Annotated in this window: 56 protein-coding genes (1 of these 56 only partly in view); 43 read left to right on the top strand and 13 right to left on the bottom strand. The window is 44.9% G+C overall.

The features are described 5' to 3' along the window. The 4 genes from B3014_RS01375 to B3014_RS01360 all read left to right on the top strand — a co-directional run. Positions 1-795 (top strand): aminotransferase class I/II-fold pyridoxal phosphate-dependent enzyme (locus tag B3014_RS01375; RefSeq protein ID WP_289286883.1); only part of this gene is annotated, 795 nt, incomplete at its 5' end. Between the two features lie 8 nt (positions 796-803). Continuing rightward, positions 804-2117: a homoserine dehydrogenase gene (locus B3014_RS01370; RefSeq protein ID WP_289243120.1), complete on the top strand. Its 1314-nt coding sequence runs from the start codon at positions 804-806 to the stop codon at positions 2115-2117. A gap of 34 nt (positions 2118-2151) precedes the next feature. Further along, entirely contained in the window at positions 2152-3294 is a 1143-nt protein-coding gene (gene thrC, locus B3014_RS01365) for a threonine synthase (RefSeq protein ID WP_286303849.1), read from the top strand. Between the two features lie 4 nt (positions 3295-3298). Continuing rightward, on the top strand, positions 3299-3820 hold the full coding sequence (locus B3014_RS01360; RefSeq protein WP_286303850.1) for a hypothetical protein: 522 nt from the start codon (positions 3299-3301) through the stop codon (positions 3818-3820). A gap of 28 nt (positions 3821-3848) precedes the next feature. Here the strand turns inward: B3014_RS01360 and B3014_RS01355 are convergent, their stop codons facing one another. The 5 genes from B3014_RS01355 to rph all read right to left on the bottom strand — a co-directional run bounded on the left by B3014_RS01355 (position 3849) and on the right by rph (position 7347). Next, positions 3849-4139 (bottom strand): hypothetical protein, encoded by a 291-nt coding sequence (locus B3014_RS01355; RefSeq protein ID WP_289243121.1) that lies wholly within the window; start codon positions 4137-4139, stop codon positions 3849-3851. A gap of 35 nt (positions 4140-4174) precedes the next feature. Beyond that, positions 4175-5335, bottom strand: a complete 1161-nt coding sequence (gene hemW / locus B3014_RS01350; RefSeq protein WP_286303852.1) for a radical SAM family heme chaperone HemW — start codon at positions 5333-5335, stop codon at positions 4175-4177. Then, complete coding sequence (locus B3014_RS01345; RefSeq protein ID WP_286303853.1) at positions 5335-5961, bottom strand: hypothetical protein; 627 nt, start codon at positions 5959-5961, stop codon at positions 5335-5337. Before B3014_RS01345 ends, hemW begins: the two co-directional genes overlap by 1 nt. A gap of 64 nt (positions 5962-6025) precedes the next feature. Continuing rightward, positions 6026-6631: an XTP/dITP diphosphatase gene (locus B3014_RS01340; RefSeq protein WP_289243123.1), complete on the bottom strand. Its 606-nt coding sequence runs from the start codon at positions 6629-6631 to the stop codon at positions 6026-6028. After that, positions 6628-7347: a ribonuclease PH gene (gene rph, locus B3014_RS01335; protein WP_286303855.1), complete on the bottom strand. Its 720-nt coding sequence runs from the start codon at positions 7345-7347 to the stop codon at positions 6628-6630. Before rph ends, B3014_RS01340 begins: the two co-directional genes overlap by 4 nt. A 118-nt stretch (positions 7348-7465) precedes the next feature. Between rph and B3014_RS01330 the strand changes: the two genes are divergently transcribed. Beyond that, positions 7466-8332 (top strand): YicC/YloC family endoribonuclease, encoded by an 867-nt coding sequence (locus tag B3014_RS01330; RefSeq protein ID WP_349675861.1) that lies wholly within the window; start codon positions 7466-7468, stop codon positions 8330-8332. 73 nt (positions 8333-8405) lie between these two features. On the opposite strand, the gene B3014_RS01325 is transcribed toward B3014_RS01330, so the two are convergent. Next, entirely contained in the window at positions 8406-9056 is a 651-nt protein-coding gene (locus B3014_RS01325) for a VPLPA-CTERM sorting domain-containing protein (RefSeq protein WP_286303856.1), read from the bottom strand. 344 nt (positions 9057-9400) lie between these two features. Here B3014_RS01325 and gmk point away from each other — a divergent pair, with 344 nt between their 5' ends. The 9 genes from gmk to B3014_RS01280 all read left to right on the top strand — a co-directional run bounded on the left by gmk (position 9401) and on the right by B3014_RS01280 (position 17800). Beyond that, positions 9401-10018: a guanylate kinase gene (gene gmk / locus B3014_RS01320; RefSeq protein WP_289243124.1), complete on the top strand. Its 618-nt coding sequence runs from the start codon at positions 9401-9403 to the stop codon at positions 10016-10018. A 45-nt stretch (positions 10019-10063) separates the two neighbouring features. Continuing rightward, a complete protein-coding gene (gene rpoZ, locus B3014_RS01315; RefSeq protein ID WP_286303858.1) occupies positions 10064-10324 on the top strand; it encodes a DNA-directed RNA polymerase subunit omega in 261 nt (86 codons plus the stop codon). A 66-nt stretch (positions 10325-10390) separates the two neighbouring features. Continuing rightward, the gene (locus B3014_RS01310) at positions 10391-12487 is read left to right on the top strand and encodes a bifunctional (p)ppGpp synthetase/guanosine-3',5'-bis(diphosphate) 3'-pyrophosphohydrolase (protein ID WP_339608413.1); all 2097 of its coding nucleotides are present in this window, start codon (positions 10391-10393) and stop codon (positions 12485-12487) included. A 24-nt stretch (positions 12488-12511) separates the two neighbouring features. Then, on the top strand, positions 12512-12898 hold the full coding sequence (locus B3014_RS01305) for a RidA family protein (protein WP_289243126.1): 387 nt from the start codon (positions 12512-12514) through the stop codon (positions 12896-12898). A gap of 26 nt (positions 12899-12924) precedes the next feature. Then, positions 12925-15012 carry an ATP-dependent DNA helicase RecG gene (gene recG / locus B3014_RS01300; RefSeq protein ID WP_289243127.1) on the top strand — a complete coding sequence of 696 codons (2088 nt, stop codon included), beginning with the start codon at positions 12925-12927 and terminating at the stop codon, positions 15010-15012. A 15-nt stretch (positions 15013-15027) separates the two neighbouring features. Further along, positions 15028-15570 carry a chorismate--pyruvate lyase family protein gene (locus B3014_RS01295; protein ID WP_286303863.1) on the top strand — a complete coding sequence of 181 codons (543 nt, stop codon included), beginning with the start codon at positions 15028-15030 and terminating at the stop codon, positions 15568-15570. Beyond that, a complete protein-coding gene (gene ubiA, locus B3014_RS01290; protein WP_289243128.1) occupies positions 15567-16445 on the top strand; it encodes a 4-hydroxybenzoate octaprenyltransferase in 879 nt (292 codons plus the stop codon). The genes B3014_RS01295 and ubiA overlap by 4 nt, the downstream gene beginning before the upstream one ends. Next, on the top strand, positions 16442-16939 hold the full coding sequence (locus B3014_RS01285) for a hypothetical protein (RefSeq protein WP_286303865.1): 498 nt from the start codon (positions 16442-16444) through the stop codon (positions 16937-16939). Before ubiA ends, B3014_RS01285 begins: the two co-directional genes overlap by 4 nt. A 36-nt stretch (positions 16940-16975) precedes the next feature. Next, positions 16976-17800, top strand: a complete 825-nt coding sequence (locus tag B3014_RS01280; RefSeq protein ID WP_289243129.1) for a thermonuclease family protein — start codon at positions 16976-16978, stop codon at positions 17798-17800. A 3-nt stretch (positions 17801-17803) separates the two neighbouring features. On the opposite strand, the gene B3014_RS01275 is transcribed toward B3014_RS01280, so the two are convergent. From B3014_RS01275 to B3014_RS01265, 3 genes are read right to left on the bottom strand one after another with little or no spacing between them, the layout of a single operon-like run. Then, a complete protein-coding gene (locus B3014_RS01275; RefSeq protein WP_286303867.1) occupies positions 17804-18232 on the bottom strand; it encodes a potassium channel family protein in 429 nt (142 codons plus the stop codon). Beyond that, the gene (locus B3014_RS01270; RefSeq protein WP_289243130.1) at positions 18233-19297 is read right to left on the bottom strand and encodes a GGDEF domain-containing protein; all 1065 of its coding nucleotides are present in this window, start codon (positions 19295-19297) and stop codon (positions 18233-18235) included. It lies immediately after the preceding gene. A gap of 38 nt (positions 19298-19335) precedes the next feature. Beyond that, positions 19336-20046 carry a ComF family protein gene (locus B3014_RS01265; RefSeq protein WP_289243131.1) on the bottom strand — a complete coding sequence of 237 codons (711 nt, stop codon included), beginning with the start codon at positions 20044-20046 and terminating at the stop codon, positions 19336-19338. Positions 20047-20088: 42 nt separating this feature from the next. Here B3014_RS01265 and bioB point away from each other — a divergent pair, with 42 nt between their 5' ends. The 9 genes from bioB to B3014_RS01220 all read left to right on the top strand — a co-directional run bounded on the left by bioB (position 20089) and on the right by B3014_RS01220 (position 28288). Further along, positions 20089-21102, top strand: coding sequence for a biotin synthase BioB (bioB, locus tag B3014_RS01260; RefSeq protein WP_289243132.1), 1014 nt, complete (start codon positions 20089-20091; stop codon positions 21100-21102). A 15-nt stretch (positions 21103-21117) separates the two neighbouring features. Beyond that, entirely contained in the window at positions 21118-22293 is a 1176-nt protein-coding gene (gene bioF / locus B3014_RS01255; RefSeq protein WP_289243133.1) for an 8-amino-7-oxononanoate synthase, read from the top strand. Beyond that, a complete protein-coding gene (gene bioH / locus B3014_RS01250; protein ID WP_289243134.1) occupies positions 22283-23044 on the top strand; it encodes a pimeloyl-ACP methyl ester esterase BioH in 762 nt (253 codons plus the stop codon). The genes bioF and bioH overlap by 11 nt, the downstream gene beginning before the upstream one ends. Next, entirely contained in the window at positions 23037-23930 is an 894-nt protein-coding gene (gene bioC, locus B3014_RS01245; RefSeq protein ID WP_289243135.1) for a malonyl-ACP O-methyltransferase BioC, read from the top strand. The genes bioH and bioC overlap by 8 nt, the downstream gene beginning before the upstream one ends. Continuing rightward, positions 23927-24592 (top strand): dethiobiotin synthase, encoded by a 666-nt coding sequence (bioD, locus tag B3014_RS01240; protein WP_289243136.1) that lies wholly within the window; start codon positions 23927-23929, stop codon positions 24590-24592. The genes bioC and bioD overlap by 4 nt, the downstream gene beginning before the upstream one ends. A gap of 230 nt (positions 24593-24822) precedes the next feature. Beyond that, positions 24823-25536 (top strand): hypothetical protein, encoded by a 714-nt coding sequence (locus B3014_RS01235; protein WP_289243137.1) that lies wholly within the window; start codon positions 24823-24825, stop codon positions 25534-25536. 73 nt (positions 25537-25609) lie between these two features. Next, positions 25610-26080 carry a hypothetical protein gene (locus tag B3014_RS01230; RefSeq protein WP_289243138.1) on the top strand — a complete coding sequence of 157 codons (471 nt, stop codon included), beginning with the start codon at positions 25610-25612 and terminating at the stop codon, positions 26078-26080. Positions 26081-26278: 198 nt separating this feature from the next. After that, on the top strand, positions 26279-26956 hold the full coding sequence (locus B3014_RS01225; RefSeq protein ID WP_289243139.1) for a hypothetical protein: 678 nt from the start codon (positions 26279-26281) through the stop codon (positions 26954-26956). Positions 26957-27061: 105 nt separating this feature from the next. Continuing rightward, a complete protein-coding gene (locus tag B3014_RS01220; RefSeq protein ID WP_289243140.1) occupies positions 27062-28288 on the top strand; it encodes a hypothetical protein in 1227 nt (408 codons plus the stop codon). 290 nt (positions 28289-28578) lie between these two features. Here B3014_RS01220 and B3014_RS01215 read toward each other — a convergent pair whose 3' ends face one another. Then, positions 28579-29223, bottom strand: coding sequence for a helix-turn-helix domain-containing protein (locus B3014_RS01215; protein WP_289243141.1), 645 nt, complete (start codon positions 29221-29223; stop codon positions 28579-28581). Positions 29224-29458: 235 nt separating this feature from the next. Between B3014_RS01215 and B3014_RS01210 the strand changes: the two genes are divergently transcribed. The 20 genes from B3014_RS01210 to B3014_RS01115 all read left to right on the top strand — a co-directional run bounded on the left by B3014_RS01210 (position 29459) and on the right by B3014_RS01115 (position 49098). Then, entirely contained in the window at positions 29459-30700 is a 1242-nt protein-coding gene (locus tag B3014_RS01210) for an FAD-dependent oxidoreductase (RefSeq protein ID WP_289243142.1), read from the top strand. Between the two features lie 15 nt (positions 30701-30715). Beyond that, positions 30716-30979 (top strand): sarcosine oxidase subunit delta, encoded by a 264-nt coding sequence (locus B3014_RS01205; protein ID WP_289243143.1) that lies wholly within the window; start codon positions 30716-30718, stop codon positions 30977-30979. Further along, complete coding sequence (locus tag B3014_RS01200) at positions 30976-33885, top strand: FAD-dependent oxidoreductase (RefSeq protein ID WP_289243144.1); 2910 nt, start codon at positions 30976-30978, stop codon at positions 33883-33885. The genes B3014_RS01205 and B3014_RS01200 overlap by 4 nt, the downstream gene beginning before the upstream one ends. 2 nt (positions 33886-33887) lie before the next feature. Continuing rightward, on the top strand, positions 33888-34556 hold the full coding sequence (locus B3014_RS01195) for a sarcosine oxidase subunit gamma (RefSeq protein WP_289243145.1): 669 nt from the start codon (positions 33888-33890) through the stop codon (positions 34554-34556). A gap of 38 nt (positions 34557-34594) precedes the next feature. Further along, the gene (gene glnT / locus B3014_RS01190) at positions 34595-35962 is read left to right on the top strand and encodes a type III glutamate--ammonia ligase (RefSeq protein WP_289243146.1); all 1368 of its coding nucleotides are present in this window, start codon (positions 34595-34597) and stop codon (positions 35960-35962) included. Between the two features lie 33 nt (positions 35963-35995). Further along, positions 35996-36898, top strand: coding sequence for a class II glutamine amidotransferase (locus B3014_RS01185; RefSeq protein WP_284723142.1), 903 nt, complete (start codon positions 35996-35998; stop codon positions 36896-36898). Positions 36899-36923: 25 nt separating this feature from the next. Then, positions 36924-37649 (top strand): protein glxC, encoded by a 726-nt coding sequence (locus B3014_RS01180; RefSeq protein WP_284723141.1) that lies wholly within the window; start codon positions 36924-36926, stop codon positions 37647-37649. Between the two features lie 25 nt (positions 37650-37674). Beyond that, positions 37675-39006: an FMN-binding glutamate synthase family protein gene (locus tag B3014_RS01175; protein WP_289243147.1), complete on the top strand. Its 1332-nt coding sequence runs from the start codon at positions 37675-37677 to the stop codon at positions 39004-39006. Positions 39007-39192: 186 nt separating this feature from the next. Then, entirely contained in the window at positions 39193-39483 is a 291-nt protein-coding gene (locus B3014_RS01170) for a hypothetical protein (RefSeq protein ID WP_289243148.1), read from the top strand. A 29-nt stretch (positions 39484-39512) separates the two neighbouring features. Continuing rightward, positions 39513-39923, top strand: coding sequence for a hypothetical protein (locus B3014_RS01165; RefSeq protein ID WP_289243149.1), 411 nt, complete (start codon positions 39513-39515; stop codon positions 39921-39923). After that, positions 39920-40099, top strand: a complete 180-nt coding sequence (locus tag B3014_RS01160) for a hypothetical protein (protein ID WP_289243150.1) — start codon at positions 39920-39922, stop codon at positions 40097-40099. The genes B3014_RS01165 and B3014_RS01160 overlap by 4 nt, the downstream gene beginning before the upstream one ends. After that, entirely contained in the window at positions 40096-41490 is a 1395-nt protein-coding gene (locus B3014_RS01155) for an APC family permease (RefSeq protein WP_284451005.1), read from the top strand. Before B3014_RS01160 ends, B3014_RS01155 begins: the two co-directional genes overlap by 4 nt. Before the next feature lie 11 nt (positions 41491-41501). Then, complete coding sequence (locus tag B3014_RS01150) at positions 41502-41930, top strand: universal stress protein (RefSeq protein ID WP_289243151.1); 429 nt, start codon at positions 41502-41504, stop codon at positions 41928-41930. A 65-nt stretch (positions 41931-41995) separates the two neighbouring features. Further along, entirely contained in the window at positions 41996-42679 is a 684-nt protein-coding gene (locus tag B3014_RS01145) for a hypothetical protein (protein WP_289243152.1), read from the top strand. After that, complete coding sequence (locus B3014_RS01140; protein ID WP_289243153.1) at positions 42666-42956, top strand: hypothetical protein; 291 nt, start codon at positions 42666-42668, stop codon at positions 42954-42956. The genes B3014_RS01145 and B3014_RS01140 overlap by 14 nt, the downstream gene beginning before the upstream one ends. A 194-nt stretch (positions 42957-43150) precedes the next feature. Further along, entirely contained in the window at positions 43151-44614 is a 1464-nt protein-coding gene (locus tag B3014_RS01135) for an APC family permease (protein WP_289243154.1), read from the top strand. 348 nt (positions 44615-44962) lie between these two features. Beyond that, on the top strand, positions 44963-45751 hold the full coding sequence (gene folE2 / locus B3014_RS01130) for a GTP cyclohydrolase FolE2 (RefSeq protein ID WP_289243155.1): 789 nt from the start codon (positions 44963-44965) through the stop codon (positions 45749-45751). 14 nt (positions 45752-45765) lie between these two features. Beyond that, positions 45766-46917, top strand: coding sequence for a bifunctional 3,4-dihydroxy-2-butanone-4-phosphate synthase/GTP cyclohydrolase II (gene ribBA, locus B3014_RS01125; protein WP_289243156.1), 1152 nt, complete (start codon positions 45766-45768; stop codon positions 46915-46917). 58 nt (positions 46918-46975) lie between these two features. Beyond that, entirely contained in the window at positions 46976-47290 is a 315-nt protein-coding gene (locus B3014_RS01120; RefSeq protein WP_289243157.1) for a DMT family transporter, read from the top strand. 125 nt (positions 47291-47415) lie between these two features. Continuing rightward, a complete protein-coding gene (locus B3014_RS01115) occupies positions 47416-49098 on the top strand; it encodes an APC family permease (RefSeq protein ID WP_289286882.1) in 1683 nt (560 codons plus the stop codon). A gap of 15 nt (positions 49099-49113) precedes the next feature. Here B3014_RS01115 and B3014_RS01110 read toward each other — a convergent pair whose 3' ends face one another. The 3 genes from B3014_RS01110 to B3014_RS01100 form a co-directional block, all read right to left on the bottom strand. Further along, complete coding sequence (locus B3014_RS01110; RefSeq protein ID WP_349675860.1) at positions 49114-49473, bottom strand: tRNA-binding protein; 360 nt, start codon at positions 49471-49473, stop codon at positions 49114-49116. 110 nt (positions 49474-49583) lie between these two features. Beyond that, entirely contained in the window at positions 49584-50225 is a 642-nt protein-coding gene (locus tag B3014_RS01105) for a LysE family translocator (protein WP_289243159.1), read from the bottom strand. Positions 50226-50306: 81 nt separating this feature from the next. Beyond that, positions 50307-50819, bottom strand: partial view of a hypothetical protein gene (locus tag B3014_RS01100; RefSeq protein ID WP_289243160.1) — the 3' portion only. The gene runs 366 nt beyond the window's last position; only the last 513 of its 879 coding nucleotides appear in the window; its start codon lies beyond the right edge, outside the window; it ends in the stop codon at positions 50307-50309.

The raw sequence follows: 50819 nt of genomic DNA, 5'->3' as shown, positions 1-50819 counted from the left end.
ATTCATCCTTATGGTTTTGTTATCGCTGGTGCAGATATTCGCCATGTGCCGCTTACCCCGGATGTAGACTTTTTTGCGGAGTTAGAAAAGTCGGTCAAAGATTCATGGCCTAAACCTAAAATGCTGGTGCTTAACTTTCCCGGTAATCCCACTACTCAATGCGTGGATTTGGACTTTTTCCAGAAGGTTGTGGATTTTGCTCGCGAGCATAAAATCTGGGTGGTGCATGATTTAGCGTATGGTGAAATCGTGTTCGATGGTTATAAAGCACCTTCCATCTTACAAATACCAGGCGCGAAAGAAGTGGCTGTGGAGTTTTACACACTGTCAAAAACATACAATATGCCTGGTTGGCGTGTTGGCTTTATGTCTGGTAACCCAACATTAATTGCTGCTCTGGCGCGGATGAAGTCCTACTTGGATTACGGTATGTTTACACCGATTCAGGTAGCAGCCATCACCGCCTTGGAAGGACCACAGGATTGTGTTGATGAGATTGTTGAAACATACAGAAGTCGTCGTGATGTCTTGTGTGATGGTTTAAATGCGATTGGCTGGCAGGTTGAAAAACCGAAAGCGACCATGTTTGTATGGGCAAAAATTCCAGAGAAATATCGTGAGCTTGGCTCATTAGAATTTAGTAAAAAATTATTGAAAGAAGCGAAAGTGGCTGTCTCACCTGGTATTGGTTTTGGTGAGTATGGTGATGATTACGTTCGCTTTGGATTGATCGAAAACGAACATCGTACACGTCAGGCGATCCGTGGGATCCGTGACATGATGAGAAAACCGTAGGGGGCAGAGTGCAATCAGTAAAAATCGGAATTCTGGGCTTAGGGACGGTTGGTAGTGGTACTGTCAACGTATTAACCCGGAACTCGAGAGAAATCAGTCGTCGTGCAGGTCGTGATATTGAAATATATCGCGCTGCTGATCGTGACCTTGATAAACCTAAAGGCTGTGACACTTCTGCTATCAATTTAACGGATGATGCTTTTGACATCATCAACGATCCTGACATTCAGATTGTGGTTGAATTGATTGGCGGTACCGGTGTGGCGAAAGAGTTGGTAATAAAAGCCATCGAAAACGGCAAGCATGTCGTGACAGCCAACAAAGCGCTTATTGCCATGCACGGTAACGAGCTATTTGAGCTCGCTCAGGAAAGAGGCGTCACCATCTCTTTTGAAGCGGCTGTTGCTGGTGGTATTCCTATCATCAAAGCGATGCGTGAAGGTTTGGCTGGTAATCGTATTGAATGGCTGGCAGGCATTATCAACGGTACAGGCAACTTCATCCTGACAGAAATGCGGGAAAAAGGCCGGGACTTTGCTGACGTGTTAGCGGAAGCACAGGCGCTGGGTTATGCTGAAGCAGATCCTACCTTCGATATTGAAGGTATTGATGCGGCGCATAAGCTGACCATCATGGCCTCCATTGCCTTTGGCATCCCATTACAGTTCGATAAATGTTACACCGAAGGCATCAGTCGTATTGCTCAGGAAGACGTGTTAAATGCCAATGAGTTGGGTTATAGAATCAAACATCTTGGCATCGCGAAGAAAACAACATCTGGCGTGGAATTACGAGTTCATCCGACATTGATTCCACAGCGTCGTTTATTGGCTAATGTCAATGGCGTAATGAATGCGGTGGTGGTGAAAGGGGATGCGGTTGGCCCAACGCTTTACTATGGCGCTGGCGCTGGTTCAGAAGCGACGGCTTCAGCTGTCGTGGCTGATATTGTGGATATTGTCCGCGCATTGACTACCGATCCTGAAAACCGCGTACCACACTTGGCTTTCCAACCAGATGCATTGAAAGATACGCCTATTCTGCCGATGTCAGAAGTTGTGACATCATATTACCTACGTATCCACACGCTGGATAAACCGGGTGTATTAGCGGATATCACACGAATTTTAAGCAAGGAAGGCATCAATATTGAAGCTATCTTGCAGAAGCAGCCTGAAGAACATGAGGGAATGGTGCCCATCATCATGCTGACGCAAGCTGTCATTGAAAAAAATATGGATCAGGCGATAGCGCAAATTGAAGCGCTGGACACTGTACCCGATTCCATTATGCGTATTCGCATGGAATCGCTTGGTGGTTAAGCCTGTATAAAGCATTCATTTAGAGGAAATTATTATGTCATTTCGACCACGTTACACTGGATTAATTGAGCGCTATCGCGACCGTTTACCAGTCAATGACGATACCCGCCTGATCAGTCTTGGTGAAGGCAATACCCCGCTTATTAAGCTCAACCACATTACAAAAGAGCTGGGTAAGGATGTCGATATTTATGTTAAGTACGAAGGCCTGAACCCAACTGGCTCTTTCAAAGACCGTGGTATGACCATGGCCGTAACGAAAGCAGTAGAAGAGGGTAGTAAAGCGATTATCTGTGCTTCAACAGGTAATACATCTGCTGCCGCTGCTGCCTATGCGGCACGTGCCGGCATCGCTGCATTTGTACTTATTCCTGACGGCAAAATTGCACAAGGCAAATTGGCTCAGGCGATGATGCACGGCGCAACCGTGATTCAAATCAAAGGTAACTTTGATCAGGGTATGCAGTTAGTTAAAGAAGTGGCTGATCATGCACCAGTCACTATTGTTAACTCTATCAATCCATACCGTTTACAAGGTCAAAAAACAGCCGCTTTTGAGATCGTTGAAGAGTTAGGTCGTGCACCTGATTATCACTGTTTACCTGTTGGTAATGCCGGTAATATCACCGCTCACTGGATTGGTTATTGTGAGTATTCATGTGATTCAGGTGACCATGTCACTGATGCATGTGCGTATTGTGGTGGTAAATGCAAATATGCCGGTGGTGCTATCGTCGGTAACCGTCCTAAGATGATTGGCTACCAAGCCGCTGGTAGTGCACCGTTCATGCGTGGACACATGGTAGACGATCCTGAGACGGTGGCGACTGCAATTCGTATTGGTCACCCACAAAGCTGGGATAAAGCCTGGCAGGTGAAAGAAGAGTCAGGTGGTTGGTTTGATGAATGTTCAGATGAAGAAATCCTGGCTGCACAGAAATTATTAGCTGAAAAAGAAGGTGTGTTCTGTGAGCCTGCATCAGCTACTTCTCTAGCTGGAGCATTGCGTGATGTGAAATCAGGCAAGATTCCCGAAGGCAGTACGATTGTCTGTACATTAACGGGTCATGGTTTAAAAGATCCTGATACTGCTATTAAACAAAGTACTTCTGCTGTCGTCACCGTAAATGCTGAACTTGACGCTGTTCGTGAAGCCATTTTGAATAATATGGTGTAATGATATGACTTATTACGCGGACCCTACCGAAAAGGAAATCGCTCGCGCCAAGTTGCCCCATGATATTTTTCTGAGTAACTTAATTGGTAACCATATTCTTGTGTTTACCGCGATTTCGACGTTTGGTCCGTCGTACATGAAGTATCTATTCCTGGTGCCATTAATTTCATTTATGGCACTGGGATATACTTACTGGCGATCCAGTAAGGTAAAACGTGAAGACGGCGAATTCGTCTGGGCGCATTGGCAAGTAGCACGCCGCTGGAGTCGTTTTTTTATGATGATTCTTATACTGCTTGTTAGCGTGTCGACCTTAGGTGTGCTGGGTCATATGTATCTTGGCATGATGAAAGAAGCCGTCTACGCTATGATTGGTGGTTTAGGTATTCTGCCAACGCTGGTGAGCGTATTGGTATTGATCGTGATTGAATCAGATTCTCTTCATCACGCTAGAATGGGAACGCTGCCGAAATGGGCATTAAAACGTTTCCTGAATATTGAACCTGAGCCCAGTCAGGACGATTAAGTTTTCTGTTATTGAGTTGTCTTAGTTCTTATCTCACGACAACTGAATGAATCACTTTGTCGTATTCAAATACCACTTCAAACTTTTTATATTCCCAACGTGTAATGGGGGGCTGGCCAACCGCTGGCTGCGTTGATTGCGGTTCTCCAAACTGTTGTTTAACCTGAGCCATGCTCATGCCTCTGGTCGGCCGGACAATCCCTGTAGGATCATTAGCCACTTCATAGCTGGGATCAGTAATGGAGATCACTTCTGCTTGGCACAGGTTTGTAAAAGAGAATAATGCTGTGCCAATGATAAGTAGAGAACGAGTCGTCATAGACGTTTCCTTAAAGAAGTATGCGAAAAAGCATACTATGCCTCTATAAATAGCTCAATCAGACTATTCAGGTAACGTTGGCCTTTTTCTGTGGGTCGGATTTTCTCGATCGTATGCTCTAATAACTCTAACTGCTCAGCTTGCTGCATAGCTCGTCTTATCGTCGAAATCGGCACACCGGTATGCTGCTGGAAAAGGGGCGTGGGTACGCCATCCAGTAAGCGCATCGCATTAAGCATAAACTCAAAGCCTACCTCATCCGGGCTGACCAGCGTTTTCTCAACTAAGCCCGCTTCTGTGCCTGCCGTTTCCATATACTTCTGTGGTTGTTTTTGTTTAACTCGTCGCTGAATTTGCTGTGGAGAAACACTGCTGATTTTGCCATGTGCGCCAGCGCCGATACCAATATAATCACCAAAGCGCCAGTAATTAACATTATGCCGACATTGATGACCTTTTTGTGCATAGGCCGAGGTTTCATACTGTTTGTAGCCTGCTTCAGCCAGACGCGCCTGATTGGTCAGTTGCCAATCATAGATCGGATCATCATCCGGCAGGCTCGGTGGCTGAGAGTAAAACAAGGTGTTGGGTTCTATCGTTAATTGATAGTAAGAAATATGCGGTGGGGCAAGTGCAATGGCCGTTTCAACATCATGTCGCGCTTTTTTCTCATCCTGTCCAGGCAAACCAAACATCAGATCCAGATTAAAACTATCAAAGCCAGCTTGATGAGCATATTCAACCGCTTTGATCGCTTGCTGACCGTCATGAATTCGGCCTAACGCCTGCAAAGCATTCTGGTCGAAGCTTTGAATACCAATACTTAACCGGTTGATGCCCACATCACGATATTCATGAAAACGACCGGCTTCTACCGTACCCGGATTAGCTTCCAGTGTAATTTCAGCATCATGTTGTAAAGGCAGTAAGGCCCGCAGCGATGAGAATAGCCGATCATAGGCTTCAGCTGAAAACAGACTGGGTGTGCCGCCGCCAATAAATACCGTATTAATTGACCGTCCCCAAATCAGGGGTAATTCTTGTTCCAGATCGCGTATCAGTGCATCAATATAAGCCGATTCTGGCAGAGATTGATGATTATCATGGGAGTTAAAATCACAATAGGGACATTTACGCACACACCAGGGAACGTGAATATACAGACTAAGTGGTGGTAAGGATGTAAAGTTAAACATTAGTTTGATTCCGGTTCCCAGCCTGCCTTCCAATCATCTAAATAAATAATGACAGGCATTTCGCCATTGCCATAAAACCAGGAGTCTACGGCATAACGAGTGTGCGTTTGTGTATCAATGATGGTGGCGGTGTTATGTGGCGCCTGTCCCTGAAAAATACCCCGTGAAGTACGTGAAGCAGAGGTATGCCATTTTAGAACACCGGCTTTCTCAAGCATACGCAGGTAAACACTGGTATTGGTGGCTTCATCCACGCAGTCCAATTGACCAAAGCGATTATTGGCAATCTGGTTACGCGCTAAATCTTTCTCGCTGCCAATTTGTTTTCCGATCAGCGTCTCCAGGTTGGCAATGGCTTGTTGAATGGCCTGTCGTTCTTCATGAGCATTGGTTGTTTTATTGAATAAGTTGAGTATGCCTGACCAATCTTGTTCACTCAGGCTGACTTCACTGATTCTGTAACAGCTCATGCTATGGCAGACGGAGAAAAGTGCTGGATTTGGTTGACCAATAAAAAAACGATAATGATTGTCCCAGATATCACTCAGGTTTTGCCCGCTACGAATCGGCGTGATGGGGCGATCAGAGTCATAAGTCGTGCAGGCCGATAGCGCTAACGTCATCATGAGAAGTGGAAAGGGGAAACGGCACATGGTCAGTTAACACTGTTGAAGCGTGGTATCTGAGTAATCAGAACTGATGACGGCTGTATGGAAACTCTTCTATAAACTGGCGCATAGCCTGGCCGCGATGGCTGATAGCATGTTTCTGTTCTGAGCTAAGTTCGGCTGCACTGCAGTCTGTTTCAGGGACAAAAAAGATAGGGTCATAGCCAAAGCCTCCCTCGCCGAGTGCTTCCGTCATAATCTGACCTTGCCAGCTTCCTTGAAAGATTAAGGGAGTGGGGTCCTCAGCATGACGCATGAAGACAATCACACATTGGAACCGTGCACTTCGTTCCGATGCCGGTACATCTTTCAAGGCCGAGAGCAGGGCGGCAACATTTTCTTCATCACTGGCAGAACTGCCTGCATAACGAGAAGAATAAATGCCCGGCGCACCGCGCAGGGCATCTACTTCAATACCTGAATCATCAGCTATAGCAGCCAAGCCTGTTTGGTGACAGGCATTACGCGCTTTAATGATGGCATTTTCGACAAAGCTTAAACCGGTTTCTTCAGCCTCAATGACATCGAGATCGGCTTGTGAGACGATCTCAATTTTGAGAGGAGCAAGTAATTGTGCAAACTCACGCAGTTTGCCTTGATTGCCGGTTGCTAAGACGATTTTTTTCATGATGCTGCCAGTACTTCCCGTTGTTTTTCCATTAACTGACTAATGCCGTGGCTGGCTAAATCCAACATAGATTGTAACTCTTCAGCTCGGAATGCATGACCTTCAGCAGTACCCTGTAATTCGATATAAGCACCGGCGTCATTCATCACTACATTCATATCAGTTTCAGCAGATGAGTCTTCATCATAGTCCAGATCTAAGACTGGTGTACCGTTATAAATGCCAACAGAGATGGATGCGACCTGACCATGCAGGGGGCTGGATTTTAACTTTTTAGTTTTGATTAAATGACTGATGGCATCATGCAGAGCGACATAAGCACCAGTAATAGACGCGGTACGAGTACCGCCATCAGCTTGAATCACATCACAATCAATAGTGATACTACGTTCGCCTAATGATTTCAGGTCAATTGCGGCACGTAATGAGCGACCGATAAGACGCTGAATTTCCATCGTGCGGCCGCCTTGTTTACCTCTGGCTGCTTCACGTTGCATACGGCTGCCAGTAGAGCGAGGAAGCATGCCATATTCAGCCGTGACCCAACCTTCACCTGAGCCACGTAAAAATTGTGGAATACGTTCTTCAACGGTGGCTGTACAAAGTACTTTGGTGTCACCAAATTCTACCAGTACGGAGCCTTCAGCATGTTTGGTGTAGTTACGGGTGATATTAACCAGTCTTAGTTCATTGGCTTGACGACCACTTGGACGCATATTCGCTTTTCCTCAGTCAAATTTAATCTATTATACCTGCCATAAATCACCGCCGCAGATGCTTTTTGTTACCTGTTTTCGGTAAGATGTCAGATTAACTCAGAAATAGGACATGACTGTGACACGAAGTATGACCGCCTTTGCCCGCCATGAGGAGCAAACAGAGCTTGGCAGCTTGAGCTGGGAAATTCGCTCAGTAAATCATCGTTATCTAGAAGTCTCTTTCCGTTTAGAAGAAAGTTTTCGCCCATTTGAAATGGCAATGCGCAAACTCATCAGCGACACGCTAAGCCGAGGTAAGGTTGAAGTAGCACTTCGTTACCGTGCACCTGAGCAAACGCAGAGTGCATTGCAAACGAATGTCGACTTAGCTAAAGCCGTCATGGAGAACTATCAACAGCTCGCTTCGTTTACAGACAGTGCTGCGCCAATCGATATCTTGCGTGTGATGCAATGGCCTGGTGTCATTCAAACAGAAAGCCTGGATCAGGATGCGTTACAAGCCACGGTGCTCGAGTCTTTAAAACATGCTCTGGCTGACCTGGTAGCGACAAGGGAACGTGAAGGTGCAGCTCTGGAGCAAATGATTATTCAGCGTTGTGAGCAAATAAATGATATTGCAGAACAAACGAAAACACGCTTACCAGAAATTGTTGCCAGTCACCGTCAAAAATTATCAGACCGGATTGCTGAGCTTGAAGTGAATCTGGAGCCGGAACGCCTTGAGCAGGAAATGGTGCTGTTAGCACAAAAAGCGGATGTCGCTGAAGAAATCGATCGCTTACAGAATCATGTGAATGAAGTGAAACATACTCTAAAGCGCGATGAACCTATTGGCCGTCGACTGGATTTTCTGATGCAGGAATTGAATCGTGAAGCCAATACCCTGGGCTCTAAATCGATTGATACCGATACCACACGTTATTCGGTGGATCTAAAAGTGTTAATCGAACAGATGCGTGAGCAGATTCAGAATATCGAGTGAGAAATAACTTTTCATTCAGACATAAAAAAACGCGGCTTTTGGCCGCGTTTTTTTTTGAGCTTTGACGACAAACTTACTTAATGGTTGATTGTTTTCTGCGCAAGCCAACTAAACCAAGTAATGCTGGAGCAAACAGCCATAACGCCGCAGGTACTGGTACTGCTGAAATGTTGGCTGTGTTGAATAAGGCAATATGCGATATGCCTTGTTTAATGAAGCTTTTGAAATACAGTTCAGATACCGCATCGTCAAACAGAGCAACAAATGTTGTGTTACCTGACTTGAGCATAATACCTTCAAATGTCAGACCCAGTGACGTTGTATTCACATAACCCGTCGAGAAGACATCAGATGTGAAAAAGTCTGTATTTTCTGTTGCCGCAGGGTATGAACCCGTGCTGTAAAAATCCAGTACATCGTAACCGACCAGTTCAGCATACTTGCCAGAACCGGCAGCAGCATCAAAAGCGGTATTGAGCTCAGCCTGTTTCACAGCGTTCGTTGTCGCTTTGGGATTTAGCTGATAAGCATAATCAGGGCCGGTACCAGCTGAGAAGCTTCCATCTGTACTCACGTATTGATAAGCCCCGGCGAAATGCTGGATGGTGCTTTCTTTTTTATTCTTGGTTGCATATATCACTTCATCGCTTAAATGTGCAGCCGATGCTGAACTAGCGATGAAAAGTGATAGGGCCACACTGGCAAAAATCTTTAAAGTTTTCATTGTCCTCTCCTAGAGTGAGGAAGTTATTAATCACGGAGTTCATTTATCTCGAAGAGGTATGTAGCTCCATTGCGATATCAACTCTGTTTTTTATTCTTAAATTTAATTATATGCCTAGACGCATTTATTTCGTATTGTACTTTGGTACTAATGCGCGTAACTAAGTTGCTCGCAACATTATGCTGACATTCTAACTAAATGTGAACTATTCCATTAAACAAAATTATTTAGCCAAATTAATCACAGAATTATGTCTAACTCGCATTCATCAGGATTGATCCTTCATGGTGAAACGGAGGGCTTTTTGTCATAATTACCCAACTATTCCTTACAGCGTTCGAAATATGATGGGTAATCTTTTTATAGTGGCTGCACCGTCGGGTGCAGGCAAAACGAGTTTAGTGAATGCACTTATCTCACAACATGCGGAAATTAAACTATCCGTTTCACACACGACTCGTCCGCCTAGAGAGGGCGAAGTCAATGGTAAAGATTACCATTTTGTCGATCAGCAAACGTTTTCAGCGATGCGAGATGCCGGGAAATTTCTGGAATCAGCAACGGTGTTTGATAATAGCTACGGCACCTCATCTGATACAGTTAAGTCGTTATTAGCTGACGGCTTTGATGTCATCTTGGAAATTGACTGGCAAGGAGCGCAACAGGTCAGAAATAATTTCCCGCAGGCAATAGGCATTTTTATTCTGCCACCATCAAAAGCGACGCTGGAACAACGCTTACGCAATCGAGGTCAGGATAATGAGGATGTCATTGCTAGGCGTATGCTGGATGCAGAGAACGAAATTTCGCACTATGTTGAATTTGACTACATAATCGTTAACGATGATTTTGAGCAGGCATTAACTAGTTTGTCATCAATCATCGTGGCACAGCGTCATTCCTTAGCTATTCAGAAAAATAGTCAAGCAGACTTAATCACTGAATTACTGGCTCAACGCTGAGATATTTCGTAAAATTGATTCTTTAAATTTTAACTGGGAAAAACCATGGCTCGTACTACTGTTGAAGATTGTTTAGAAAATGTTGATAACCGTTTCCAATTAGTCCTGGTTGCCTCAAAACGCGCACGCGAAATTGCCATGGGTGATGACGCTATGGTTAGCCTGGATAATGATAAACCTACCGTTTTAGCGTTACGTGAGATTGCTGCAGGTTTGGTTGGACGTGAAATCTTAGAAAAAACCAGTGCTCGTGAACATGCATCAGAAAGCATCGTTAGCGACGAAGAATTACAAACGGAAGAATAAACTACCGTGAGTGCCAAGCCATCCGTTGCCTCTGAACTGGACTATATCCAAGAGTCAGAACCCAAACTGACAATCGATGACTTGTGCTATGCGACGGCTAACTATCTCGAATCCGGTCAAGTTGATTCGATTCGACGAGCTTATCATTTTGCGGACCACGCACATGAGGGCCAGACTCGTCGAAGTGGTGAACGTTATATCACCCACCCACTAGCCGTCGCCCATGTTCTGGCCATGATGCATATGGATTATGAATGTATCATGGCCGGATTGCTTCATGATGTGATTGAAGACACCGCGCTAACAAAAGCTGACCTGGCCGCCGAGTTTGGTGAAGAAGTGGGTGAGTTGGTTGAAGGTGTCACCAAATTAGCCAAAGCGGCTTTTGAAACCCAAAAGCATGCTCAAGCGGAAAACTTAAGAAAAATGCTACTGGCGATGTCACGTGATATTCGTGTCATCATCGTCAAACTGGCCGATCGTCTCCACAATATGCGCACCTTGGGTCATTTACGCCCTGAAAAACGCCGTCGTATCGCCAACGAAACGCTGGATATCTATGCACCGATAGCCCAACGTCTGGGTATGAATTTAATGCGTTGTGAACTCGAAGACCTAGGGTTCCACGTTCTGTATCCGATTCGTTATCGTGTACTTCAAGATGCTGTGCGTAAATCTCGTGGTAACCGCAAAGAAATTGTCACGCAGATCACCGCTTCTATTCTGAATCGGATGGAGCAGGAAGGCTTGAGTGCCGACATTCAGGGGCGTGAAAAAAACCTCTACAGCCTGTACAAAAAAATGGTCAGCAAACAACTGTCATTTTCTGAAGTGATGGATGTCTATGCTTTCCGTATTATCGTGGATGATGTTGACGCCTGTTACCGGATGCTGGGCGTAGTGCATAACTTGTACAAACCGGTACAAGGTAAATTCAAAGATTATATTGCGATTCCTAAAGCTAATGGTTACCAGTCCTTACATACTGTGTTGTTTGGCCCATACGGTGTACCGATTGAAGTGCAGATTCGCTCTCGTGATATGGACCACATGGCAGAAGCGGGTGTCGCTGCTCACTGGTTATATAAAACCGGTGAATCCGTCGGTAATAATCTAGCGCATCGTAAGGCGCGCCAGTGGTTGCAAGGGATTCTGGAAATGCAGAAAGGATCCGGCGACTCTATGGAGTTTCTGGAAAATCTGCGTATTGATTTATTCCCGGATGAAATTTACGTGTCTACGCCTAAGGGTGAGATTCTCACCTTACCAAGAGGTGCGACAGCGGTGGACTTTGCCTATGCCGTTCACAGTGATGTTGGTAACAATTGCGTCGCTGCCCGAGTTGGTCGTCATCTGGTGCCGTTAAGCAGTCAGCTGGAAACAGGTGAATCTGTGGAAATCATTACCTCACCGGCTTCACATCCAAATCCTGCCTGGCTCAACTTTGTTGTGACGGCCAAAGCACGAACCAATATTCGTAATTATTTACGACACTTGCAGACGGAAGAAGCCGTGCTGCTTGGTCGTCGCTTGTTAAATAAACATTTGACCGCGTTTTCCACCAATCTGGATGAGATCCCGGTTGAACGCTTTAATGAGCTGATCAATGAGTTTGAACTGAAACAGTTTGATGACTTGTTAGAGGACATTGGTTTAGGTAACCATTCTGCCTTGTTAATTGCACAGAAACTGGTGCATGAATCGACTCCGGATACAGAAGCACAAGCGCTGATGATCGCGGGCACAGAAGGCATGGTGGTCAGCTTTGCTCGTTGTTGCCATCCGATCCCTGGCGATCCTATTCATGGTTATGTCAGTAGCGGTCGAGGCATTATCATTCATCAACGTGGCTGTAAAAATACCTCTAATCTCCGTGTGCAAAATGAGAAATGGCTCGACGTTGCCTGGTCGCCGGATGTATCGCGTGATTTCCCGGTCGACATCATGATTCATGTGAAAAACCAACGCGGTGTCCTTGCTACCATTGCGGCAGTGGTTTCTGAATCTGATTCGAATATTGATAATGTTGTCGTCGATGAACGCGATGGTGGTTATTCTGATTTACGTCTGACCATCGAAGTAGCTAACCGACAGCATTTAGCCCGTGTTATTCGCCGTTTACGTCGCCTCGACATGGTAGAAAGAATTACTCGTATTAATTAAAACCAGACTTTGATGGAGAAATGAATGTCTCGCGAAATTATTCATACAGCGGATGCCCCTGAAGCGATTGGCCCATACTCACAAGCTGTGAAAGTAGGTGACATCGTCTATCTTTCAGGCCAAATTCCGTTGGTGCCTGAAACCATGACGGTTATCGAAGGTGATTTCAATACACAAGTAAGACGTGTGTTTGACAACTTATCTGCGGTTGCGAAAGCATCAGGTGGTAGCTTGCAGGACGTCGTGAAGTTAAATATCTACCTGACCGATTTAAGTTATTTCGGTGCGGTAAATGACATCATGACAGAATATTTTGGACAGCCTTATCCTGCTCGTGCAGCGATTGGTGTGGCTTCTTTACCTAAAGATGTGCCTGTGGAAATGGATGCAATTTTGCATCTGAATGCGTAATTATTAAATTTTAGGAGTTTAAGGTTGTGGTGGCGGATAATGGATTATCACAACCAGTCACTTCTCTAAAAGGCGTAGGTGGCAAAGTTGCCGAACGTCTTGTCAAAATTGGGGTACAGCAGATCCAGGATCTGCTGTTCCACCTTCCTCTCAGATATCAGGACCGAACTCGGTTGATGCCTCTTGGGGCACTCAAATTACAACAAGAAGTCTTGGTGGAAGGCACTATCCAGATTTCACAAGTGAAGTTTGGTCGCCGTCGGTCTCTGTTGTGCCATATCTCAGATGGCACCGGATCTCTCATCCTGCGTTTCTTTCATTTTTCCAAAGCCCAGCAATTACAGCTAGAAAAAGGCCGAAAAATTCGCTGCTTTGGTGAAATTCGCAACGGTCCTTCCAGCTTTGAGATGGTCCATCCTGAGTATCAATTAATCGATGCCAGTAACATTGTGCCAGTGGAATCAGAACTGACGCCAGTTTATCCGACGACTGAAGGATTGCATCAGCTTTCTCTTCGAAAGCTGATTAAACAGGCATTGAGCTTTCTGGAAAATGGGTTAATGCCTGAGCTGGTCATACCTGAAGCACGTTGTCATGATGTGGCTGAGTTCTCATTGACCGAGGCCTTAAAATTTGTACATCAACCGCCACCTGATGCGCCGGTTCAGCAACTGATTGACAGACAACATCCCGCGCAAAAAAGACTGGCCTATGAAGAGTTACTAGCACAGCAACTGACGATGAAAAAGTTGCGTCAGCAGACACAGCATCATCGTGCGCCTGAACTCAAGCCAGACCGGACTCAACGCGAAGCTTTATTGCGTCAGTTGCCATTTCCGTTAACGGCGGCTCAACAACGTGTGTTGACTGAAATAGAAGCGGATATGACACAGCCTTTTCCCATGCAGCGCCTGGTTCAGGGTGATGTGGGTTCCGGTAAAACTGTCGTAGCGGCGTTGGCGGCTATTGATGCCGTGAGTGCAGGTTCACAAGCTGTGATGATGGCGCCAACAGAATTGCTGGCAGAGCAACATTTCAAAACCTTCACACAATGGCTGACACCGTTGGGAATGACAGTTGGCTGGTGTGCCGGTAAGCAGACTGCAACTGAACGGCGACAGGTGCTGGAGCAGCTCAAATCGGGCGAAATAAAAGTAGCCGTTGGCACTCATGCCTTGTTTCAGGATGAAGTCATATTTAATCATCTGGGACTGGTCGTCATTGATGAGCAGCATCGTTTTGGTGTGCATCAGCGTCTGGCCTTGCGCGATAAAGGTCGTGATGTGGATACCATGCCACACCAGTTAGTGATGACGGCAACACCGATTCCACGTACGTTGGCGATGACAGCATATGCTGATTTAAGTGTGTCTGTGATTGATGAGTTACCACCAGGCAGAACCCCCGTGACGACGGTTGTGGTCGCGGATAGTCGGCGTCAGGATGTGATTGAACGCGTTCATGCCGCTTGTCAGCAGCAGCGTCAGGTGTATTGGGTCTGTACTTTAATAGAAGAGTCTGAACATCTGCAGTGTCAGGCAGCAGAAGATACGGCAACCACTCTGCAGGATTGCTTACCGGATTTGAAAATCGGTCTGGTCCATGGCCGTATGAAATCAGCACAAAAAGAGCAGGTGATGGCGGCATTCAAATCTGCAGAACTCGATATGCTGGTGGCAACCACCGTTATTGAAGTGGGGGTGGACGTACCGAATGCCAGCTTAATGGTCATTGAAAATGCTGAACGGCTTGGACTCGCTCAGCTTCATCAGCTACGTGGTCGAGTAGGACGAGGTCAGGTCGAGAGTCATTGTGTTTTGATGTACCATGCGCCACTGTCTGAAAATGGTCGGGCCAGATTGAAGTGTTTGCGTGAGAGTAATGACGGTTTTGTGATCGCGCAGCGTGATCTGGAAATTCGAGGGCCGGGTGAAGTGTTGGGCACGCGGCAGACAGGTCTGCCACAATTCAGGGTTGCCAACTTGCTCGAGGATCAGGAGCTTTTAGCGGTGATGGAACAGGCGGCAAATACGATGTTGAAGTTAGCACCAGTGAAAGCAGAAGCGCTGGTGACCCGTTGGTTTGCTCACAAACTTGATTTCGGTCATGTTTAATTTGTTGGATTTTAAATGAAGCATTGGACACACTGGCTGCCAGCCCGAAAACAATCATTACCTTATGATTTACGTGAGTGGTTGACAGATACGGGGTCACTTACCAAGCGACTGCAACATGTCAGTGAGCACGCGGTGAATGTCGAATTATTACACTACGACTGGCAGACCGCTTTGCCTGAAGAAAGTCTGTTTTTACAGCAACCTTTGCAACGTATTCAGCTGGGTCGTGAGGTATTGTTGTGTGATGGTGATACGCCTGAAATCTATGCCAGAACAATTATTCCTCAATCCACCTATCAAGTCTTGCCGTCTCGGTTCGATAACCTAGGTGTAAAGCCATTGGGCCAAATGTTATTTGATGAACCCTCCTTAAGCCGGAGTGAGATTCAGGTGGCGCAACTCACACCGCAACATTGGTTGTATCAATTGGCTACGGAAGCTTTGGATATTTGTCCTGATGTTTTATGGGCAAGACGATCATGTTTTTATTTGAAAGGTCAGCCTGTACTGGTGTGTGAAATATTTCTGCCTTCAGAAAAATGGAGTCATGTGTGAGAGAGGTTCAACGACGTGTTATGCCTTATATTCAGTTGATGCGACTGGATAGACCCATTGGCATATTACTTTTGTTATGGCCAACATTATCCGCTTTGTGGATTGCTGCAGAAGGCCTGCCTGATATCACGGTGCTGGTGGTTTTTATCTTGGGCGTCATTCTAATGCGCTCTGCTGGCTGTGCGATCAATGATTTTGCCGATAGGGAAATTGATGGCAGCGTCTGGCGAACTCAAAACCGCCCTTTAGCAACAGGTGAGCTGACTGCCCGGCAAGCCATCTATGTTTTTATCGGCATGGCATTGGTGGCGTTTATATTAGTATCGATGCTGAATACGTTGACTGTTTGGTTATCGTTGGGTGGTGTTTTCCTTGCCGCGACATACCCTTTCATGAAGCGTTATACCTATTTCCCTCAGATTTATTTAGGCATGGCATTCGGTTGGGCCATCCCAATGGCCTATGCTGCACAGACTAATTCTGTGCCGGTGATGGCTTGGTTACTTTTCTTAGCCAATATTATCTGGACAACCATGTATGACACCTTTTACGCGATGGCAGACAGAGAGGATGATTTGCTGGCCGGGGTGAAATCCACGGCGGTATTATTTGGCGATGATGATCTGATTATCCAAGGCATGATGCAGGTGGCTTATATTTTTGTCATGGTGTTGATTGGTGTGCAGTTAGAGATGAGTTTTATCTTTTACTTAGGGCTGTGTGTTGCTGGGGGCTTATTTGCCTATCAACAATTTTTAGCAAAAGATCGACAGCCGCAGCGCTGTTTACAGGCTTTTTTAAATAATAACTGGGTTGGCTTAGCTATCTTTCTAAGTCTGGTCATTCATTATAGTATTTTGTCGGTGGGCAAATGAACGCAATAGCAGAAATCTCTTCTTCGAGTTTGCAGCAGCAAGTGGATGCTTTGGCTGAGGCAATGGATGATCTCAACCCCATGTTAAAGAAAATGCGTTTACTCGCTTCCAATGCGGTCAGCGCAGCAGCAAGGGCAGGTTCTGAAGGTGATGCTTTTCGTGTACTGACTCAAGGTATTCAGGAGTTAGGCCTGGAAATCAAACATGAAATCGATCATTGCAAAGAGCTATTGCAGACACTCGCTGACACTGAGTCTGGTGTAGAAAAGAAAAGAGTATTATTTCAGATTAAAACCACATTAGAAGAGTTACCTGCGGCCGTCGCTAAAGGTGATTATCTGGCGATTTATTGTTCTGTAGAAGCCGCACATGCCGAAACGCATGCGACCCGGTTTAACTCGGTTGCCCAAATGTTGAAATCATTAATATCTGATCTCAGAGGAGAGATTTCAAAGCAGAAAACGCTTATAGACAATATGCTAGAACAAGCATAATTATTACTTACTATCGTTATTCATGGAGGAAAAACGATGCGATGGAGCATGGTGTTTATCACCTTCATCATATCCGTGGTCTGTCATGCCACAACGGTTTATCAATCACAGAATGAGCAGGGACAGACGCTTTATTCTGACCAACCATCTGCCAATGCGACCTTACTCACGCTCAAATCCAGCCCATACCGTTATAGAGTTAAGCTCAAACGGGTGATTGATGGAGACACCATTGAGTTACAGTCTGGCCAGATTATTCGTTTACTGGGTATCAACACCCCTGAGATCCAGAGCCGTTACCACGACGCTGAAGCGGGTGGTGAACAGTCAAAACAATGGCTAATCAATACCCTAAGTCATGGCGATTTTTTCATTGAGTATGACCAGCAGCAACGCGATAAATATGATCGTGCTTTAGCCCATTGTTTTCTGCCTGATGGACAATATTTGAATGCCATGTTGATTGAAGAGGGGCTAGCGTCGCTGACACTGATTCCCCCTAATTTGCGATACAGCGATAAACTTATTGAAGCTCAAAGCAGGGCCGAACAAGCCAAAAAAGGGATATGGTCAATGTCTGACTATCAGGTAAAGCACGTGTCTGATTTAAAAACAGGCGTCAGCTATCGTGGTTGGCAACGTATCAGATTGAAACTTAAGGCCATCAAGCAAGGTAAAAACACGATATTCCTGCAGGCAAATAAACAGTTCAAACTCGCGATTAAAAAGAAAGACAGCGTTTATTTTGAGGACTGGAAACATTACCTGAATCGAACGGTTGAAGTGCGTGGCTGGGTGCATCGGCAGGGTAAACAGTTTTATATGAATGTCAGACACCCTTCAGCGATAATAACCCCATAAAATTTAACGTTTTGGCCAGTATTTTTGCATTTCCAGAAACACAAAAGAAGCCGACCAGGTAATCATGACCAAGCCAGTCAATGATTCCAGTCCGGTTAAAAAGCGTATATACCCTGTGGGTTCGATATCACCAAACCCCAGCGTGGTGTAGGTTGTGAATGAAAAGTAACTACAGTCCAGCAGGCTGGAGTCAATATTTCCCATCAAATTGCCAAAGCCATCTGCATGCAACATCAGATAATAGCCGATAGCAAACAGCCAAATTTCCACAATATGCGCCACCATGACCACCATCACCGCCAGTAAAACCCGGTAACGATGAATAATATGCAGTGCAGGAAGACGTTTCGCTAACTGGTAGAGGGTTTCGTAGTGGATCAAAATGGTGGTGACGAAAATAACTGTATTAATAGCAAAGGTGGTGAGTAACATTTAACGTGCCTGTTTGACTTGATTTCGGCCCGATAACTTAGCGGCATAAACGGCTTGGTCAGCCGCCGCAACCAGCGATTTGGTGTCATGTATATGGCTATGTTGAGCCAGCGTTGCGGTACCGATAGAAAGGGTGGCATGAATCATTTTGCCGGAAGGAATGGTGAAGTCTGTTTTTTCTACTCGATGACGAATTTGTTCGGCAATTAAGCCTGCATCTTCCGCGCTAGTGTCAGCGAGCAAAATAACAAATTCTTCTCCACCATAGCGAGCGAGCACATCGCTATTACGCAAACGATCATTTAACAGTTGTGATACTTGCTTGAGAACAGCGTCTCCCGCTTGGTGACCATAGTGATCATTGATGCGTTTAAAAAAATCCAGATCAATAAACAGGCAGGATAGTGGGCTATTGATACGCTTGGCCCGACTGACTTCTTCACTGATACGTTGATCAAAAAAACGGCGGTTGTTAATGCCGGTTAATGGGTCACGTAAACCGACTAATTTAATATGTTCATGTAAACGTGCGTTTTCCAGACAAGCTGACATCACTGCTGCCAAGTGTTCCAAAAACTGCGTGCCGATATTGCTTTCAAAGCGATTCGGATTACGGCTGCCCAAATTAAGACTACCGATTAATACGTTATGTCTGATTAACGGCAGTAAGGCGATTGAGCCAAGTTCGGCTTGGTCTGGAAATAAGAAAGCATGTTGATGTGGTGAATAACGGATAAGGCGAGTTTTACGTAGCGGGCTGAAATACTGATTTAACAAATGCGCCGATTCAGTAAATATCAGTTTATCGAGCCACGAGGATTTGACTGGCTGCGCTTCGATCAAGCGCTGAAATTCATATTCAGGATCGTGTAACAGCAATGTGACATCAGTCAGCTGAAAACGCTCTTTATGCTCTTCAAGCACAATCCCCAGTAGTTCATGAAGATTGTTACTAGCAAGCAATGCCAGTTCATATTCCTGGAAATTGGTTTGTTTTCGCTCATTGCTTTTAGCGATGCGAAGTAGTTCGTCCAAACGTGCTTGTAAGGTGGCGATATCTTGCATCCAAACGCCTTATGAGCCTAAGTGTGATTTAGTGAATATTAATAATGGCTTATTGCACGTGCAATTGTCCATACTTCTATGATTTTTACACCTGCTCGCTTTAATTCACGCGCTGCTTCATGTGTTGTCGCACCGGATGTCATGACATCGTCAATAATGGCCACGTGTTCAGGCACGATCTCTGACGAATACTGAAAAGCGTGTCGCATATTTTTATGTCGCTGTTTCGCATTGAGTTGGGTCTGGTTGGCAGTTTTTTTGATACGCTTCAGTAACTCTGGTTGGCAGGAAATATTCAATAATGCAGCCAGTTTTTCCGCAAATAATAAAGACTGGTTATACCCACGTTGACGAAGACGACTGGGGTGAAGAGGTATGGGAATCAATACTTCCGGTAGTGAATTCAGTGAATGCTGTTTTATAAATTCTCGTGCACAGAGATCAGCAATCTGAACTTGCCGATGATACTTCAGGGCAGACATCATTCTGGGAACAGCTTGATCGTAACGATACAAGCTGAGACTGATATCTTGTACCGGCGGCTTTTTCAGACATTGTCCGCAAATATGTCCAGATGCCAATGGTATGGCGCAACGAAGACAATGTTGTTTAATAAGCGGTAATTCATTGATGCAACCCTGACAAAGGGCATGTTCTTCTGTCGGCAGTCCACAGAGTAAACACGGAATTGGAAATACTTTCCTGTATAATTGTCGGAATTGTTGTGTCAGTGAGAGCAGATTTGCCATGACATGACCTAATTTAATCCTTTAAATCAGTAAAGAGTCATCATGCCTGAGAATGTAGCAGAAACCCAAGCAACAATCCGCAACGACTGGAGCCAGCAAGAGGTTGAAGCCTTATTTGCTATGCCCTTTAACGACCTGATGTTTAAAGCACAAACCGTTCATCGTGCTAACTTTGATGCCAATGCGGTGCAGATTAGTACCTTATTAAGTATCAAAACCGGTGGTTGTGCCGAAGACTGTGGTTATTGCCCACAAAGTGCACACCATGAATCAGCCGTCAAAGCAGAACCTTTGATGCCGCTTGATGAAGTCATGAAATCAGCCAATGAAGCGAAAGAGGCGGGTGCTAATCGTTTCTGTATGGGCGCAGCCTGGCGTAGCCTGAAAGACCGTGATCTGGAACGCGTTGCAGAAATGGTTGAAGGCGTGAAGAGCTTAGGTCTGGAAACTTGCGTCACACTGGGTATGCTTGAAGAGCATCAAGCCAAGCGTTTAAAAGATGCTGGTCTGGATTACTACAACCACAACCTGGATACCTCACCTGAATTTTACGGTGAAATTATTACTACCCGCACCTATGAAGACCGTCTGAATACCCTAAGCCATGTCCGTGATGCCGGTATTAATGTATGTAGCGGCGGTATTGTGGGCATGGGCGAAGGTCGCAATGACCGTGCTGGTTTATTAATCAGCCTGGCAAATCTGCCAACACAACCACAAAGTGTACCTATCAATTTATTAGTACAAGTTGAAGGTACACCATTAGATGGTGTTGATAACCTGGATCCTATCGAGTTTGTTCGTACTATTGCTGTTGCACGTATCATGATGCCTAAATCATTTGTGCGGTTATCAGCAGGTCGTGAGCATATGACCGATGAGTTACAAGCCATGTGTTTCCTGGCTGGTGCTAACTCGATTTTCTATGGTGAAAAACTGTTAACCACTGACAACCCTGATACCAATCATGATCAGCAATTGTTCAAACGTTTAGGTATCACACCTTGGGTTGGTGAAGAAAAAACAGAAGAACGCAGCTGTTCTTCAGCAGCCTAACGTCTCCAGTTTCGAGTGGCCAAACTCCCTTGGCATAATGAACTGACCGCCGCTTTAGCTGAACGCAAAGCGGCTGGGCGTTATCGACAAAATCGTCTTAGAGTCGGTGAGCAAGGTGTGCATATTCATCTTGGTGATAAAACTATTTTGTCATTTTGCAGCAATGATTATCTTGGTCTTGCTGCCCATCCTGATATTAAACAAGCGTTCAAAGAAGCAGTTGATAAGGAAGGTGTCGGTAGTGGCGCCGCCCATTTGTTGACCGGTCATAGTTATTACCATCAGGCATTAGAAGAAAAACTGGCGGATTTTACGGGTCAACAACGCGTATTACTATTTTCCACTGGTTATATGGCCAATCTTGGCGTGATTGATGGACTGCTTACTCGTGGCGATGCCGTGATTCAGGACAAATGGAATCATGCTTCTCTACTGGACGGTGGCCGTCTGACTGATGCCGACCAGTTACGTTACCCACACGCTGATATGGGGCTATTACATAAACGCTTACATAATGCCGCTACAGCAAAACATCGGCTGATAGTGAGTGATGGTGTATTCAGTATGGATGGAGATATCGCCTCCTTACCTGAAATTATGGCCTTATCTGAACAACATCATGCAGCCGTTCTGATTGATGATGCTCATGGTTTTGGTGTGATTGGTGAAGATGGTCGCGGCACGGTTTCTCACTTCCAAATCACACCTAATAAGGCGCCGATTGTGGTGGGGACCTTAGGTAAAGCCATTGGTACTGGCGGTGCTTTTGTCGCTGCTGATGAGCTGGTCATCGAAACCTTAATTCAGCAAGCACGTAGCTATGTGTATACCACGGCACAGCCGCCGGCGATTGCGGCAGCTACTTTGGTCAGTCTGGATTTGGTGGAATCAGAACAGTGGCGACGAGACAAACTTCAGCAATTAATTCAGCAATTCAGACAAGGCGCTGAACAACTCGGTCTGAAACTGATGTCTTCAGAAACACCAATACAACCCGTCATTATCGGTGAAGATAAAAAGGCGCTGGAAATAGGGGCGAAATTAGAAGAACAAGGCATTCTGGTCGGTGTTATCCGTCCACCGACAGTGCCCAAAAATACCGCCAGATTGAGAATTACCTTCTCTGCTGCCCATACAGAACAGGATGTGAATAGACTGCTTAGTGCACTGGAGCAGGCGTATGCACATTAACAGCATAGGTCAGGGGCCTGATTTAGTTTTGGTACATGGTTGGAGTATGCACAGCGGTGTCTGGCAACCACTGGTTGATTTATTGGCTGAACATTTCAGTTGTCACTTGGTTGATTTACCCGGACATGGTCAAAGTGACTGGCACGAGGGTGATTTTGAATTAAGCACCTTATTAGCCAAGCTAGCAGAGGCTTTACCAGAAAAGGCCATTTGGCTGGGCTGGTCATTAGGTGGCATGGTCGCGTTGGCTATGGCAGAGCGTTACCCAGAGAAAGTCAAAAAACTGATTATGCTGGCAAGTAATCCACGCTTTGTGCAAACAGATGATTGGCCTTGTGCGATGCCGCAAGAAGTTTTTGACACATTTTCAGCCAGCTTAGCTGATGACCAACAGCTGACCTTGCAGCGGTTTATTATGCTGCAAGCAAAAGGCGCGAATCAGCCCCGACAAGTGATTAAACAATTAAGTGAGCAACTGGCTCAACAACATGAACCAGAACCAGAGGCATTACAGGCAGGCTTAAAGTGTCTGGCTGAGTGGGATTTGCGAGATGCGCTTGCCACTGTAAATTGCCCCACTCAAATGATTCTGGCTGAGAATGATCATCTTATTCCCGTTTCATTAGCAGAATACGTACAGAAGTTGCAGCCAAAACTGCGTATTGATGTGATGCCGGGATTAGGCCATGCGCCTTTTATTTCGCAACCTCAACAATGCCAATTAGTGATAGAACAATTTATCCATGAGTGAATATCGTCCCGATAAAAAAAAGGTGGCGCAGTCATTTTCTGCCGCCGCCGAGCATTACGATGATGTGGCTGTGTTACAGAGACAAACAGCCGATGAATTATTAGAGCGCTTGTCATACATCACTGTCGAACCACAAACGATAGTGGATCTTGGGGCGGGGACCGGACGTAATTTATCGTTATTACAAAAGCGCTATCCTCATGCCCAATTAGTCGCTGTCGATATTGCACCACAAATGTTAAAGCAGGCCGAAAAGCGTTATCGGCATGATCAAGGCATTAAGCGCTGGTTACCGAAACAGAAACGTTTACAAGTCTTGGCGGGTGATGCCGAAGCCATTCCACTAGCCGATAACAGTGTCGATCTGATCTATGCCAATCTGGCATTACAGTGGTGCGATCCCAAGCGTTGTTTCAGTGAAATCTTTCGGGTGCTGAAACCACAGGGACTATTGATGTTTACCAGCTTAGGGCCGGATACCTTGACCGAGCTTCGTCAAGCTTGGGCTGAAGTAGATAGCTATCCTCATGTGAATTTATTTTACGATATGCATGACGTTGGTGATGCAATGACAGCCAGCGGCTTAGCGGATTGTGTGTTAGATATGGAGCCTTACACATTAAGTTATAACGATGCGATGAGTGTGATGCGCGATCTGAAAATCCTCGGCGCTCGTAATGTGAATGAAGGTCGCCGTCGTGGCCTGACCGGCAAGCAACTGATGCAAAAAGTGATTTCCTCGTATGAAACATTTCGCCAAGCTGACGGTTTACCTGCCAGCTATGAAGTCATTTTTGGACATGCGTGGAAATTAGCTCAATCAGGCCAATGCCGAACGGATGATGACAGTGTTTATATTCCGATCAGTGAGATCAAACGATTATGACCAGCACACATTTTTTTATAACAGGTACCGATACTGAAGTAGGGAAGACCTTCATCAGTGTGGGCTTGGTATCTCTACTGCAACAACAAGGCTATAAAACAGTTGGTATGAAGCCGATTGCCAGCGGTTGTGAGTGGTTAGATGGGCAGTGGAAAAATGAGGATGCACTCGCATTAATCAAACAAAGCCAGGCAGATTTAGCTTATTCACTAATCAACCCTTATGCCTTTGAACCGGCTATTGCCCCCCATATTGCGGCGGAGCGAGAAGGTGTAACGCTCTCTCTTGCCAAGATTAAACACAGCTATGAATTAATCGCTGAACAGGCAGACGCAGTCATTGTAGAGGGTGCGGGTGGCTGGTATGTACCACTAAACACAGAAAGCACTATGGCCGATCTTGCTGTTGAACTTCAATTGCCGGTGATTTTGGTGGTGGCAATTAAACTAGGTTGTATTAATCATGCCTTATTGACCGTGGCAGCCATTGAACAACAAGGTCTCAAACTGGCTGGCTGGGTGGCGAATCATGTGGCTGAACAATCAGAATCAACGGAAATGATAGAGACCTTAACGAGCCGAATTGATGCTCCCTGCTTGGGAGTGGTACCCCACCTTAACAGCCATCAGTCGGCGGCCAGTTTCCTGCGACTACCTGAATAAAATCATTAAATTACTTTATAAAATCGCCTTCCCTAAATAAGTAATATCAGGCACTATTTTTCATAGCTAGTTAAAAAAATGGCCTCATAATTCAAAATTACGAAATAAAAATTGATGAATAATCAATATGTTATTTTTTTGGAAATAAATTATAAGGCCCCCTGTTTAATATTTATTATGAGGCCAGTGGCCTCATAAAACACACTGTTAGGTTTACAGGAGTAAAGAGAATGGCTAGCGATAAGGCCGAAGAATTAGAACGACGGAGTACGCTATTCCTCCTGGTTCTGAATTTATTATTAACTACACTAGGTGGATATTATTTTATTGGGAAATATCAAGCTGATAGCTTACGCTCAGAGTCGGATTTGGCAGTACTTAATTCTAAACTTGCTGAAGTAGAACTTGATACGAGATCTACACAGAATTCTCTAGCTGTATTATCTGGCAGGCTAAATCTATCTTCTAATACTTTAGAGCTAGCAGATATGATAATACCAAGATTTGATCTTCAATATTTAAAAGACAGTTCATACTCGAATAAAACTGATCACGTTGTTGCGCACAAATTGGTTAATACGGGGAGTTTATCTTCGAGAGTATCGAAATATGAAGTAGTCGTGACAAGCGAACCTTCCAGTGAGTGGCCACCCGAAAAGGATATAATTTTAAGCCAGAGATTTTATGACCTAGATATTAGTGATTACTATGTCGGTCTTTTGCCGAGTGAAGTGGGGAAAAAATATACCGTTAAGTTGAAAGTAGGTCGAGGCTATACAAACAAAGAAAAGAAATTATTCGTTCATCTTCTGGTTTACTACGAAACAAACCCTGAGTTATACAATTTGATAATTAATTCTGAAATGGGTACTGAAGAAAAAAACGCCTGGGAAAAACTTACTAAGGCCCGATTAAGGTCAACTACGACTATAGAGATTCTATAGACTAACAAACAAAGGCAACGGAAGCTTCAGTCCGCTGCTTGGGGCGTTATGCATCATTAGAGGTTCGAGTCAGATGAAAGAGAAAGAACTACTCAAGGAAATTGAATTGCTTCAGACCTCTCATTACGAAGGAGACTATTTAAGAGTCGTTATATTAGCTCCACAAATCATTGTGCAGATTATAGATAGAATTTCGGCATATAACGAAGAATGGATAGAAAGAAAGATATATAACAAGTTCAGCGAGGAGGATAAAGAGGTCTATAGGATTGCGGGGCAGCTTCAACAAAAAGAGTCTGACAGATCATATATTGTCGGTGCGCTTGTCGAGCTTTATAACAGTGGTTATTGGGCAGAGGGGGATGGTAAAAAGTCTTTCGTCAAATACTTTACCAAGCTTGATGATCTTGTCTCGCTCCGTAACTTGTTTGCACATGAGTACTACGAAAAAAAAGCGACAAAACATAGAGCGAAGAATTGTTCCAAATCAGGCATAGAGATTGCCAATCTATTTGCTGGCCTGTTTGAGGTATGCAATGCATAATAATGCAAGCCAAAATCGCGCCTTCGGCGCTGGGACTCACTAACGCTCGCCATTTAGCGGGGCGTTAGCATCCAAGGGAGATTCGTCATAGAAGTCACGATACCAGAACTACCAAAGTTCTCTAGATTCTCACCAGCCTTAGTAAAGGCTCTTGATAAGATCAGATTTGAAATAGACAAAATTGATGACGAAGGTGAGTTGTTTGAGTTCTATTGGTTTGCTCGCGAATATCCTAGATTCTATAGATATCATTTAGATCACGCTGAACACAGACTGAAGGAGATACACCAAAAGTATCACTTCATTAAAAAAAGCGAAGAAAAACGAATTAAGGACTTTGATGAAAATTGTTTTGAGGTAAGTGTATCAAACCCAATCACTCATCAAATATATTGGGATTTTGAAGCATATTTAATGGCATTAAATGCCGCTCTTGATTTGTTAGCTAGAGTTGTGGGTGTGGCATATTCAAATCAAACGCCAGTTTCATTTAATAAGCTTTGTGGCAAAAAAGAATTATCTGGACCAGTCGATATTTTAAGAAAAGCCAAATTAAAATGGGTAGATAGATTCAAAGACTATAGAGATTGTTTTGTACATTATACGCCTGTAGATAACAGGGTATACGCAGATATTATACGAACGAAAGATAATTTATTATTGCGTTGCAAGCTACCTACAAACCCTAACATTAGAACTGTAGAAGGATTCAAGTATTCTAGAAAAATTGAAGTTCTTAAATACGCATCGACTCTTTACAGGCATATCTCTGCTTTAGACAAGGCTGTGGCAAAGGAAATAATGCGGCTTTATAAAGCCAAGCAATTCCCAAAAAGAACTACTAATTTATTTTTTATTGGGCAGCGCACAAGGTAAAAAAATGCTAACAAATTGCTCAAGTCGTTCGCTCTCGCTCACAGGGACGCTCCCCCACGTTAGGGTTCTGCGCCCCTTAGCAAAACGTTAAGCAAATAAACCGAGATGATCGGATATTACAAGAAACACATCTTTGCCTTATCTGAAGCAGTTGCACAGATTCAGTCGTTCCCTGAGCGCGTCGATCAATTGAAGGAGTTTCAGGCGTTTCTTATCCGAAGAATTTTGAACTCAGAAAAAAAGATAGATGAGCTCAAGGGGCGCTTGAAGGGCCTGAAGCGAGAGCTTAGATCTAACAGACCGACAAAAGACAAGGCTAAAGAGCTAAAAAAGAAGATCAAGTTCTATCAGCAGAGGATAAATGAACACAAATGGATGCTGTTCGTTTGGAGGTGCTTCGGAGATGCTGTGGTATTTCTTTACGTGGATAAATTTGCAATAAAGCCTTTCTTGTATGAGTTTGGCTCGAATGAGCCAAAACAAACTGCGGGGAGGCTTGCAGGAAAAGAGGGGTTAACAGCTGAACTATCAGTAACCTTCGATGTTATTGCTCATGGTGTCCCTGCCATACTATGCGATTTAACCAATTGCATACGCCATGGTGACATATGCCTGCTTGGTGAGAGTGATCCGGTTGTGATTGAAGTTAAGTCTAGTGAAAATACTAACTGTCGGATTGATCGCCAGGTTGAGGCCATATCGGGTCTGCAGCAATACTTAGAAACAGATCAATCAAATAAGCTATTTGGAGTGAAAAATACAAGACGAATGGAGCTCAGAGTACCTGAGTTGAACTATCAGGACTCGTTTTCCCAACAGATAGCCAAAGCCAGAGATATTGGGTTTAGTCATCAATCACCGGAAAAGGGGCTGCACGTCTTTGCGTTCAGCGGTGGAGAAATGGATGAGATTGGAGAGATTATGTCTCGATTTGATCAACCAATAGTATTTCTTCTTAATGAAACAAAGAATGCTCAAGCATGGGGAAGCTACTACCCATTCGTTTTAAGTATTGACCAACCTGAGGAGCTATATACATTTTTGAGGGGGGACGTGTACATACTGGTTGTGATTGAGCTTGGAGTTTGTGAAGCGCTTGCGAATGAAAAAGGCTGGCAGCTTAAATATCGAGAGTCGGGTGACTATGCGTTTGAGTTCACGGAGACTAGTGAAGAGAGTGAAGAGGAAGAACAGCCCTTCAGGTTCAATTTATCTCGGCACTTCGTGGGCCGCATCGGACATGAATTATTGTCATTGCAATGGGTAATGGATTTCCAAGAGCATAACAACCAAGAACTGAAGATAATGGTTGCAGAGGCCGGTAATGCCTAACAAGTTATTCCAGTCGCACTTTGGGCAGGGACTTCGGCTTCGCCTCGGTCCGTGAATACAAGCTTTATAATAAATGTTTACCAATGTGGTCAGACTCGATTGTGTGATTAATGTATGGGACAGAGTTATCTAGACTCAAACTATTCTCATTATTCAAGGATTGAACAATGGCCCGCTTACCTAGATATTTGGGGTCAAGTTAGAATTTATCAAGAATAGCCTTACTACACCGTGACTAAATGTTGGAAAGTAAGCTGTTTTTATATTGACCCTAAATACCTAAAAACAAGCTAGTTTTTGTAACTATCGTCTTCAAAGTCATCAAGACTATCGTAGTAGATGATGGCTAAGTACTGAATGGGCATTTGCAGTTTGGTTTCTGGTCGGTGAGGCTGTTCTGCGTGGAATGTCAGAGAGTCACCCGGCTCAAGAATAAAACGCTCATCACCTACGGTGTATTCCAATTTTCCTTCCAGCATGTATATGAATTCAGTACCGGCGTGTTCAAACGGATCAAACACTTCACTTTCTTCATTTAACGTGATTAAAAACGGTTCAAACAGTTTTTTCGGGCCGGTGTCATACGCTAATAGTTGATAGGTATGACCACTCTTGGTGCCGCGGCGAACCACTTCCATTCCCTCGCCATTCTTCACATATTGAGCGCCGCCCATTGGCGTATCGTAGTCATGAAATAACCGCGAAAGCTTTACACCAAGAGCATTGGCAAGGTGTTCCAGTTTTTCCAGGCTGGGTGAGGTCAGTCCATTCTCAATCTTACTCAACATACCGCGACTGACATTGGCTCTCATAGCGACATCCGCAATGGTTAGTCCATTTTCAGTACGAATATGGCGCAGCGTATTTCCCAGATGTTTATCTAACGAGTGATGTGTCGCAGTTTCAGTCGTCACGATTGTTTGCTGTTTGCTCACGGCAAGAATACTCCGTCTTCTTTTAGGCTGTTCTGCCTGATTATACCTGAGGTTTTTTTATTTATCCGGCTTAAATGTTTCCTATTGTGAAAAAAAGTTTACAAGACTATTGACATGTTTTTTTCAGCATGAGTAAATAGAACCATGTTTCATTAGATGAAATTTTGTTTACTTAATAAGGGGTAGATTGAACTACTCCTTTAGTAGTAGAGCATCACACGAGTGGAGGTTAAGAATGCCATTAGGGCTATTAAAATATGGTCTGAGTAGTGAACACCCGGCACCACGCTTTTTTAGGGACTGTACTGAACCTAAGAAATCCTATGATGCCGTGATTATCGGTGGCGGCGGACATGGTTTGGCGGCGGCGTATTACTTAGCCAAAGACTATGGCATTACCAATGTAGCCGTATTAGAAAAAGGCTATATCGGTGGCGGCAATACTGGCCGTAATACCACCATCGTTCGTTCAAATTATCTGACGCCGGAAGGGGTTAACTTCTACGATGCCAGCGTTAAATTGTACGAAGATTTATCAGAAGAATTAGACCTGAACCTGTTTTATTCCACACGTGGTCACTTCACGTTAGCTCACACTGAGTCAGCTATGCGTACTATGCGCTGGCGTGCTGAAGTGAATAAACATGTTGGGGTTGAGAGTTATGTCGTCGGTCCTGAGGAGATATCCAAAGCTTGTCCGCAATTGGATATCTCCTGCAGTGGCCAAGCACCTATCCTAGGTGCCTTATATCATGCACCAGGTTCAGTCGCTCGTCATGATGCCGTGGCATGGGGTTATGCCAAAGAGGCTGACCGCATGGGTGTTGAAATATTCCAGATGACTGAAGTCACCGGCATTGATACTAAAGGCGGCAAAGTCGTTGGTGTGAATACATCTAAAGGTTACATCAGTACCAATCGGGTGTTATCTGCAGTGGCAGGCTTTACGCCACGTATCACTGAGATGGTGGATCTGGATACACCGATTGTAATTCACCCTTTACAAGCCTGTGTATCAGAACCGATGAAACCTTGGCTCGATACGATTTTGGTATCAGGCAGCCTGCATGTGTATGTCAGCCAGTCGTCCCGCGGTGAACTGGTTATGGGGTCCTCATTAGATCCTTATGAATTCCATTCAACACGTTCATCACTGGATTTCGTGGAAGGACTCACCACACATATCACCGATATGTTCCCATTTTTATCGAATGTCAAAGTGGTCCGTCAATGGGCGGGTATGGCTGACATTACGCCTGACTTTGCACCGATTATGGGTAAAACGCCGGTTGAAGGGTTTTATCTGGACGCTGGGTGGGGCACATGGGGGTTCAAAGCCACACCTATCAGTGGCAAAACCATGGCTGAGACGATTGCAAAAGATATGGCACCTGACCTTATCAAATCATTCCGATTATCACGTTTTGAAGACTATGAGCTGACCGGTGAAAAAGGCGCAGCATCAGTTGGTCACTAAGTTAAGAGTAAGGCTATGAAACTACTTGAATGTCCCGTTAATGGTATCAGGCCGATGAGTGAATTCACCTACGGCGGAGAATATCGAAATATGCCCAATCCTGACACGTGTTCAGATTCTGAATGGGCAGCTTATGTGCACTATCGCAATGGCGCGCCAGGTGTGAAAAAAGAATGGTGGTACCACGCACCGAGCGGTACTTGGTTTATCGCTGAACGTAACACGATGACTGATAAGGTCAGCCGTACTTATCTTCTGGGTCAGGAGGAAGCTAAATGACCAGCCGTATTGCAAAGAAACGAGGCGAGTGGATCAACCGAGATAAGCCACTGACGTTTGAATATGAAGGTCAAACGGTACAAGGTTATGAAGGCGATACCATTACCAGTGCACTGTGGGCGGCTGGTATTAATGTGCTGGGTCGTAGCTTTAAATACCATCGTGCACGTGGTGTATTGAGTTTTGCCAATCATGATGTCAACGCCATGATGACTGATGGTGTCGATACGAATATCCGTGCTGACGTATGGCCTGTTGCAGATGGTATGGATATTAAAGCCGTCAATACTATTGGTGGTGTATTAAAAGATAAAAACAAATATATCGATTATTTATCACCTTTCTTGCCAGTCGGTTTTTATTACAAAACGTTTTATAAACCAAAAAGCCTGTTTCCTTTCTGGGAAGACAAAATCCGTAAGGCAGCGGGTTTAGGGGAAGTTAATTTTAACTACCCACGCATTGTTAAACCGAAAAAGTTTGCACATTGTGATGTGTTAATCATTGGTGCTGGTTTATCTGGATTATCAGCAGCGGTTAAAGCGGCTGAGCAAGGTCTGGATGTTATTGTTGTTGACGAAAACAAGCAGGCGGGTGGCAGTCTCACATATGACTATGCGGGTGACCAGACAACAACCGATACGTTGATAAGCCTGCTAGGCAAAGTGGAATCAAACCCAAATATCCGTTTAATCACTGATGCTTATGCTGGTGGTTTTTATGGCGATAAATTGGTGCCATTAGTTGGTAAAGACGGCATCACCAAAGTCTGGGCGAAAACAGTGATTGTGGCTTCTGGTGCCTTCGAGCAACCCCCCGTATTTCGTTACAACGATTTACCGGGCGTAATGATGGGATCAGCTGCACAACGTTTGATTCACCGTTATGCCGTTAAACCTTTTAATAAAGGTGTGGTTGTTACAGCTAATGATCACGGATATCGAACAGCACTGGACTTAGCGTCTGTTGGTGTCGAAGTCGTGGCTGTTATTGATATGCGTAGAAATGGCGCGCCACGTGAGCTTGCACAGAAAGTTAGAGACAAAGGTATTGCTGTTCATATCTCCAGCTGTATTTATGAAGTGATACCGACGTCTGACAAGTTGGGTGTCAAAGCCGTGTCTGTCTGCCCTTATGATGACATTAGTGCCGGCGCGGACAGTGGTCACACTGTGCGTTTGGCATGTGATGGTGTCGCGATGAGTGCTGGCTGGGCGCCAGCAGCTGCCTTGCTGTATCAGGCGGGTACCAAAATGCGTTATGACTACAGCGTCGAGCAGTTTGTACCTGATGAATTACCTGAAGGCGTCTTTGCTGCAGGTAAGGTTAACGGCGTATTTGATTTTAAAGCACGCCAACTGGATGGTCAGCGTGCTGCAGCAGAAGCAGCCGCTTTTCTGGGTAAAACGGTCGATGTGGTGACTGTGCCAAAAGTGGAGATGGCATCACCAAGCCATCCTTATCCGATTGTTGAACATCCGAAAGGCAAAAACTTTGTCGACTTTGACGAAGATATTCAGGTCAAAGATTTCATCAATGCTGCCAAAGAAGGTTTTGACAATATTGAGTTGATGAAACGCTTTACCACGGTGGGTATGGGCCCAAGCCAGGGTAAACATTCCAATATGAATGCCATTCGTATTCTGGCGAGAATACGTGAGTTACCGGTTGAGAAAATTGGTACCACGACGGCACGACCATTTTTCCACCCGACACCAATTGGTCATCTGGGCGGCCGTGGTTTTCATCCTCATCGTTATACCGCCATGCATGAATGGCATGTCGACAATGGTGGCGTGATGATGGAAGCCGGTGTGTGGATGCGTCCTGCTTATTATCAATATGCTGGTCGCTCGATGAGTGCGATGGAAGCCGTACAACAAGAAGCCTTAGCGGTTAGACAACAGGCAGGCATGATCGATGGCAGTACCTTAGGCAAGATTGAAGTCTATGGGGCCGATGCAACTGAATTTCTGGAACGCTTTTATACAGGCAAGTTCAGCAAGCAAAAAATTGGCGAAAGCCGTATTGCTCTGCTGCTGGATGAAGCGGGTGTGATGCTGGATGACGGCCTAGCCGTTCGTGTTGAAGCTGAAAAGTTCTATGTGTCTACCAACTCATCTAATGCGGCAACGGTTTACCGTGAGATGCAACGCAATGTCCAGTTGTGGGGCTTGCAAGTCACATTGGTCAATCTGACCGGTGCTATCGCTGCCATGACACTGGCAGGACCGAAGTCGCGTGAGATTTTAATGTCACTGACCCAAGCAGATCTGAGTGATTCAGCTTTACCAGATGGCAATATGACTCAAACTCAGATTGCCGGTGTGGATGCCAAAGTGATGCGTGTCAGCTTTGTTTCTGACCTTGCCTTTGAAATTCACGTGCCATACAAAGCGGGACTTCATGTATGGAAGCAAATCATGGCGGCTGGACAAAGCCATGGTATTCGACCATTTGGTACTGATGCTCAACGCTTACTGCGTCTGGAAATGGGGCACCACTTGATCAGTCACGATACCGATGGCCTGACGAATCCATTTGAAGCGCATTCTGATGCCTTAGTGAAAATGGATAAGCCGTTCTTTATCGGTCAACGCAGTCTCAAGATCATCGCGAAGAAAACACTGAACAAAAAGCTAGTGAACTTTGTGCTGGAAAAAGACTTTACGGGTGAGATGCCGAATGAATGCAACCTGGTGATTGAAGACAGCAATATCAAAGGTCGCGTTACCAGTATTGCTTATAGCAAATACCTCAACAGAGTCATTGGTTTTGCGTTTGTTGCACCAGAACAGGGCAGTCCGGGCTCAACGTTTTCTATTCGTACCGATAGCGGTGCAATGGTTAAAGCGACAGTCGTTAAAGCGCCTTTTTTTCACCTACTTGATAACAACGGAGAGTAAGCATGCAAAACGACATTTTTAAAAGCCCGGTCGCTTTTGCTCAAGCCCCTTTGAAACCCATCAATGGTTTTGTGAATGGCATGGAGACTGCAATAGCTATAGCGGACAAGGCTATTGAAGCATCACGCCACGAGTTATTAAGTATTTGTGATGTGAGTGCATTAAATCGCTTTGGTGTGAAAGGACCAAACGCAGCAGAGTGGTTAGCTGCTGCCAGCCTGACACTACCTGAAGCAAAAAATAGTTGGACACTACAAGGTAAACGCGAGTTGGTTTTAAGACTAGGTGGCAGTGAATACCTGATCGAAGAGCCACTGAATTCACAACTGGTCGCTCAGTTAAATGCTTTGCCTGTCAATAAAGCCGGTGTCCATAAGGTAATTCGCAATGATGCGTCGTTTATTGTCAGTGGCAAGCTGACAACAAAGTTATTTTCTGAAGTCTGTGCTATCGACCTGTCAGGAGATGCACTTGAAGAGAATCGTCTTGTCATGACTGTCATCGCCGGTGTATCGGTAACGTTGCTGAGACAGATGCTGAATGGCCAATCTGTTTATCGCATTTGGTGTGATGGTACGTTTGGACCCTACCTGTGGAAAACATTATTGGGCATCACCGAAGAATATGGTGGCGGTGCTATAGGGTTCAGTTTTTATTACGAGATCAATTAATACGACCAAGTGTTGATCATTCAAACAGAGGAAATGTTATGAAGTATGAATTCGACCCTAAGGCTTCGCCAGCTGACCAATTAGCCTACGCGCAGAAGTTTTTGGCTGAAAACAATGTGAAATATGTGTTGGCCCAGTTTGTTGATATCCATGGTGTGGCTAAGGTCAAATCTGTGCCAGCAGATCACCTGGAAGACATCATTAAAACCGGTGCTGGTTTTGCTGGTGGCGCTATTTGGGGAATGGGCATTAAACCTAATGGTCCAGATTACATGGCAATGGGCGACTTAAGCACATTGAGTTTATTGCCATGGCAACCTGGCTATGCCCGTTTAATTTGTGATGGTCATGTTAATGGTGAGCCATACAGCCATGACAGTCGCGTTGTACTGAAAAAACAAATCTCTCGTCTGACTGAAAAAGGCTGGATTTTATACACCGGTTTAGAACCTGAATTTTCATTATTGAAAAAAGACGAGTTCGGTCATCTACATCCGTTTGACCCAACTGATACGCTAGAAAAACCATGCTATGACTATAAAGGCATCACACGTCAAAGCGGTTTCCTCGAAAAGCTCACCGAGTCTTTAATTGATGTCGGTTTAGATATTTACCAAATCGATCATGAAGATGCGAATGGTCAGTTTGAAATTAACTACACCTATGCTGATGCACTGAAGAGTGCCGATGACTATGTGATGTTTAAAATGGCGGCCAGCGAAATTGCTAACGAAATGGGCATGGTATGTTCATTTATGTCTAAGCCATTCAGTAACCGCCCTGGTAACGGCATGCATATGCATATGTCGATTGGCGATGGTGAGAAAAGTTTATTCCATGATGACAGTGATGAAACCGGTCATGGTTTATCGAAACTGGCTTATCACTTCATGGCAGGCATTCTGGCGCATGCCCCTGCATTATCAGCGATTGCAGCGCCTACCGTTAACTCATACAAACGTTTAGTGGTCGGTCGTTCTTTGTCCGGCGCGACTTGGGCGCCAGCCTATATTTCATACGGTAATAACAACCGTTCGACCATGGTGCGTATCCCTTATGGTCGTATCGAACTACGCCTGCCAGATGGTACTTGTAACCCATACCTGACGGCAGCAGCAGCGATTGCCGCTGGTTTAGATGGTGTGGAACGTCAACTGGAAGCCGGTCCAGGTTATGACATCAATTTATATGACTTAAGCCCAGAAGAGCTGGAAGAAAAAGGCATTGGCATCTTGCCACAAAATCTTCATGAAGCTTTGACTGCGTTAGAGAAAGATGACGTGATTAAAGGGGCCTTGGGTGAGGAGTTTGTTAAAGAGTTCTTAGAACTCAAACACATGGAATGGGTGGAATACATGCGTCATGTATCTGATTGGGAAATCAATCGTTACGTTGAATTTTATTAAAAGTCCCTAGGGAATGTTGTTAGGAGAATAGTTATGTGTGGAATCGTTGGCCTGTATTTGAAAAACGATAAATACGAAGACCGTCTGGGTGAACTGTTTGCACCAATGTTAATTGCAATGACAGAACGTGGCCCCGATAGTGCTGGGTTTGCTGTTTATGGTGATGAAGTGGATCAAGGGGTGAAGTTAACGCTTCGCAACGAAGATGAGAACTATGATTGGTCAGCACTGGCAAAAGAAATTGAAGCCAAACTGAATACAAAAGTCGACTGGTTCCAAAACAGCAAAGTAGCCGTATTTAAAGTCGATATCGATGCTGAAACAGTTGAGAACTATCTGATGGAAAATCATCAGGACGTACTCATCATGAGTTCAGGTAAGTCTATTGAAATCCTGAAAGAAGTCGGTTTACCAGAGCGTATCGTCAATCTTTTCCATCTGGAAAACATGAAAGGTAGCCACATCATCGGTCACACACGCATGGCGACTGAGTCTGCTGTGACCATGGCGGGTAGCCATCCTTTCTCAACCGGCATGGACTTGTGTCTGGTACATAACGGTTCACTGTCTAACCACAACCGTTTACGTCAGGAACTGAAACGTGAAGGCATTCACTTTGAAACTGAAAACGATTCAGAAGTCGCAGCAGGTTATCTGACCTATCGCTTACAACAAGGCGATAGTCTGAATGAAGCGTTGACGCATGCCTTAGACGATCTGGATGGTTTCTTTACCTTCACTATCGGCACTAAAGATGGCTTTGCTGTGGTGCGTGACCCTATCGCCTGTAAACCTGCAGTGATTGCAGAAACAGATGATTACGTGGCTATGGCCTCTGAATATCAGGCGCTAACAACATTACCTGGCATCGAAAACGCCAAAGTATGGGAACCAGAGCCTTCAAAAGTCTATGTTTGGGAACGTACTACGCACTAAGCAATGGTGTATGAGGAGAATATAAATGAGTACTAAATCTGTAGCAGAATCAGTGACCACATCCGGCAAGCAAACGGTGGATCTGGCACAACAAACAGTTCGTGACTTGAATCAGGCACTGCATGATCAAAACAAAGAACTGACCATTGCTGAATGGGAAGTATTAAACCCGAAAGGGGAGCATAACCTCGCTGTCGGACTTGATCAGAAGCTTAAAGTCGATATCTATGGCCCGGTTGGTTACTACTGTGCGGGTATGAACAAAGAAGCCGACATCACCGTTCATGGCCATGCTGGTCAAGGCATTGCTGAAAACATGATGTCAGGCAGCGTGCGTGTCAAAGGTAACGCTTCATCAGCAGCCGGTGCGACAGCGCATGGTGGTTTTTTGGTGATTGAAGGTGATGCCGGTTCACGTTGCGGTATCTCGATGAAAGGTATTGATATTGTGGTGAAAGGCAATGTCGGTCATATGAGCTGCTTTATGGGCCAAGCTGGTTCACTAGTGGTGTGTGGTGATGCCGGTGATGCGCTGGGTGACTCGCTCTACGAAGTGCATATCTATGTTAAAGGCTCAGTGAAATCACTAGGCGCTGACTGCATCGAAAAAGAAATGCGTCAGGAACACTTGGATGAACTGTCGGCTTTATTAGAAAAAGCCGGTGTGGATGAAGATCCAAAAGCCTTCAAACGTTATGGTTCAGCTCGTCAGTTGTACAACTTCAAAGTTGATAACGCGAGTGCTTATTAATTGCTGATATTGCGAGGAAATAGAAATGACTGAAAAGAAAAAATACATGACCGTACCGCGCGAGTCAGCGACGTTTGATAAATTGACAATGGCTGAAATCCGTCGCGCTGCTGATACGGGTATTTATGATATCCGCGGTGCCGGTGCCAAACGTAAACTGCCACATTTTGACGATCTACTGTTTTTGGGCGCGAGTATGTCTCGTTACCCATTAGAAGGGTATCGTGAAAAATGTAATACCTCCGTGACCTTGGGTACGCGTTTTGCGAAAAAACCTATCACTATTGAGACCCCTGTCACGATTGCCGGTATGAGCTTCGGTGCATTATCAGCTTATGCGAAAGAAGCCTTAGGTCGAGGTGCATCAGCAGTAGGCACCTCTACCACGACAGGTGATGGTGGTATGACGCCAGAAGAACGTGGTCAATCAAGCAAACTGGTTTACCAATACTTGCCATCACGCTATGGCATGAACCCAGACGACTTACGAAAAGCAGATGCGATCGAAGTGGTATTGGGACAAGGCGCAAAACCAGGCGGCGGCGGTATGTTACTCGGCCAAAAAATTACTGAACGTGTTGCCAAAATGCGTACCTTACCGATGGGTGTTGACCAACGTTCAGCCTGTCGTCACCCAGACTGGACAGGGCCTGACGATCTGGAAATCAAGATCAAAGAACTGCGTGAAATTACAGACTGGCAAGTGCCTATCTACATCAAAGTCGGTGCAACGCGTACTTACTATGATGTGAAGCTGGCGGTGAAAGCCGGTGCTGATGTTATCGTGGTTGACGGTATGCAAGGTGGTACAGCGGCAACGCAAGACGTGTTTATCGAACACGTAGGTATCCCCACCATGGCAGCGATTCCTCAAGCGGTTCAAGCGCTACAGGAAATGGGCATGCACCGTAAGGTTCAGCTGATTGTCTCGGGTGGTATCCGTAATGGTGCCGACGTCGCGAAGTGTATGGCGTTGGGTGCTGATGCGGTAGCTATCGGTACCGCTGCACTAGTGGCGCTGGGTGATAACGATCCTAAATGGGAAGAAGAGTACCAAAAACTGGGTTCTACAGCCGGTGCCTACGATGACTGGCATGAAGGTCGTGACCCAGCCGGTATTTCTACTCAGGATCCAGAGCTCATGAAACGCTTTGATCCTGTTGAAGGTGGTCGTCGTCTGGCGAACTACCTGCGTGTTCTGACGCTGGAAGCACAAACATTAGCGCGTGCTTGCGGTAAAAACGATCTACGTCATCTGGAACCAGAAGACTTAGTGGCATTAACTGTGGAATCTGCAGCGATGGCTCGTGTGCCATTAGCCGGCACAAGCTGGATTCCAGGCACACCTACATTCTAAAAAAATGTTGTTGCGCCAGTGATAGTTAAAAACCGGTGTTACAAAGATAACGTGGCTTATTGCGATCCTTACCCCGTCAATATAAGTCACCTTGTCTGCGTGACATCGGTTTTTTTCTTTTTTTTGTTAAATCAGGAGGACAGTGTGTAAATCATTTTTTAATTATTAGAAGAGAGAAATATAACCATGAATAATAAAATAAAAAATCGTATTCAAAATATGTATCTACGAGACTGCATCATGGCATGGGCAGATGTGTTACTCATCTGGCTGGCTGTTGGTTTCGTCCTCATTAGTATCTTAAGCATTCTGGAAGATCCGGTTATCCGCTGGGTCATGATTATTTCCAGTGCCTTGCTCGTCCTTTTCAATACCGCTTCTGTTGGTGCAATGACTAAGCACTACGCAGAAGATAAAGACTATATCTACGGATTGGACATCAAACATCTCGATGAAAATAGAGCAGCGAAGCGCTAATTGCCGAGTGATTTTAATGAGGAAATCTTATGTCTACTTATATACCAAAGGTCCAGTCTAAAAAGGGACAGTTGTTTGATAGTCTTTTTATTCTGATACTTGTTTATGTCAGTTTGTATATTCCCTTGTTTCTTGAATCTGATACTAAATCAGCAAGCGACACCACCTCATCTCAGGCTATCTCCTGGGAATCCCTAAACGTCTCACCTGTTGAGCAGGAACAATGGCAGAAGCTGGGGTTTGATGAAACAGCCGCGGCTGAAATCATCAACGATAAGTTTGATTACACCATTGATCCCTTGATGCTTGGCATTACCGCTTTAGTCATTATTGGCTATTTCATCTTTATGTTGCGTGTCTCCGAGGCTCAATACCGTGAAGTGATTGCTGAAAAATTTGGTGATCAGGCTTCACGAACGACGCAGGAGGATCAGCTATGAGCTATTGGGAAATCTTAAGTTACGCCGCCTGGATTATCTCAGCCGTGTTATTGCTGTGGATTCTGGTGGATGCACTCAGTGTGTCTCGTCAGTTTGATGAATCGCTACTCATGAGTTCGCGTGAAGGCGCTGATGAACTGATGGCAGAGCTCGAGCGAGAGGAGGAGCAGTCATGAGTCAGCAATCTTCTTCTCAATCCGGGGAACAACGCATTTCAATGCTGAAGGTGTTGAACCCTTTCCATATCTGGGCGCTGGGTGTGGGGATTGTTCTGGTCGGTGAATTTATGGGCTGGAACTTCTCTGTTGCCAAAGGTGGTGCTTATGGTGCCTTGATTGCCTGTTGGGTCATTGGCTTACTCTATAGCTGTGTGGCGATGATCGATTCGGAAGTCACGTCGACTGTGGCGGCGGCCGGTGGTCAGTACACGCAGGCAAAACACATTATTGGTCCGTTAATGGCCTTTAATGTGGGCTTGTATCTGGTGATGGCATATACCATGCTGGAAGCGGCGGATGCATTGATAGTCGGTGACTTGATGGCGGCTGTGGCATCAGCAACGGGCTTCCATGATCTGAGTCCGCAACCCTTTGTGGTGCTGACCATTTCGTTTCTGGCCTGGCTGAATTATCGCGGTGTGTTTATGACGCTGACGGTAAATTTTGTCATTACTCTGTTTGCCTTTCTGGCGATTTTGGCCTTATTCATTGGGGCTGATCCGCTCAACCCAGGGCATATTCTGAAACACAGTGATCTGTTAACAGAATTACCGTATGGCTGGATTGGGGTTGTCGCCGCATTGCAGTTTGGCATGTGGTATTACCTCGGCATTGAGGGCACCTGTCAGGCTGCGGAAGAGGTGAGGAGTGCGGGTCGGGCGATTCCACTGGGCACGATTGGTGGCATTTTAACCTTATTAGTGGCAGCGACACTGACCTGGTATATCTCGACGGGTCTGATGCCATGGCAATATTTAGGTCAGGCGACCACGCCGTTATATGACGCTGCTTCGATTATTGGTAACCCGGTATTACAGGTTGTGTTGTTTATCGGCACCATGTTTGCGGCCATTGCTTCGGCTAATGGCTGTATTAATGATGCGGCGCGTGCCTGGTTTTCCATGGGACGGGATCGCTATATGCCGACCTGGTTTGGAGCGATTCATCCGCGTTACCGCACGCCGTTCAGATCGATTATTTTCCTGATTCCAATTGCTGTGTCATTTGCTTTCACAGGTTTACTGGATCAGGTCATTACCTTTTCGATTCTGTCCGGTCTATTAGGTTATACCTTCATGTCCATCAATATGGTCAAGTTCAGAAAAATGTGGCCATTGGATGTGATCAAACGGGGCTATATCCATCCGTTCCATCCTATTCCTGCATATACCTTGCTGGGTTTATGTTCGCTGGTCTATTTCGCGACCTTCCTGGGTTACGGTGCGTCGTTACTGTCGATTATGGCGTTTTACATCGTGGCCTCGATCTGGTTTGTGAAACGACGTTATCAGTTTGTGAAGCGGGGTGATCAGTTCACCATGCCCTGGCCACGGCCCAAAGGTTATTAGGAGGAAGCAGCATGAAACATATTTTATGTGCAACGGATGGATCGCATAGTGCGATGAAGGCCGTGGATTTTGCTGTAGAACTGGCAAAGTCAGTCGGTGCCAAGCTGACATTTATCCATGTCCTCAGACCAACCAGTGAAGATATTTCACATAGTTACTTTTGGGATTCGAGCATTCTAGATGCTGCTGATGCGCAAATCCAACAGGAACTACGTGAGGCCATGGTCAGGGCGACTTCTCAGGGACTCGAGGAAGTATTTTGCACCACGGCAGCGGGTCATGATATTGCTAAAGCCATAGTTGATTATGCTGAGAAACATGAGCATGACCATGTGGTAACAGGATCCGTTGGCCGCAGTGGTATTGCAAAAGTGTTATTAGGATCGATAGCGCAGCATATCGTGCAGCGATCTCACTGTCCGGTAACCATCGTCAGATAAGCCTTAGTCCCGCAGTACTGTCATGGCTGCGGGATGCTTTTTCTGAGTCGAAAGAGGAATATTAAATGAATACAGATGCCATCTATGCATTGATGCTGGTGCTGTTTAGTAGTAGCTGTCTGTTTATTATGTATCGCCGTCATCATCAGCAGGTATTGGCTTCACGAAGTCAGGTGTTTGATGATTGCCATCACTTAGTTGACTTGACGTCATCAAAAACGGATGAACAGGGCTACTCATCCATATATGCCGACTGGAATGATACAAGAGTCAAACTTTCTGTAGAGGTCGATAACCTGACGGCCAGAAAGTTACCGGTGATGTGGATGCATATCACCTTGTTTAGAAAGCATAAAGATAGCAGTGGGGCGAACCTCGATATTTTAGCCAGACCACAAAATACGGAGAGTTTCAGTCCATCATGGCTGTGGCTTAAACCCGTTATGCCTTTAGGCGGCTGGCCGCAACATGCCCGCTATATGACAAAGACGCAGCCACCGTCATTAACGAGCATCGATCAAGAGGTGAGAGCTCTGTTTGCTGATGACCGCTGCAAGGAGCTGTTGATTACCCCTGGTGCGATTCGACTCACGTATTTAGCCAAGCAATCAGACCGCGGACACTATCTATTACTGCGAGCGATTAATTTTGATGACAAACCCATTGAGTCAAACTTGATAAAGGGCTTGTTACAGAAGTTAGATGCTATGGCTGGTCATATGAATGAGGTACAAAATGAAGCAGCCTAGCGCCTTATTGCAGGGACCTGTGCATCCCTACTTTGTTTTGTTGATTGCCATTGTGTTGCCAGGAGTGGGGCAGGTAGTGAATCACAATCCCATGCGTGGTTTAACCATGTTGTTTTTTATGCTGGTGTTAGGTGTTGTCACCTACCAAATGGCTGCTCCCGGTATTTCGGTGATAGGCCAGTTTGCTGGTGGGATTTTTATTTACGCATTATCGATTATGGATGCCTACTTGTGGGCCAGAATTCGTTGGGAAAATCACCGTGCTGTGTATAGGTGATTGATGAATATAAGGTTTATTTTAAGTGGAAAGTCTTAATGTACCTCTTTAGAAGTACGCTATGAAGAGAATATCTCATCTTTGTCATTCTGCTGTAAGTTCCAAATAGGTCTTGTTACACAGACTGAATAACAATTTGTTACGAAAAATGAAATGAACTGCTGAGCAGGCAGACGATCGAGACGGAGAGAGATATGAATACGACTGAAACATCACGAGCAGAGCATCACAGTGCTCACTCAGATACATTAGAACGCTCAATTGACTGGAAGCAAGGACTAGCGATTGCCTCTGGTGTCCCTTTGTTAATATTACCTTCATTAGGTTATTTCCCAATGTGGGTCGCGGCAGCGGCGATTCTTGTTTGGGGCCTATCTGTATTGCAAGGGTTTGTACAAAACCTGGCTTATGCTGAACTAGCGACTACCTTCCCAAAGGCATCTGGTTTACCTGGGTTTGCTCAAACAGTATTTAAAAGTAAGAACTATCAAGGAAAGTTGGATAAAGGTAAGTTGATTGGTGGTTTCAGTGCCTGGAGCTATTGGTTTGCCTGGAACCCTGTTTTAGCTATTTTTGCGATACTGGTGGGCAGTTATTTACAAGGATTGTTTCCAGGGTTAGCCGAAGTGTTTACTGAATATCAGCTGTCTCTCATTTGTGGCGTTGTTATTTTCTCGGCACTCATCATAGTGAATTATTTTGGTTTAAAAGACAGCGCTATTCTGGGGTACTTGTTGGCACTTATTTCCATTATTCCACTGATTGTCATGACCATCATTCCTTTTACCAGTGGTGCGGTCGAGCTCAGCAATATTACTAATAATTGGTTACCTTCTGACTGGCAGTGGGATATGCACCACATTCTGATTTTGTTTGGTTTGTTTGCCATTGCTCAGTGGAGTGCCTGTGCTTGGGAGACGGCATCAATATATGGTCCAGAATATAAACACCCCAGTAAGGATGTGCCAAAGGCGCTATTTGTGTGTGGCTTGATTTGTCTACTGTCATTTGTGCTGGTACAAGCCGCTGTGATTGGTGTGCTCGGAGTAGAGGGTGTGTTAGATGAACCTATTTCGCCGATGTTACCCGTGGCAGAAGCGGCATTTGGGGCAACAGGCTCCGTGGTAGCGATTATTATGTTGATCGCAGCGATGATTCTCATTATTCAGACAGCGTATTTAGGTGCTGCCCGAGCTATGCACTCCATGGCGACAGAACAAAATTTACCTGAGGTATTTGGCAAACTGAATAAACATGGTACGCCTGTCTTTGCTATGGTCACTATTGGCCTATTCAACTTAATTCTCATTTCAATGGGAACGCCAGCAGCGATACTGGCCGCTTCAGCGATAGGTTATACCATGGCAAATGGCATCAGCCTGTTTGCTTATGTAAAAGCCAAAAGGAATCCGAATTTTGCTGAGCTTGATCGTCCATTTAAAGCCCCAACAGGCTGGAAGCATGTCGCTTTGGTGTTTGGTTTGTTTAATATTCCACTCTGTTTAATTGGTGTGGTTTACCTGAATAGCCTGGAAGTGGGCTGGACATCAACCTGGGTCGGTTTTGTTGTGCTTTTATGCTACCTGCCAATCTGGTTGTATGCGCAATATGAGAAGCGTGCTGAAGTGATGGATTATCAAGCAGCCGCGGGAGATTAATTCGTTTTAGTTATCGATACCTTAATCTAAGTTGGGGGAGGCTGGATATTCAGTTTTCCCCTTCTTTATTTTGGCTTGTTTGATGTTAGCTTAGCTTCTAGCAAGCCAAAATAAGGAATAAAGAGAAGATGTCATTAACCCAAAGGGAGTAATCCTTCTTTGGAATGGGGTTACGCCTTAAATTAGGTAACAATGAAGTTGAAGTTGGTTTTTGTAAGCCATTTCTTCATGGTTATCCTCGGACTCTTTGCGATTTGAGAATATTGTGTGAATGGCCAGATGAATCGGTCATTCACACCATTTTTTTACTTGATTCAACTGTGTGAATCAAAAACACAAGGATACATAATGAACCTGCCGTTAACACATCGACTCGAAGATGTTCAAAATACGCCAGATAAGCGCCAGTTAACCATTGATAGAGTGGGCATAAAATCACTTCGTTATCCGATTTTCTTCCAGTCTCACACAGACACCCCAATTCGTGTTGTCGCGGATTTTAATATGTATGTTCATTTGGCTGCCGATGTAAAAGGCACCCATATGTCTCGTTTTGTCGAGTTGCTGGAAAAACCTGATCTTGTGTTCAGCCTTCGTAATATGTCGGCATTTATGACGGAAATGCTCGAATTATTGGGCGCACAGCACGGTCATGTCAGCTTACGTTTCCCCTATTTCATCACTAAGGCTGCACCGGTTTCTGGGGTGAAAAGTGTTATGGATTATGACATCACGCTGACGGCAGATTACACCGATACATTGGATCTGACGGTCAAAGCTGAGATTCCAGTGACCAGCCTTTGCCCATGTTCCAAGAAAATTTCAGATTATGGGGCCCATAATCAACGCTCTCTGGTTACCGTTGAAGCACGCATTAACGAAGATATGACGCTAGACACCTTAATTCAGCTAATTGAAGAGCAAGCGTCTAGTCAGCTTTATGGCCTGTTGAAACGGCCTGATGAAAAGTATGTCACCGAGTTTGCTTATGATAATCCCAAGTTTGTCGAGGATTTAGTCAGAGATATTGCTGTCGCATTAGCGCAGCAGGAGACTGTGTCAGGTTTTCGCGTGGAATGTGAGAATTTTGAATCCATCCACAACCACTCTGCCTACGCCGTTATTGATCAGTTATAAGGAGCTCTATCCTCATGCCACAATCTAAGTTGACGTCTTATTCTCAACCTGCACAAATCGCCAGTGCAGAAGCGATTATTGAGGATATTCGACAGGGCAAAATGGTTGTCTTAATGGATGATGAAAACCGTGAGAATGAAGGTGACTTGGTTATGGCAGCCAGTCATGTCACTGCCGAAGCGGTGAACTTTATGGCTATGCATGCACGTGGCCTGATTTGCCTGACACTCACTGAGCAACGCTGTGAACAATTAAACTTACCCTTGATGGTGAAGCAAAACAAAGCAGGTTTTGAAACCAATTTTACATTGTCGATTGAAGCAGCTGAAGGCGTCACCACTGGCATTTCCACACAAGATCGTGCTGTGACTATCCAAGCAGCCGTAGCAGCGAATGCCACACCTGAAGATATTGTCAGCCCTGGACATATTTTTCCGGTAATGGCTCGGGCGGGTGGGGTGTTGACTCGTGCAGGACACACAGAAGCCGGCTGTGATTTAGCGGCATTAGCAGGACAAGAGCCTGCGGCTGTAATCTGTGAAATCATGAATGAAGATGGCACGATGGCTCGACTGCCCGATCTACTCGAATTTGCCAAACAGCATGATTTAAAAGTCGGCACCATCGCTGACCTTATCGCCTATCGTCACCAGCATGAACAAAATGTGGTTCGCTTAAATGAACGGGAGATGCAAACCATGCTGGGAACATTCCGCCGTCATGATTATGTAGATAAAACGACTGGTATGAAACATCTGGCTCTGGTTTACGGCACCCCTGTCGCTGGTGAAGAAACTCTGGTCAGAGTGCATGCACCATTTAATAGTTTGGATTTGTTGGATTATGAGCGACACGGGCATACCTGGAGTGTGGCTGAAGCCATGCAGCATATTCAACAACAGGGCGCGGGCGTATTGGTCCTGCTGCACGGCGATGAAGATGAATGGCACAGATTGGTTCAATCTGATCGTAATTATGCTGAAGAGTTTGTGCTCAAACACTATGGCATTGGTGCCCAGATTTTAAGAGATTTAGGGGTGACCGAGATGCGTTTGATGACTTGGCCAAGAAAGCTGCCATCCATGACTGGTTTTGGTTTAAGTGTGACGGATTATGTGTTGCCAGATGATCTCGCTGAGAAATTAGCCAACTCAACCGCAGTGTAATACCTGAGTTATTTAAGTTGGGTCTCTCTATAATCAATAATCATAAATAAGGTGTTTAATGGCTTGGTTAGCATTAGTGTTTGCAGGGCTACTTGAAGTCGTTTGGGCGGCTGCGTTGAAGTATTCTGAAGGTTTGACAAAGTTATGGCCTAGTCTGACGGCACTCGTCACAGTGGTGTTGAGTTTGTGGTTATTAGGCATAGCCATGAAATCCTTACCTTTAGGCACGGCTTATGGTGTCTGGGTGGGCATTGGGGCGGTGGGGACGTTAATTTTTGGCATCGTTTTCTTATCTGAACCAGCGACATTGCTTCGTCTTTTCAGTATCTTATTAATTCTGTTGGGTATGATTGGTCTGAAAATATCACACTGATCGTTTGCTCGACTTTTCTCTTTATTTATAAGGTTCATCAGCTAAGCTTTATTCTGGTTGATATTACTAAGGATGAAAAATATGATGTTGATTTCAACCCATGTTTTTCATGAGGCAAACGGACTGTGGATAGACGAGTGCAGCAGTCACTAACGCATAATCAGCATAACCGTTTCTCATTGCATAGAAGCATCGACTGGACGGGGGCTTTCTGGCTGGCAAGTGGTGTGCCCGCGCTTGTGTTGTTTTCAATGGGGGCAATAGCCGCCACGGTAGGTAAACCTGCTTGGCTGATCTGGATAGTCTCTATTTCACTTGGCCTCGTTCAGGCCTTTACCTATGCTGAAGTGGCTGGCTTGTTTCCACATAAAACGGGCGGGATATCTGTTCACAGCTCAGTCGCCTGGGCGAATTACAATAAATGGATTGCCGCCCTGTGTGTGTGGTGTAACTGGGTTGCATGGGGCCCTGTACTGGCTATTGGCTCTGCTCTGGCCGCAGGCTATATTCTCAATGTTATCTATCCGCCTGATGCTGTTATCAATACCTGGCAAATCACCTTGCTCGATCTGAGTTTTCTCAAAGCGGGACTCTCTTTACGTATTAATGCTGTCTTTATCATCGGTGCGGTGATGATGATATTGGTTTTTGCGATTCAAAATGGCGGGATTTTACGCTCAGCTAAAGCGATGATGATTATCAGTTTATCTGGGCTGATGCCATTGATGTTGATCGCGATAGTGCCGTTAATCACAGGCGATCTACGAGTAAATAACTTTTATCCATTGACACCACTTGCTTATGACAGTGAAGGATATGTGGTATCAGGAGTATGGGATATGGCTGGTTGGTCACTTGTGGCAGGGGCGTTATTTATTGCTGCATGGTCAACGTATGCTTTTGAAACGGCCGTCTGTTATACCCGCGAGTTCAAGCAGCCCAGTTATGACACACAACGGGCGCTTCTATATTCAGGCCTACTTTGTCTGTTCGCTTTTGTGCTCATTCCATTCACCTTTCAGGGACATATTGGCTTGGGGCAGATGATCGAACCTCAGCAGTTAAATGCAGAAGGTCTGGTAATAAAACCAGCCCAATATGATGGAATGCTCGCCGCTGATATCTACAGTGGCATGGGCATTGCGAACGCCTTTTATACGATATTGGGTGGCAGTGGCATTGTTATCGATATCTTTGTCGTCATGCTTGTACTGGCTTTGATGTTAGCAATTATGACCACCATGTCGGGTTCCTCCAGAACCTTATACCAGGGATCAATTGATGGCTTGCTGCCGAAATATCTGTCTCAAGTGAATCAACATGGCGCGCCAACCAGTGCGATGTGGACGAATCTGATTATTAACCTCATGTTTCTGGCTTTGTCTGATTATGTATTTTTACTGGCATCGTCCTGTGTGAGTTATATTATTTTTAATTTTCTGACATTGAACTCGGGCTGGATTCACCGCCTTGACAGACCTAATTGGAAACGGAGTTATCGTACGCCCAAACCATTGTTTGTTATGGGAATTGCCATCGCTTTTCTGAATGTCGGTTTGATGGCCTTTGGCGCAAATATATGGGGAAGCGGCACGTTATTGAGTGGTTTGATTCTAGCGAGTATCAGCATTCCTTTATTTTGCTGGCGGCATTATTTAATGGATAAAGGCGAGCTACCTTTATCCATGCAAGAAGACATACAAGCAGGTCATGCTGCAGTTAGCTCCCGTAAAGCAGGACTATGGCCTTATTTGGCGCTATTTTTCAGTGTATTACTGGTAGGCGGGATTCAGTTTATTCTTGATTGAAAATGTGTTCCAAAATTAAGCCAGTTTTGCCCCGTTGGGTAATGGCATATCGACTGAAGATAAAACAACCGATCCATCTGGGCGGTGTAAACCCGTCACCAGACATTCGGACATAAACGACCCAATTTGTTTAGGTGGGAAATTCACTACGGCCAGCACTTGTTTACCGACAAGCTCATCTTTTGAATATAACTCGGTAATTTGAGCGCTGGACTTTTTCACGCCCAGCTCAGGGCCAAAATCGACTTTCAATTTATAGGCTGGTCTACGGGCTTCTGGAAAATCATCAACATCGATAATAGTCCCGACACGAATATCAATTTTTTGGAAATCACTCCAATTAATGTGTTCCATTTTTTCTAACGTATGTTCCATTTCTGATAATTAAGTTGGCGGACCACTTGATTTCCAGGTTTTAAGAATCAACAGGGGGGGAGTGTTTGATTTTACTGACCCATTGATTCTTGGATTGTTGTATTTGTTATTTATACAGGACTTCTGTTAAAAGCTGAGCGAATCAAACCTATACCTGCAATGGTAAAAAGTGCGGAGGCAATGCCGTTTATCCAACGGCTTATCCGCTGATAAATATTCATCACACCGCTAAATGAAAAAACCAAAGAATACATAGCATTTACTGAGAACCCAACAAAAACGCATACTAAAACACCTGCAACTAATGCATGCATGTTGTCACCAGCATCCAGACCAACGGAAAGTGCTGCTAACCAAGCAATAACTGTCTTGGGGTTTGAGATATTAAGCAGAAACCCACGAATGAACCACTTTTTTGCAGTTGGAATATTGCTAGGGTCATTGATGTTTTCTACTTGAGGATTGAAAGCTGACTTTCCTGATAGATAAGCTAACCACAACAAATAAAGCCCACCAAAGACTTTAAGAAGCATCAATAGATAGACAGAACTTTGGAGGACGGCACCCATGCCACTTGCAGCTATCACACCCCAAAATACCAACCCAAACGATAAGCCTGCACTATAAATTAGGCTTATTTTTCTTCCTCGTTTCATAGCAATTATTGCGTTTGAAATATTGGCAGGCCCCGGCGTTACGGCAACCACAAAAAAGGAAAGGCCAATCATGAAAAGTGAAAAAGGATCTAACATTTTTTCCTTTCCTTCATGTTCGTCTTCTCCGATTAATTAACCTTATCAAGTTGGCTGGCGCCTTGAACGCATACAAGTATGTTAGTTGAATACATCATCACCAAACCTCTCATAATCATCTAAAAAAGCCTGGAATTGCTTAGACTTTATTACCTTTTCAGGGTTTTCTTGAATGTACTTATCGAAACTATCTAGGTGTTTTTGAGGTATGCTTCGATGCAACTTGGTAATTTCGTCAGCCTTTTCGAATATGTAACTTGCAAGGCCATCTGGCCATCTATAATCTCTAGGTGAAAGAATTCCTGATTTAATCGCAATACGGCTAGACCTCATCAGTTTTACATTTTTAGCTTTGATCACACCAAGAAGCATAAATGACGGAAGCTTAGTAAAAATATAATGATCCATGCTATTTCCAACGATATCCATGCCCATTATTCTTAGAAAATACCGGTTAATACTTGGTGGTAGCTCATGACTATCTGTTGATTCAATTTTCTCTAACGGAAACAAATGTTGCTCATACTGATTTAAGTTATCAGTTTCCCCAAGCAAATACTTCCTAAGGTGCTCCTGAACTGCATCAAGTAGTTC

It is taken from the genome of Methylophaga sp. UBA678 (genome assembly GCF_002299105.1).
Lineage (GTDB): Bacteria > Pseudomonadota > Gammaproteobacteria > Nitrosococcales > Methylophagaceae > Methylophaga > Methylophaga marina.
The sequence above is the reverse complement of the archived record's forward strand: the minus strand, read 5'-3'. Positions and strand labels throughout refer to the sequence as shown.

What these genes read in the sequence shown, in the direction of transcription:
- B3014_RS01165 (WP_289243149.1), top strand. Translation starts at nt 39,513, where the DNA reads ATGTCTACTTATATACCAAAGGTCCAGTCTAAAAAGGGACAGTTGTTT.
- B3014_RS01360 (WP_286303850.1), top strand. Translation starts at nt 3,299, where the DNA reads ATGACTTATTACGCGGACCCTACCGAAAAGGAAATCGCTCGCGCCAAG.
- thrC (WP_286303849.1), top strand. Translation starts at nt 2,152, where the DNA reads ATGTCATTTCGACCACGTTACACTGGATTAATTGAGCGCTATCGCGAC.
- B3014_RS01285 (WP_286303865.1), top strand. Translation starts at nt 16,442, where the DNA reads ATGAACGCAATAGCAGAAATCTCTTCTTCGAGTTTGCAGCAGCAAGTG.
- B3014_RS01220 (WP_289243140.1), top strand. Translation starts at nt 27,062, where the DNA reads ATGATCGGATATTACAAGAAACACATCTTTGCCTTATCTGAAGCAGTT.
- B3014_RS01345 (WP_286303853.1), bottom strand. Translation starts at nt 5,961, where the DNA reads ATGATGACGTTAGCGCTATCGGCCTGCACGACTTATGACTCTGATCGC.
- B3014_RS01295 (WP_286303863.1), top strand. Translation starts at nt 15,028, where the DNA reads ATGAAGCATTGGACACACTGGCTGCCAGCCCGAAAACAATCATTACCT.
- glnT (WP_289243146.1), top strand. Translation starts at nt 34,595, where the DNA reads ATGAAGTATGAATTCGACCCTAAGGCTTCGCCAGCTGACCAATTAGCC.
- B3014_RS01170 (WP_289243148.1), top strand. Translation starts at nt 39,193, where the DNA reads ATGAATAATAAAATAAAAAATCGTATTCAAAATATGTATCTACGAGAC.
- B3014_RS01155 (WP_284451005.1), top strand. Translation starts at nt 40,096, where the DNA reads ATGAGTCAGCAATCTTCTTCTCAATCCGGGGAACAACGCATTTCAATG.
- folE2 (WP_289243155.1), top strand. Translation starts at nt 44,963, where the DNA reads ATGAACCTGCCGTTAACACATCGACTCGAAGATGTTCAAAATACGCCA.
- B3014_RS01120 (WP_289243157.1), top strand. Translation starts at nt 46,976, where the DNA reads ATGGCTTGGTTAGCATTAGTGTTTGCAGGGCTACTTGAAGTCGTTTGG.
- B3014_RS01180 (WP_284723141.1), top strand. Translation starts at nt 36,924, where the DNA reads ATGAGTACTAAATCTGTAGCAGAATCAGTGACCACATCCGGCAAGCAA.
- gmk (WP_289243124.1), top strand. Translation starts at nt 9,401, where the DNA reads ATGATGGGTAATCTTTTTATAGTGGCTGCACCGTCGGGTGCAGGCAAA.
- B3014_RS01195 (WP_289243145.1), top strand. Translation starts at nt 33,888, where the DNA reads ATGCAAAACGACATTTTTAAAAGCCCGGTCGCTTTTGCTCAAGCCCCT.
- B3014_RS01135 (WP_289243154.1), top strand. Translation starts at nt 43,151, where the DNA reads ATGAATACGACTGAAACATCACGAGCAGAGCATCACAGTGCTCACTCA.
- B3014_RS01270 (WP_289243130.1), bottom strand. Translation starts at nt 19,297, where the DNA reads ATGCAAGATATCGCCACCTTACAAGCACGTTTGGACGAACTACTTCGC.
- B3014_RS01185 (WP_284723142.1), top strand. Translation starts at nt 35,996, where the DNA reads ATGTGTGGAATCGTTGGCCTGTATTTGAAAAACGATAAATACGAAGAC.
- B3014_RS01110 (WP_349675860.1), bottom strand. Translation starts at nt 49,473, where the DNA reads ATGGAACATACGTTAGAAAAAATGGAACACATTAATTGGAGTGATTTC.
- B3014_RS01160 (WP_289243150.1), top strand. Translation starts at nt 39,920, where the DNA reads ATGAGCTATTGGGAAATCTTAAGTTACGCCGCCTGGATTATCTCAGCC.
- B3014_RS01265 (WP_289243131.1), bottom strand. Translation starts at nt 20,046, where the DNA reads ATGGCAAATCTGCTCTCACTGACACAACAATTCCGACAATTATACAGG.
- bioB (WP_289243132.1), top strand. Translation starts at nt 20,089, where the DNA reads ATGCCTGAGAATGTAGCAGAAACCCAAGCAACAATCCGCAACGACTGG.
- B3014_RS01140 (WP_289243153.1), top strand. Translation starts at nt 42,666, where the DNA reads ATGAAGCAGCCTAGCGCCTTATTGCAGGGACCTGTGCATCCCTACTTT.
- bioC (WP_289243135.1), top strand. Translation starts at nt 23,037, where the DNA reads ATGAGTGAATATCGTCCCGATAAAAAAAAGGTGGCGCAGTCATTTTCT.
- B3014_RS01275 (WP_286303867.1), bottom strand. Translation starts at nt 18,232, where the DNA reads ATGTTACTCACCACCTTTGCTATTAATACAGTTATTTTCGTCACCACC.
- B3014_RS01205 (WP_289243143.1), top strand. Translation starts at nt 30,716, where the DNA reads ATGAAACTACTTGAATGTCCCGTTAATGGTATCAGGCCGATGAGTGAA.
- bioH (WP_289243134.1), top strand. Translation starts at nt 22,283, where the DNA reads ATGCACATTAACAGCATAGGTCAGGGGCCTGATTTAGTTTTGGTACAT.
- B3014_RS01210 (WP_289243142.1), top strand. Translation starts at nt 29,459, where the DNA reads ATGCCATTAGGGCTATTAAAATATGGTCTGAGTAGTGAACACCCGGCA.
- rph (WP_286303855.1), bottom strand. Translation starts at nt 7,347, where the DNA reads ATGCGTCCAAGTGGTCGTCAAGCCAATGAACTAAGACTGGTTAATATC.
- B3014_RS01355 (WP_289243121.1), bottom strand. Translation starts at nt 4,139, where the DNA reads ATGACGACTCGTTCTCTACTTATCATTGGCACAGCATTATTCTCTTTT.
- B3014_RS01200 (WP_289243144.1), top strand. Translation starts at nt 30,976, where the DNA reads ATGACCAGCCGTATTGCAAAGAAACGAGGCGAGTGGATCAACCGAGAT.
- rpoZ (WP_286303858.1), top strand. Translation starts at nt 10,064, where the DNA reads ATGGCTCGTACTACTGTTGAAGATTGTTTAGAAAATGTTGATAACCGT.
- hemW (WP_286303852.1), bottom strand. Translation starts at nt 5,335, where the DNA reads ATGTTTAACTTTACATCCTTACCACCACTTAGTCTGTATATTCACGTT.
- B3014_RS01305 (WP_289243126.1), top strand. Translation starts at nt 12,512, where the DNA reads ATGTCTCGCGAAATTATTCATACAGCGGATGCCCCTGAAGCGATTGGC.
- B3014_RS01230 (WP_289243138.1), top strand. Translation starts at nt 25,610, where the DNA reads ATGAAAGAGAAAGAACTACTCAAGGAAATTGAATTGCTTCAGACCTCT.
- ribBA (WP_289243156.1), top strand. Translation starts at nt 45,766, where the DNA reads ATGCCACAATCTAAGTTGACGTCTTATTCTCAACCTGCACAAATCGCC.
- bioD (WP_289243136.1), top strand. Translation starts at nt 23,927, where the DNA reads ATGACCAGCACACATTTTTTTATAACAGGTACCGATACTGAAGTAGGG.
- B3014_RS01325 (WP_286303856.1), bottom strand. Translation starts at nt 9,056, where the DNA reads ATGAAAACTTTAAAGATTTTTGCCAGTGTGGCCCTATCACTTTTCATC.
- B3014_RS01150 (WP_289243151.1), top strand. Translation starts at nt 41,502, where the DNA reads ATGAAACATATTTTATGTGCAACGGATGGATCGCATAGTGCGATGAAG.
- B3014_RS01280 (WP_289243129.1), top strand. Translation starts at nt 16,976, where the DNA reads ATGCGATGGAGCATGGTGTTTATCACCTTCATCATATCCGTGGTCTGT.
- B3014_RS01340 (WP_289243123.1), bottom strand. Translation starts at nt 6,631, where the DNA reads ATGAAAAAAATCGTCTTAGCAACCGGCAATCAAGGCAAACTGCGTGAG.
- B3014_RS01145 (WP_289243152.1), top strand. Translation starts at nt 41,996, where the DNA reads ATGAATACAGATGCCATCTATGCATTGATGCTGGTGCTGTTTAGTAGT.
- B3014_RS01235 (WP_289243137.1), top strand. Translation starts at nt 24,823, where the DNA reads ATGGCTAGCGATAAGGCCGAAGAATTAGAACGACGGAGTACGCTATTC.
- B3014_RS01105 (WP_289243159.1), bottom strand. Translation starts at nt 50,225, where the DNA reads ATGTTAGATCCTTTTTCACTTTTCATGATTGGCCTTTCCTTTTTTGTG.
- B3014_RS01175 (WP_289243147.1), top strand. Translation starts at nt 37,675, where the DNA reads ATGACTGAAAAGAAAAAATACATGACCGTACCGCGCGAGTCAGCGACG.